58 protein-coding genes and 3 pseudogenes are annotated in these 54,781 nt (G+C 70.8%); 36 read left to right on the forward strand and 25 right to left on the reverse strand.

All coding sequences use genetic code 11. The annotated features are described in order from the left end of the window. Positions 1 to 62: 62 nt before the first annotated feature. Both SRB5_RS37615 and SRB5_RS29190 read left to right on the forward strand, forming a co-directional pair. Positions 63 to 1,058 (forward strand): annotated as a pseudogene (locus SRB5_RS37615) (RHS repeat-associated core domain-containing protein); the annotation flags it as partial. Position 1,059: 1 nt separating this feature from the next. Further along, on the forward strand, positions 1,060 to 1,512 hold the full coding sequence (locus SRB5_RS29190) for a hypothetical protein (RefSeq protein ID WP_153456460.1): 453 nt from the start codon (positions 1,060 to 1,062) through the stop codon (positions 1,510 to 1,512). A 108-nt stretch (positions 1,513 to 1,620) separates the two neighbouring features. Here SRB5_RS29190 and SRB5_RS29195 read toward each other — a convergent pair whose 3' ends face one another. Together SRB5_RS29195 and SRB5_RS29200 are read right to left on the reverse strand one after the other, a co-directional pair. Then, a complete protein-coding gene (locus SRB5_RS29195; protein ID WP_153456461.1) occupies positions 1,621 to 1,818 on the reverse strand; it encodes a DUF397 domain-containing protein in 198 nt (65 codons plus the stop codon). A gap of 7 nt (positions 1,819 to 1,825) precedes the next feature. Beyond that, positions 1,826 to 2,677 carry a helix-turn-helix domain-containing protein gene (locus SRB5_RS29200; RefSeq protein WP_153456462.1) on the reverse strand — a complete coding sequence of 284 codons (852 nt, stop codon included), beginning with the start codon at positions 2,675 to 2,677 and terminating at the stop codon, positions 1,826 to 1,828. Positions 2,678 to 2,866: 189 nt separating this feature from the next. Between SRB5_RS29200 and SRB5_RS29205 the strand changes: the two genes are divergently transcribed. From SRB5_RS29205 to SRB5_RS29225, 6 genes are all read left to right on the forward strand, one after another. After that, positions 2,867 to 3,277: an ATP-binding protein gene (locus SRB5_RS29205; RefSeq protein WP_153456463.1), complete on the forward strand. Its 411-nt coding sequence runs from the start codon at positions 2,867 to 2,869 to the stop codon at positions 3,275 to 3,277. Positions 3,278 to 3,439: 162 nt separating this feature from the next. After that, on the forward strand, positions 3,440 to 3,877 hold the full coding sequence (locus tag SRB5_RS29210) for a hypothetical protein (protein WP_153456464.1): 438 nt from the start codon (positions 3,440 to 3,442) through the stop codon (positions 3,875 to 3,877). Between the two features lie 90 nt (positions 3,878 to 3,967). Beyond that, complete coding sequence (locus SRB5_RS37265) at positions 3,968 to 4,096, forward strand: hypothetical protein (protein ID WP_267132621.1); 129 nt, start codon at positions 3,968 to 3,970, stop codon at positions 4,094 to 4,096. Positions 4,097 to 4,606: 510 nt separating this feature from the next. Further along, complete coding sequence (locus SRB5_RS29215) at positions 4,607 to 6,088, forward strand: AAA family ATPase (protein WP_153456465.1); 1,482 nt, start codon at positions 4,607 to 4,609, stop codon at positions 6,086 to 6,088. 143 nt (positions 6,089 to 6,231) lie between these two features. Next, positions 6,232 to 8,322, forward strand: coding sequence for a cellulose binding domain-containing protein (locus tag SRB5_RS29220; RefSeq protein WP_153456466.1), 2,091 nt, complete (start codon positions 6,232 to 6,234; stop codon positions 8,320 to 8,322). 101 nt (positions 8,323 to 8,423) lie between these two features. Beyond that, positions 8,424 to 11,402: a SpaA isopeptide-forming pilin-related protein gene (locus tag SRB5_RS29225; RefSeq protein ID WP_153456467.1), complete on the forward strand. Its 2,979-nt coding sequence runs from the start codon at positions 8,424 to 8,426 to the stop codon at positions 11,400 to 11,402. Positions 11,403 to 11,466: 64 nt separating this feature from the next. On the opposite strand, the gene SRB5_RS29230 is transcribed toward SRB5_RS29225, so the two are convergent. Further along, positions 11,467 to 11,829 carry a peptidoglycan-binding domain-containing protein gene (locus SRB5_RS29230; protein ID WP_153456468.1) on the reverse strand — a complete coding sequence of 121 codons (363 nt, stop codon included), beginning with the start codon at positions 11,827 to 11,829 and terminating at the stop codon, positions 11,467 to 11,469. Between the two features lie 597 nt (positions 11,830 to 12,426). On the opposite strand from SRB5_RS29230, the gene SRB5_RS36015 reads away from it, so the two are divergent. Then, positions 12,427 to 12,714 (forward strand): helix-turn-helix domain-containing protein, encoded by a 288-nt coding sequence (locus SRB5_RS36015; RefSeq protein ID WP_194293067.1) that lies wholly within the window; start codon positions 12,427 to 12,429, stop codon positions 12,712 to 12,714. 177 nt (positions 12,715 to 12,891) lie between these two features. On the opposite strand, the pseudogene SRB5_RS29240 reads toward SRB5_RS36015, so the two are convergent. The 3 genes and pseudogenes from SRB5_RS29240 to SRB5_RS29250 form a co-directional block, all read right to left on the reverse strand. Continuing rightward, a pseudogene (locus tag SRB5_RS29240) lies at positions 12,892 to 13,047 on the reverse strand (type II toxin-antitoxin system Phd/YefM family antitoxin); the annotation flags it as partial. Continuing rightward, positions 13,044 to 13,277: a DUF397 domain-containing protein gene (locus SRB5_RS29245; protein WP_153456470.1), complete on the reverse strand. Its 234-nt coding sequence runs from the start codon at positions 13,275 to 13,277 to the stop codon at positions 13,044 to 13,046. The pseudogene SRB5_RS29240 and the gene SRB5_RS29245, both read right to left, overlap by 4 nt. After that, positions 13,274 to 14,137, reverse strand: a complete 864-nt coding sequence (locus SRB5_RS29250) for a helix-turn-helix domain-containing protein (RefSeq protein ID WP_323378682.1) — start codon at positions 14,135 to 14,137, stop codon at positions 13,274 to 13,276. The genes SRB5_RS29245 and SRB5_RS29250 overlap by 4 nt, the downstream gene beginning before the upstream one ends. Before the next feature lie 243 nt (positions 14,138 to 14,380). On the opposite strand from SRB5_RS29250, the gene SRB5_RS29255 reads away from it, so the two are divergent. Both SRB5_RS29255 and SRB5_RS29260 read left to right on the forward strand, forming a co-directional pair. Next, positions 14,381 to 14,809 (forward strand): ATP-binding protein, encoded by a 429-nt coding sequence (locus tag SRB5_RS29255; protein WP_153456471.1) that lies wholly within the window; start codon positions 14,381 to 14,383, stop codon positions 14,807 to 14,809. A 393-nt stretch (positions 14,810 to 15,202) separates the two neighbouring features. Then, a pseudogene (locus SRB5_RS29260) lies at positions 15,203 to 16,030 on the forward strand (tyrosine-type recombinase/integrase); the annotation flags it as partial. Between the two features lie 66 nt (positions 16,031 to 16,096). Here SRB5_RS29260 and SRB5_RS29265 read toward each other — a convergent pair. Next, positions 16,097 to 16,648: a hypothetical protein gene (locus SRB5_RS29265; RefSeq protein WP_194293068.1), complete on the reverse strand. Its 552-nt coding sequence runs from the start codon at positions 16,646 to 16,648 to the stop codon at positions 16,097 to 16,099. 153 nt (positions 16,649 to 16,801) lie between these two features. Between SRB5_RS29265 and hemL the strand changes: the two genes are divergently transcribed. From hemL to SRB5_RS29310, 9 genes are all read left to right on the forward strand, one after another. Further along, the gene (gene hemL / locus SRB5_RS29270; protein ID WP_323378683.1) at positions 16,802 to 18,112 is read left to right on the forward strand and encodes a glutamate-1-semialdehyde 2,1-aminomutase; all 1,311 of its coding nucleotides are present in this window, start codon (positions 16,802 to 16,804) and stop codon (positions 18,110 to 18,112) included. A 17-nt stretch (positions 18,113 to 18,129) separates the two neighbouring features. After that, positions 18,130 to 18,831 (forward strand): histidine phosphatase family protein, encoded by a 702-nt coding sequence (locus SRB5_RS29275; protein ID WP_153456473.1) that lies wholly within the window; start codon positions 18,130 to 18,132, stop codon positions 18,829 to 18,831. An 86-nt stretch (positions 18,832 to 18,917) separates the two neighbouring features. Then, on the forward strand, positions 18,918 to 19,508 hold the full coding sequence (locus SRB5_RS29280) for an ArsR family transcriptional regulator (protein ID WP_153456474.1): 591 nt from the start codon (positions 18,918 to 18,920) through the stop codon (positions 19,506 to 19,508). Continuing rightward, positions 19,505 to 19,972 carry a hypothetical protein gene (locus SRB5_RS29285; protein ID WP_323378684.1) on the forward strand — a complete coding sequence of 156 codons (468 nt, stop codon included), beginning with the start codon at positions 19,505 to 19,507 and terminating at the stop codon, positions 19,970 to 19,972. Before SRB5_RS29280 ends, SRB5_RS29285 begins: the two co-directional genes overlap by 4 nt. A gap of 94 nt (positions 19,973 to 20,066) precedes the next feature. After that, entirely contained in the window at positions 20,067 to 20,597 is a 531-nt protein-coding gene (locus SRB5_RS29290) for a GNAT family N-acetyltransferase (RefSeq protein ID WP_323378685.1), read from the forward strand. Between the two features lie 198 nt (positions 20,598 to 20,795). Then, positions 20,796 to 21,293, forward strand: a complete 498-nt coding sequence (locus SRB5_RS29295; RefSeq protein ID WP_153456475.1) for a DUF2617 family protein — start codon at positions 20,796 to 20,798, stop codon at positions 21,291 to 21,293. Beyond that, positions 21,290 to 21,697 carry a DUF4247 domain-containing protein gene (locus SRB5_RS29300; RefSeq protein WP_153456476.1) on the forward strand — a complete coding sequence of 136 codons (408 nt, stop codon included), beginning with the start codon at positions 21,290 to 21,292 and terminating at the stop codon, positions 21,695 to 21,697. Before SRB5_RS29295 ends, SRB5_RS29300 begins: the two co-directional genes overlap by 4 nt. A 26-nt stretch (positions 21,698 to 21,723) precedes the next feature. Further along, positions 21,724 to 22,161, forward strand: coding sequence for a DUF350 domain-containing protein (locus SRB5_RS29305; RefSeq protein WP_323378686.1), 438 nt, complete (start codon positions 21,724 to 21,726; stop codon positions 22,159 to 22,161). Positions 22,162 to 22,170: 9 nt separating this feature from the next. Continuing rightward, complete coding sequence (locus SRB5_RS29310) at positions 22,171 to 23,772, forward strand: polyamine aminopropyltransferase (RefSeq protein WP_153456478.1); 1,602 nt, start codon at positions 22,171 to 22,173, stop codon at positions 23,770 to 23,772. On the opposite strand, the gene leuE is transcribed toward SRB5_RS29310, so the two are convergent. Both leuE and SRB5_RS29320 read right to left on the reverse strand, forming a co-directional pair. Next, entirely contained in the window at positions 23,769 to 24,425 is a 657-nt protein-coding gene (gene leuE, locus SRB5_RS29315) for a leucine efflux protein LeuE (RefSeq protein WP_153456479.1), read from the reverse strand. The two genes, SRB5_RS29310 and leuE, sit on opposite strands and share 4 nt — an antisense overlap. A gap of 46 nt (positions 24,426 to 24,471) precedes the next feature. Then, positions 24,472 to 24,996, reverse strand: coding sequence for a MarR family winged helix-turn-helix transcriptional regulator (locus SRB5_RS29320; protein ID WP_153456480.1), 525 nt, complete (start codon positions 24,994 to 24,996; stop codon positions 24,472 to 24,474). A gap of 55 nt (positions 24,997 to 25,051) precedes the next feature. Here SRB5_RS29320 and SRB5_RS29325 point away from each other — a divergent pair, with 55 nt between their 5' ends. Continuing rightward, complete coding sequence (locus SRB5_RS29325; RefSeq protein ID WP_323378687.1) at positions 25,052 to 25,771, forward strand: SDR family NAD(P)-dependent oxidoreductase; 720 nt, start codon at positions 25,052 to 25,054, stop codon at positions 25,769 to 25,771. A 136-nt stretch (positions 25,772 to 25,907) separates the two neighbouring features. Beyond that, positions 25,908 to 26,663, forward strand: coding sequence for a putative protein N(5)-glutamine methyltransferase (locus tag SRB5_RS29330; RefSeq protein WP_323378688.1), 756 nt, complete (start codon positions 25,908 to 25,910; stop codon positions 26,661 to 26,663). Here the strand turns inward: SRB5_RS29330 and SRB5_RS29335 are convergent. From SRB5_RS29335 to SRB5_RS29355, 5 genes are all read right to left on the reverse strand, one after another. Continuing rightward, a complete protein-coding gene (locus SRB5_RS29335) occupies positions 26,651 to 27,286 on the reverse strand; it encodes a histidine phosphatase family protein (protein ID WP_153456481.1) in 636 nt (211 codons plus the stop codon). The two genes, SRB5_RS29330 and SRB5_RS29335, sit on opposite strands and share 13 nt — an antisense overlap. 151 nt (positions 27,287 to 27,437) lie before the next feature. Further along, positions 27,438 to 28,367, reverse strand: coding sequence for a glycoside hydrolase family 19 protein (locus SRB5_RS29340; RefSeq protein ID WP_153456482.1), 930 nt, complete (start codon positions 28,365 to 28,367; stop codon positions 27,438 to 27,440). Between the two features lie 121 nt (positions 28,368 to 28,488). Continuing rightward, positions 28,489 to 29,676: a threonine--tRNA ligase gene (gene thrS, locus SRB5_RS29345; RefSeq protein ID WP_153456483.1), complete on the reverse strand. Its 1,188-nt coding sequence runs from the start codon at positions 29,674 to 29,676 to the stop codon at positions 28,489 to 28,491. Between the two features lie 171 nt (positions 29,677 to 29,847). Beyond that, positions 29,848 to 30,285 (reverse strand): DoxX family protein, encoded by a 438-nt coding sequence (locus tag SRB5_RS29350; RefSeq protein ID WP_153456484.1) that lies wholly within the window; start codon positions 30,283 to 30,285, stop codon positions 29,848 to 29,850. A 33-nt stretch (positions 30,286 to 30,318) separates the two neighbouring features. Further along, the gene (locus SRB5_RS29355; protein ID WP_153456485.1) at positions 30,319 to 31,293 is read right to left on the reverse strand and encodes an AraC family transcriptional regulator; all 975 of its coding nucleotides are present in this window, start codon (positions 31,291 to 31,293) and stop codon (positions 30,319 to 30,321) included. Positions 31,294 to 31,385: 92 nt separating this feature from the next. On the opposite strand from SRB5_RS29355, the gene SRB5_RS29360 reads away from it, so the two are divergent. Continuing rightward, entirely contained in the window at positions 31,386 to 32,210 is an 825-nt protein-coding gene (locus tag SRB5_RS29360) for an NAD(P)H-binding protein (RefSeq protein WP_153456486.1), read from the forward strand. Further along, a complete protein-coding gene (locus SRB5_RS29365) occupies positions 32,207 to 32,758 on the forward strand; it encodes an anthrone oxygenase family protein (RefSeq protein WP_153456487.1) in 552 nt (183 codons plus the stop codon). Before SRB5_RS29360 ends, SRB5_RS29365 begins: the two co-directional genes overlap by 4 nt. Here SRB5_RS29365 and SRB5_RS29370 read toward each other — a convergent pair. Next, complete coding sequence (locus tag SRB5_RS29370) at positions 32,665 to 33,237, reverse strand: TIGR03086 family metal-binding protein (RefSeq protein WP_153456488.1); 573 nt, start codon at positions 33,235 to 33,237, stop codon at positions 32,665 to 32,667. The two genes, SRB5_RS29365 and SRB5_RS29370, sit on opposite strands and share 94 nt — an antisense overlap. Before the next feature lie 64 nt (positions 33,238 to 33,301). Between SRB5_RS29370 and SRB5_RS29375 the strand changes: the two genes are divergently transcribed. Both SRB5_RS29375 and SRB5_RS29380 read left to right on the forward strand, forming a co-directional pair. Further along, a complete protein-coding gene (locus SRB5_RS29375; RefSeq protein ID WP_323378689.1) occupies positions 33,302 to 34,096 on the forward strand; it encodes an AraC family transcriptional regulator in 795 nt (264 codons plus the stop codon). A gap of 87 nt (positions 34,097 to 34,183) precedes the next feature. Then, positions 34,184 to 35,134, forward strand: a complete 951-nt coding sequence (locus SRB5_RS29380) for a ribose-phosphate diphosphokinase (protein ID WP_323378690.1) — start codon at positions 34,184 to 34,186, stop codon at positions 35,132 to 35,134. A gap of 19 nt (positions 35,135 to 35,153) precedes the next feature. Here the strand turns inward: SRB5_RS29380 and SRB5_RS29385 are convergent, their stop codons facing one another. The 3 genes from SRB5_RS29385 to SRB5_RS29395 form a co-directional block, all read right to left on the reverse strand. Continuing rightward, the gene (locus tag SRB5_RS29385) at positions 35,154 to 35,759 is read right to left on the reverse strand and encodes a TIGR03086 family metal-binding protein (RefSeq protein ID WP_153456491.1); all 606 of its coding nucleotides are present in this window, start codon (positions 35,757 to 35,759) and stop codon (positions 35,154 to 35,156) included. Continuing rightward, complete coding sequence (locus SRB5_RS29390) at positions 35,756 to 36,781, reverse strand: sigma-70 family RNA polymerase sigma factor (RefSeq protein ID WP_323378691.1); 1,026 nt, start codon at positions 36,779 to 36,781, stop codon at positions 35,756 to 35,758. The genes SRB5_RS29385 and SRB5_RS29390 overlap by 4 nt, the downstream gene beginning before the upstream one ends. A gap of 145 nt (positions 36,782 to 36,926) precedes the next feature. Next, positions 36,927 to 37,496, reverse strand: coding sequence for a TetR/AcrR family transcriptional regulator (locus SRB5_RS29395; RefSeq protein WP_153456493.1), 570 nt, complete (start codon positions 37,494 to 37,496; stop codon positions 36,927 to 36,929). Positions 37,497 to 37,600: 104 nt separating this feature from the next. Here SRB5_RS29395 and SRB5_RS29400 point away from each other — a divergent pair, with 104 nt between their 5' ends. Both SRB5_RS29400 and SRB5_RS29405 read left to right on the forward strand, forming a co-directional pair. Then, positions 37,601 to 39,055: an FAD-dependent monooxygenase gene (locus SRB5_RS29400; protein ID WP_153456494.1), complete on the forward strand. Its 1,455-nt coding sequence runs from the start codon at positions 37,601 to 37,603 to the stop codon at positions 39,053 to 39,055. Positions 39,056 to 39,075: 20 nt separating this feature from the next. Next, a complete protein-coding gene (locus SRB5_RS29405) occupies positions 39,076 to 39,408 on the forward strand; it encodes a YnfA family protein (RefSeq protein ID WP_153456495.1) in 333 nt (110 codons plus the stop codon). A gap of 4 nt (positions 39,409 to 39,412) precedes the next feature. Here SRB5_RS29405 and SRB5_RS29410 read toward each other — a convergent pair whose 3' ends face one another. Continuing rightward, positions 39,413 to 40,189, reverse strand: a complete 777-nt coding sequence (locus tag SRB5_RS29410; protein WP_153456496.1) for a hypothetical protein — start codon at positions 40,187 to 40,189, stop codon at positions 39,413 to 39,415. Between the two features lie 3 nt (positions 40,190 to 40,192). Then, positions 40,193 to 40,726 carry a SigE family RNA polymerase sigma factor gene (locus SRB5_RS29415; RefSeq protein ID WP_153456497.1) on the reverse strand — a complete coding sequence of 178 codons (534 nt, stop codon included), beginning with the start codon at positions 40,724 to 40,726 and terminating at the stop codon, positions 40,193 to 40,195. A gap of 111 nt (positions 40,727 to 40,837) precedes the next feature. On the opposite strand from SRB5_RS29415, the gene SRB5_RS29420 reads away from it, so the two are divergent. Next, positions 40,838 to 41,596, forward strand: coding sequence for an SDR family NAD(P)-dependent oxidoreductase (locus SRB5_RS29420; RefSeq protein WP_153456498.1), 759 nt, complete (start codon positions 40,838 to 40,840; stop codon positions 41,594 to 41,596). A gap of 5 nt (positions 41,597 to 41,601) precedes the next feature. On the opposite strand, the gene SRB5_RS29425 is transcribed toward SRB5_RS29420, so the two are convergent. Continuing rightward, a complete protein-coding gene (locus SRB5_RS29425; protein ID WP_153456499.1) occupies positions 41,602 to 42,795 on the reverse strand; it encodes an RtcB family protein in 1,194 nt (397 codons plus the stop codon). Between the two features lie 219 nt (positions 42,796 to 43,014). Between SRB5_RS29425 and SRB5_RS29430 the strand changes: the two genes are divergently transcribed. The 4 genes from SRB5_RS29430 (at position 43,015) to SRB5_RS29445 (ending at position 46,718) form a co-directional block, all read left to right on the forward strand. Further along, the gene (locus SRB5_RS29430) at positions 43,015 to 43,836 is read left to right on the forward strand and encodes a DUF3558 domain-containing protein (RefSeq protein ID WP_323378692.1); all 822 of its coding nucleotides are present in this window, start codon (positions 43,015 to 43,017) and stop codon (positions 43,834 to 43,836) included. Positions 43,837 to 43,908: 72 nt separating this feature from the next. Continuing rightward, the gene (locus SRB5_RS29435; protein WP_153456501.1) at positions 43,909 to 44,598 is read left to right on the forward strand and encodes a DUF3558 domain-containing protein; all 690 of its coding nucleotides are present in this window, start codon (positions 43,909 to 43,911) and stop codon (positions 44,596 to 44,598) included. 151 nt (positions 44,599 to 44,749) lie between these two features. Beyond that, complete coding sequence (locus SRB5_RS29440) at positions 44,750 to 46,039, forward strand: DUF2637 domain-containing protein (protein ID WP_323378693.1); 1,290 nt, start codon at positions 44,750 to 44,752, stop codon at positions 46,037 to 46,039. A gap of 31 nt (positions 46,040 to 46,070) precedes the next feature. Further along, on the forward strand, positions 46,071 to 46,718 hold the full coding sequence (locus tag SRB5_RS29445) for a PhzF family phenazine biosynthesis protein (RefSeq protein WP_323378694.1): 648 nt from the start codon (positions 46,071 to 46,073) through the stop codon (positions 46,716 to 46,718). 3 nt (positions 46,719 to 46,721) lie between these two features. Here SRB5_RS29445 and SRB5_RS29450 read toward each other — a convergent pair whose 3' ends face one another. Then, positions 46,722 to 47,474, reverse strand: coding sequence for a hypothetical protein (locus tag SRB5_RS29450; RefSeq protein ID WP_153456502.1), 753 nt, complete (start codon positions 47,472 to 47,474; stop codon positions 46,722 to 46,724). A gap of 130 nt (positions 47,475 to 47,604) precedes the next feature. Continuing rightward, the gene (lysS, locus tag SRB5_RS29455) at positions 47,605 to 49,332 is read right to left on the reverse strand and encodes a lysine--tRNA ligase (protein ID WP_323378695.1); all 1,728 of its coding nucleotides are present in this window, start codon (positions 49,330 to 49,332) and stop codon (positions 47,605 to 47,607) included. 163 nt (positions 49,333 to 49,495) lie between these two features. Here lysS and argS point away from each other — a divergent pair, with 163 nt between their 5' ends. Beyond that, positions 49,496 to 51,265, forward strand: coding sequence for an arginine--tRNA ligase (gene argS, locus SRB5_RS29460; protein ID WP_153456503.1), 1,770 nt, complete (start codon positions 49,496 to 49,498; stop codon positions 51,263 to 51,265). A gap of 102 nt (positions 51,266 to 51,367) precedes the next feature. Next, complete coding sequence (locus tag SRB5_RS29465; RefSeq protein ID WP_153456504.1) at positions 51,368 to 51,820, forward strand: hypothetical protein; 453 nt, start codon at positions 51,368 to 51,370, stop codon at positions 51,818 to 51,820. 7 nt (positions 51,821 to 51,827) lie between these two features. Here SRB5_RS29465 and SRB5_RS29470 read toward each other — a convergent pair whose 3' ends face one another. Further along, a complete protein-coding gene (locus SRB5_RS29470; RefSeq protein WP_323378696.1) occupies positions 51,828 to 53,111 on the reverse strand; it encodes an MFS transporter in 1,284 nt (427 codons plus the stop codon). A 56-nt stretch (positions 53,112 to 53,167) separates the two neighbouring features. Here SRB5_RS29470 and SRB5_RS29475 point away from each other — a divergent pair, with 56 nt between their 5' ends. After that, complete coding sequence (locus SRB5_RS29475) at positions 53,168 to 53,671, forward strand: deaminase (protein ID WP_323378697.1); 504 nt, start codon at positions 53,168 to 53,170, stop codon at positions 53,669 to 53,671. Here the strand turns inward: SRB5_RS29475 and hemB are convergent. After that, the gene (gene hemB / locus SRB5_RS29480; protein ID WP_323378698.1) at positions 53,665 to 54,666 is read right to left on the reverse strand and encodes a porphobilinogen synthase; all 1,002 of its coding nucleotides are present in this window, start codon (positions 54,664 to 54,666) and stop codon (positions 53,665 to 53,667) included. The two genes, SRB5_RS29475 and hemB, sit on opposite strands and share 7 nt — an antisense overlap. Positions 54,667 to 54,781 lie beyond the last annotated feature (115 nt).

The following is a 54,781-nucleotide window of genomic DNA, read 5'->3' on the forward strand; positions in this document are numbered from 1 at the left end:
AGTCACCCAGGACCTCGGCGACCATACGCACCGCACGTCGGCGCAGCTCAGGCGGGTAGGAGGAAGATCGTGCCATGACTCGAATCCTTACACGTGTTCGAGTCTCCACCAAACCCGGAACGGTTCACAACGCCCTCACAGACGTCACCACCCCCGACGGCACCCACTGGCGCTACGCCTACGACCCCCTGGGCCGCCGCACAAGCAAACAACGTCTGTCCCCCGACAACTCAATCGCAGAGGAAACCACCTTCACCTGGGACGGCACGCTTCTCTGCGAACAAACCACCACAGGCCCCACCCCCCACCCAGTAACCCTCACCTGGGACCACCAGGGCCTGACCCCCCTGTCCCAAACAGAACGCCTCCTGAACGAAGCAACCCAACAGGAAATAGACGCCCGCTTCTTCGCGATAGCCACAGACCTGATCGGCACTCCCACCGAACTGATCGACGACACAGGCACAATCACCTGGCACACCCGCACAACCCTCTGGGGCACAACAACCTGGAACCGCACAGCAACGGCGTACACCCCCCTACGCTTCCCAGGCCAGTACTACGACCCCGAAACGGGCCTCCACTACAACCACCACCGCTACTACGACCCCACCACAGCCCGCTACACGACCCCGGACCCCCTGGGTCTCGCACCTGCGCCCAATCCCACTACCTACGTCCACAGCCCCCACACGCGAACCGACTCTCAAGGTCTTGCACCTGATTACCCCACCCGCGTAAAGGAGAAAGTTCTAGACACGTACGACAGTTTCGAACAGGCGCGCAACAAAGCGCTTGACTTGCTCGGAGAGATCGATCCTCACACCCGTGTTCCATTGGTGGGCCGGCTTGAAGCAGCGGAATCCACCTACGGAAGAACTGTCGGATTCACCACTCGAGTCGACGGGGTGTACAAGCAATTCAGACTTGACTTTGACCCCGAAAAAGGTACACACATCAACGTCATGGTCGGCAAGGGTGCATCCGCGCAGAAATGGGCCGTCCCATGGCGGGGCACAGAAGAAGATCTCATCAAAATGCTCAAAGGAAACACCTGAAATGCACACGAGCCCGTACGGAAGCAGACCCGACCTGCTCCCCGACTTCATTCGCGCCGGCAACCCGGCAATCCATCCTCTTAGCCTGGAAGAGAGCCGGGCAATGGAAAGCGTCAGCATCAACAGGTTCCAGGCTACGATCGGCGGACGTATCAGCTTCGAGGCAGCAGAGGTTGTCAGTCGGGAAACTTTCCGAGACGAAGGTGACGGAGCCAGCACAATCGCCCGACTATTGCGGGATTTCTTCGGCTCTACATCGGAGGTCGTCACCTTCTGGGACAACCTGATCATGCCCACCGTTCGTCTCCCTGTCGCGATGGCCGTGGAGAACTCAAGAGAATTATTGGAATCCGATGTCGACTTCTGGTTTTATTCACCCGGAAACCCCATCCTGATCGAATGCAGGCAGGATGGCAATGTCACAGTGGCCCATATCTCAGCTATTGAGCCCTAGCCTCGATGCACCATCACGAAAAATCGAGCAGCGGATGCCTACGAGGAGCTGGGCAGTGACAACCATTGAACTGCCGCTACCTCGTTGGCATCCGCCAGGTGCGGTACGTCAGGTCAGGTGATCGAACTCGCCCGCTTTGACACCGAGCAGGAACGCACGGAGCTTAGCCTTGTCCGTGGTCACGATGGTTTCCGGGTCGTCGCTCTCTCGTATGAGAATACCGTCCGACGTGGCGGATATTTCGATACACTCTCCGGACGCCTGAGAGAACGAAGACTTCTTCCACACTGCTGCCTGATCTGCCATGAGAATATCACTTCTCCTTTGCGATGCGATGAATCATTTTCCTTGACTCGTCAGCACTCAACGAGAGCTCTTCAATCGCCGAGAAGAGGCTTCGGTATTTTTTGAGCTGCACCTCCGCGTTCACGAAGTGCATGCCATGGGCGCCCTCGATCACAACAGTGTCCAGCTGAGGGACCGGCCCACCGGCGTAGAACAGCTGGGGAGTAAACCCGATGGACACCTCGACCGAGAAAGGGATTACCCGGACGGAGATATTCGGCAGCTCGGCGACCTCAAGGATGTGCTCCAACTGCCTGCGCGAGATGTCCCGGCTGCCGTAGTTGATCTGCAGGGCGGCCTCATGAAGGATCGCCTCGTACGGAGTCGGGCTCTCCCTCTCGAAGATGTCCCGGCGGCGCAGACGATGCTCGACCTGCGCGTTCGTCTCGTCCTCCGAGGGACCTGGAATCGCTGCCCGGTAGACAGCCCGCGCGTAGTCCTCGGTCTGGAAGATCCCCGGCATGATGAGCGCTTGGGCGGTGCGCAGATATTTGGCGTGATGCTCAAGCTCCGCCAGATCCAAGAGAGCCGGCGGAAGCACCCCGTGATACTTCCCCCACCACCCCTCACCCCGCTCGCGGGCCATCGCGATGAGCGCCTGGACGAGCTCCTGATCACCGACCTCGTAGTACGAGGCAAGGAACTGGACCCGCTCCGGCTTGATCCCCCACCGGCCGGCCTCGACATGGCTCATGAGCGAACGCTCGCCCCCGAGGTGCGCCGCCGCGTCGGCACCAGACACCCCCGCGGCCTCGCGCAACTTGCGTAGTTCGGCGCCCAGTCGGGCCTGGCGTGCGGTCGGCTTCTTTGCTGGTTTCATCACGCCCCCTTCTGTACGCCTTCGTTGGAGACGAAATCACTGTCTCACAGGAGGAACCACTCGATCGAGTCAAAGCGGCCTCTCACCATTGAGGGACCGAGGAAGTGTTCCCTACAGTCCCTGACGTGGCACGCGTCACAACCGGTAAGCAACCAAGTGCAGCCGGACACCATCCCGTTGGAGGCTGCCATGCCATCGCTGATCGAAACCGGAGGCGAGTACCGCCTCAGATTCCTGGTCGAGCCACAGGAGCTCGCACCCCTGAGACGGCGAGTAAGAGACCAACTCCGCCTCTGGCAGCAGGACGACCTCCTCGACCCCACACTGCTCTGCCTGACGGAACTCGTCACCAACGTCCACCGCCACACCGACGGCCGCTGCTCCCTCCGCGTCGCGACCGCCCGCGGCGGCCTGCTCCTCGTAGTCAGCGACCTGTCCCGCCAGCTCCCGACCCTCCGCGAACCCGACTGGGAAGCCGGCTCCGGCCGGGGAATCTTCCTGGTCGACCACCACGCCAGATCCTGGAACGCCACCCGCACAGCGACCGGCAAAGACGTGTGGTGCTTCCTCGCCCCGCCCCGCTCCGAAGAAGAGTCCTGACCCCAACCTCGGAAGGTGACACGTACACGCAGGGATTCCAGTAGCGTGCGGTCCTTCGTCTTCGGGAGGGGAGAACTTCTCATGACCGTACCGCCGTTGCCGCCGGGAGCCGGCTTGTTCGACCTCACACGGGGCGATACTTCACACCAGACACCGCAGGACGTGGATCTCGCCGACCTGCTGGACGGGGAACCCTGGGGTCCGCTCGCCGACAGCGACGGGTGTGCCTACTGCGGTGCGACGCCGGCGGTGGCAGCACCGGTGCGGTGGTGCAGGGGCGCGTACATCCTCCACGTGTCGCTCCACGTGAAGGAGCCTTTCTGCCGCACCTGCGGGACGGCCGTCGTCCGGGGGATGTCGGCCACGACTCTGGCGTGGGCCTGGTGGGGCATTGGTTCCTTCGTGCAGGGGCCCCTGTTCCTGGTGGCCAATCTGGTGGCCAGGGCGCGATTCTCAAGGCTGGGTGAGCCCGTCGGAGCCGTCCGGCCGCCGTTCAACCGGGGCAAGCCGCTGCTGCGGCGGGCGGCGGCCTTCGGGCTGCTCGTTCCGATCACCGTGATCGGGCTGGTGGTGGCGCAGTTCGTGCCAAGCGCCCCGTAGGCGTCCCCCGCGCCGACCGACTGTGTGGGGCATGACCGGACGAACGGGTTCTACGCTGCGCCATGCGGTTCGGACTTGGCGGAGTACAGCGTGGACGACAGATTCGGCGGCGTGTATTCCGGGGCCGAGGCGGAGGAAATGTGCGCGCTGGTGGCACCGGAATCCGAGACCTTCCGTACCAACGGGCGGTACTCCGTCCTGCGTCTGACTCCACTCTGATCAGCGGAGTGGGACCGCGCCGCGAACCGGCGACGGCAACGCGCCGCGCTTCCTCCTGCGTGATGCGCTCGCGCGGAAGGCGGCCTTCGCGGCGCCCCTCCACCGGGACCCAGGCCCCGAAGTCGAAGGTCAGGCACTCGGGACAGCGCCTCGCCAACCATCCGCCACAGATAGTATCGCCAGCGATACTATCTGTGGCGATACCATTCTGACTGGTTGGGCCAACCAACAGCCGGTGGCCGAGGAAATTGCTCTTCCTCCGCTCGATCAAGTGGCTGGAGAATTCGCCGTTCGACCGCCACGACCTAACCGCCGGCGGAATCTTCCTGGCCGAGCACCACGCCGTGGAACGCCACAGCGTTGAGAGAGCGCTGTCCGAGCCCCAACGCCGCGAGCCGGAGAACATGCCTGGTCAGCGGCACAACCCGCAGCTCGCGCCCGAGTCTCCCCATCGACACGCCCGGCGATTAATATAGCCGCAACTATAATAGCTGGAGCTATAATTACCGGATGCCCCTCCCCGCCCTCCCCAAGCCCACCCGCCTCTTCGACCGCGACACCGAATGGCGCGAGCTAACCGACTTCGCGTCCTCCGGGCAAACCGGCGCCACCCTCGGCCTGGTCTACGGCCGCCGCAGGCAGGGCAAGACCCTCATGCTCGAGCTCCTGGCCAGGGAGTCCGGGGGCTTCCTCTTCTCCGCCACCCAGCAGACCGAGACCCAGAACCTCGCCGACCTCGGAGCCGCTTACGGCGCGTACCTGGGCATGCGGCGCCCCGTGCGATTCGCCGACTGGCGCGAGGCCCTCGACGAGCTGCTGCGCCTGGGCGAGGAGCGGCAGATCCCCGTGGTCATCGACGAGTTCCCGTACCTGGTCACCTCCACCCCCGCCCTGCCCTCCCTGCTCCAGCAGGCACTGAGCCCCCTCAGCCACGCCAAGGAGCACACCCGCACCCGGCTGATCCTCTGCGGCAGCGCCCTCACCACGATGGCGCAGCTGCTCGGCGGCGGAGCCCCGCTACGGGGCCGGGCCAGCATGGAGCTGGTGGTCCGCCCCTTCCGGTACCGCGAGGCGGCGGAGTTCTGGGGCGTCGCGGACGATCCCCAGCTGGCCTTCCGACTCCACGCGCTGGTGGGCGGGACCCCCGCGTACAAGGAGATGTGCGGCGGCAGCGCCCCGGACAGCGGCGGCGGGCTGGACGCCTGGGTGCAGCGGCGGCTGCTCAACCCCGCGTCCGCGATGTTCCGTGAGGGGGGTCTGCTGCTGCGTGAGGAGCCCTCGATCACCGACCCGACCTCGTACGCCGCCGCCCTCACCGCCGTCAGCGCCGGCAGCCATCGGCGGTCGGAGATCGCGGCGACCCTGGGGCGCCCGGCGAGCGCCATCGCCCATCTGCTCGCCGGTCTGCAGGACATCGGTCTGCTGGAGCAGGTCCAGGACGCCCTGCGGGACAAGCGGGCCCAGTTCAGGATCGCGGAGCCGATGGTACGGGTGCATCAGCTGCTCATTCAGCGGCACGAGCCGGAGCTGGTCGTGGGACGGGCCGACCGGGTCTGGGCCGAGGCGCAGGACAGCGTCGCCGGCAAGATCTACGGACCGCACTTCGAGGATCTGGCCCGGCAGTGGTGCTTCGAGCACGCCGACGACGAGACCCTCGGCGGCCGGGCGCGTTCCGTGCTGCCGACCGAGATGCCGTGTCGTGACCACAAGCGGGGACACGAGCTGGACGTGGTAGTCGTCGAGTCCGTGGCTCACGGAGCCGACCGCATCACGGCGATCGGTGAGGCCAAGGCGACCGCGAAGCAGATGGATGTCGGGCAGCTCGAACGGCTGGAGCACCTCCGGGGGCTGCTGCCGAGCGCCAAGGTCGGGGCGCTGCCCAAGCTCCTGCTCTTCTCCGCGGCGGGTTTCACCCCGGACCTGCAGCGCACCGCCGCCACGCGCCCGGACGTGGAGCTGGTTGACCTGCCCCGACTGTACGCGGGCTCGTAACCCGAAGCCCCGCGTCATTGACGCGACCACATCACCCCACCATCATGGGAGCGCTCCCACGACAGGGTCCACCGACGCCCGGACACCAACCACCCCAGGCATCGGGCGGCCGCGCGCACAAGACCCCCGAGGAGAACACCCCCATGCCCCTCCCCCACCGCCGCTCGACCCCCGCGAACCCCCACCGCAGACGCGCCTCCCCCCTCGCCTGCGCCCTGGCGGTAGTAGCCGCCCTCGCCGCGACTCCCGCCAGTCCCGCGAGCCCCCAAGAGGACCCCGCCGCCTCCGTCCGGATCGACGTCAACGCCGCCGAAGGCCTCGGCACCGTCGCCCCCGAGGCCTTCGGCGTGAACCACGCCATCTGGGACTCCCACATGAACGACCCCGAGGTGAGCGGCCTCCTCGAGGACGCCGGCGTCGACGTGATGCGCTACCCCGGCGGTTCCTACGGCGACATCTACCACTGGCGCGACCACACCGCCCCCGGCGGCTACGTCGCCCCCGGCACCGGCTTCGACGAGTTCATGGGCGGCGTCCGCGCCGCCGGCGCCCAGCCGATGATCATCGCCAACTACGGCACCGGCTCCCCGCAGGAGGCCGCCGACTGGGTCCATTACGCCAATGTCGAGCACGACTACGACGCGAAGCTCTGGGAGATCGGCAACGAGATCTACGGCAACGGGCACTACGCCGAGGGCTCCGGCTGGGAAGCGGACGACCACCCGGACAAGAGCCCGAACCAGTACGCCCGTGAGGTCCTCGCGTACTCCGAGGCGATGAAGGCCGTCGACCCGACCATCAAGATCGGCGCCGTCCTCACCACCCCCGGCGACTGGCCGGACGGCATCCCCGGCCCGGGCGACCCCGGGGACTGGAACCACACCGTGCTGGACGCCGTCGCCGACGCGATCGACTTCGTCGTCGTGCACTCCTACCCGGGCGGTACGAACGCCGACGAGGCGCTGGACCGTACCGTCCGGCTGCCGGGGCAGCTGCGCGAGGTGCGGCGGCAGATCGACCGGTACGCCGGGGAGCGCTCCCCCGAGATCGGCATCGCCCTGACCGAGGTCAACTCCAACGTCCAGATGAACAGCCGCCCCACCGGCCTGTTCGCCGCCGACACCTATATGACGGCCCTGGAGAACGGCGTCTTCAACGTCGACTGGTGGAACACCCACAACGGCCCCGGCCAGATCAGCACGGTGGACGGCGAGACCGACTTCAACGACTTCGGCCTCCTCTCCAGCGCCGGCTGCACCGGCGACGTCTGCCAGCCGGCGCTCAACACCCCGTTCCACCCGTACTTCGGCCTGAAGTCCCTGACCACCCTGGCCCGCCCCGGCGACACGATGATCGCCTCGCGGTCCAGCAGCGACCAGGTCTCCGTCCACGCCGTGCACCGCGCCGACGGCAGGCTCAGCGTGATGCTGATCAACAAGGACCCGGACACCACCCACACCGCGGCCATCGACTACACCGGCTACTCCCCCACCGCCGCCGCCCCGACGGTCCACCGCTACGGCCGCGGCGACACCGACGTCACCCAGGTCCCGGCGACCACCGGCGGTCCGCAGGAACTGCCCCCGTACTCGATCACCACCGTGACCGTGTCCCCGCGCAACGCCCCCGCGACCGTGACCGCCCCCAACGCCCCGCGCCTGACGGCGGCGGACAGCGGCACAGCCACGCTGAGCTGGTCGGCGCCGGAGCACGGAACGGCCGTACGGTACGAGGTGTACGAGCAGCTCGGCACCAACGCCCAGCTGCTGGCGACCTCGACCTCGACCTCGCTGACCGTGCGCAACCTCCCCCCGGGCTCCGAGCACACGGTGAACGTCCTCGCGCGGGACGCGGACGGACGGCTGTCGCGGCCGTCGGAGCCGGTGACGTTCACGACGACGTCGCCGCGCGAAAGCACCTGCCTGGTCACGTACCACATCGACGCCGGCTGGGGCGCGGGCTTCGTCGCGACCGTCACCGTGTCGAACCTCGGGGACACGGGGATCGACGGCTGGACGCTGGACTTCGACTGGCCGACGACGGGCCAGCGCGTCGACAGCTACTGGAACGCGAACGTCGGCGGCTCCGGCACCCGGGTGCACGTGACATCCGACTCGAGGCTGGCACCGAACGGCGGCAACACGGCGACGTTCGGTTTCGTCGGCGCCAACGACGGCGCGAACCCGGTCCCGCGCACGTACACCCTGAACGGCACGGTCTGCCGTACGGCCTGACCCCTCCCCCGTCCGCCGGTGTGGCGGACGGGGGTCCTCCGTACGGGCCGTCCCGCGCGTGTCTGGGCGGGATCCGGGGCGGGCGGGGATTTGCTCAAGTCATGAACAAGAGATTCTCCGCATATCGATCGGCCGCCGGGGTCGCCCTCATGACCGCGGTCACCCTCTTATCGGGAAGCCTCCCGCAGGCCCAGGCTGCCACCGACCCCACCGACGGCACCGCGGTGATCCGGGTGCACGTGGGTGGTGATCGCACCGGCGGCGGTGTGGATCCGCTGGCCGGGGCCGTGCTCGGGCTGAGTACCGAGGCGGGCGGTGAGGTGGGGCGTACCTGTACGTCGGACGCCGAGGGGCTGTGCGAGTTCATCCTGCCCACGGCGGAGACCGGCCGGAGCTATGTCGTACGCCAGGTCAGCGCGCCGGACGGCTGGGTCATGAACCCGGAGCTCCGCACCGGCCCGTCGGGCGCCGGCGGACAGGCGCGCGCGTACGAGTTCCCGACGCCGGTGGTCTGGCCGGGAAACCTGTACGAGTCGGGGTCGAACGACGCCAATGGCTTCATGCGCTTCGCCGAGCGGCTGAACGGCCCGCACACGGATTCGACCGGCGTGTGGCAGAACTCGCGGGCCAATCCGCCGCTGCCGGAGCTGTGCGGACTCCGGGTCGCGCTGATCATGGACTGGTCGACGTCGGTCGGCGGCGACGCCCCCCAGCTCCGCAGCGCCGCGGACGCGCTGGTGGACGGCCTGCGGGGCACCCCGTCCAGCATGTCCGTCTTCCACTTCTCGACCACCTCGCCCCGGCCGGGCATCCCCAACCGCCCGCAGCTGACGCCGGTCTCCTCCGCGAACGGCGCGCAGGAGATCAAGGACTCGTACCGGACCATCACCCCGGGCGGGTCGACGAACTGGGACGCCGCCTTCCGGGCCGCGGTCGCGGCGAACGGGGACTACGACCTCGCCGTCATGATCACCGACGGCAACCCGACCTCCCGGGGACCGACGGGGCAGGCCACCGGCAGGACCAACCGGTTCGCGGAGGTCGAGGACGGCATCTTCTCCGCGAACGCGCTGAAGGAGCAGGGCACCCGCGTCGTCGCGATGGGCGTGGGCAGCGGCGTCGAGGAGGCGTCCTCGGCGCTGAACCTGGCGGCGATCTCCGGACCCGTCCGCTTCACCGACGACGTCGGGACCGCGGACTACTTCCAGGACCACGACTACGGGGAGGCCGCTCAGCACCTCAGGGCGCTGGCTCTCCAGCACTGTCCGGGCACGATGCACATCGTCAAGCAGATCGTGCCGCCGGGCGGAACGCTCACCGACGCCGTACCGGCCGGTCCCGGCTGGACCTTCACCGTGGACGGTACGGGTCTGCCGGACGCGCTCGAGCGGACCACGTCCACCGACCGGACCGGCGCGGTCCAGTACGACCTGACCGGGTCCACGGCCGAGAATCTGGACCTCGACGTCACCGGCGACCAGCACGAGGGCTACGAACGGCTCGACGTGGACGGCCGGCCCGCGCGCTGTACGGCCACCCCAATCACGGAGGAGGAGGTCGGCGAGGAGATCCCGCTGGACGTCTCCCCCGGGACGACCGGCGAGGCGTTCCACGTCGCCGGGGTGCCTGCCGCGGGAACGACCACGTGCACGGTGTACAACCAGGCGCCGGAGGGCGTCACCGAGCTGACGGTCGACAAGCGGTGGAGCATCAACGGCACGACGTTCCCGCACGGCGGCCAGCCGGTGGGCCTGGACGCCGAGTTGCAGCTCACCGATCCGGCCGGTGACCTCATGCCGGAGGCCGAGTGGGGCGAGACGTACGGCGAGTACACGGCCGGTGACCAGGTCGCCGTCGGCGAGGACACCGAAGTCGACCTGCCGCGCTGCCGCCCCGAGCGGGGCGCGACGATCACCGGCGTCGACGGCGAGGCGGTACCGCTGCAGCCGGGCCACAAGGTGACGCTCTCCGCGGTCCACGCCAACAACAGGTTCACCATCACCAACTATCTGACCTGCGACGCCGGCCTGACCCTGCGCAAGGAGGTGCACGGCGGCCCCGCCGACCCGGCGGACTGGCTGCTGACGGCCACCGCGCGCGAGGAGGGACCGCTGCCGGGACCGTCCGGCAACGGCACCGCGACCGCGGACGTCACCCCCGAGGTCTCGTACGTACTCGGCGAGAGCGGCGGCGATCCGCGGTACGCCCCGGCCGACAGCCGCACCATGGAGGGCGGCGAGCCGCTCGAGCCCGGCACGACCGCCTCGTGGACCTGCGAACTCGACGGCGACGCGAGCACGGGCGGCTGGACCGACGGCGTCGAGGGCGTCGTGTCCGTACCCCTGGGGCATGACGCCACCTGCACGCTCGACAACACGGTGGCGACCGTACGGGTGGCCAAACGGGTCACCGGCGGGGACGCCGTACCGAGTGACTTCACGCTCATCTTCACTCCCGTCGGCGACAACCTTCCCGAGGGCCTCGAGCCGGTCGTCGTGCCCGGCAGCGCCGAGCCGGTCCCGATGCTCCTGCGTCCGGGAATCCCGTACCGGGTCAGCGAACTGGGCGTACCCAACTACCGGCCCTCGCTGCTGACCTGCGAGCCGTCCCACGTACAGACCGCGGGTCTGGAGCTCACCGCGACCCCGGCCGACATCGAGGCCGTGAACGTGACCTGCACCCTGGACAACGGGATCTCCGAGGACCCCGTCTCCGACGGGGTGATCGAGCTGCGGAAGCGGGACTCCGCCGACGGCAGCCCGCTCGCGGGTGCGGTGTTCCGCCTGTGGCTGGAGACCAACGGTGTCGAGGGCCTGCAGACCGACGGCGACAACCCGGACACCCCCCACGACACCGGCTGCTCGACGGACACCACCGGCGTCTGCCGCTGGGAGAACCTGCCGGTCGGCTTCTTCTATCTGCAGGAGACCGCCGTACCCGAGGGGTACGTGCTGCCGGAGGGCCGGGTCCTCGGCCCGTTCCGGATCCAGACGGGGTCCGCGCCGATCGAGGTGGGGGCGGACAACGAGCGCGACACCTGCGAGAAGGGGGACAAGCGCCCCGAGTGCAAGACCCGCTGAACGAACCGGCGCCGCCTCCTCCGGGACCGGAGGGGGCGGCGCTGGGGTCAGTCGGCCCGGTGGATCACAGGGCGCAGAGGTACTTCGGGTTGTACAGGGCGTTCCAGGTGCTCGGGCCGACGACGTAGTCCACGCCGCCCGCCGTGCCGTTGCAGCTCTGGACGTAGGCGACGGCGAGCTTGGTCTTCGGTCCGTAGCTGCCGTCCTCGGTCAGCCAGACCGGGTAGGCGCTGAACGAGTTGATGAGGCACTGCATCTGCTTGACCGCATTCCCGGTGGCGCCCGGGCGCAGCGTCGGACGGTACGAATCCGAGACGTACGTGCACCGGCCCTTGGCCTGTGCGGTCGGAGCGATCGCGACGGCCCCGCCGGCCAGCAGCGCCGCAGAAACTGTCGTGACGGCGACCCGCTTCAGGACATTCTTCATTCGCCGATTCCCCCTTCGATCAATCTGACGGATGATACTGGTGGGACGGGAGTAATTCCCGCGCCGCCAGCAACATCGCAAATCATGCCGGGGCCTCGCAGGCGGTGTCTTGAATGAAACGACTGGCCATTCGAGGCATTCGCTAGGATCGTTCTCATGCCATCTGGGGGAGAAGTGTTTTGGCAGGTCGAACGGGGTGACCGCCGTCTTCGATTCGCCAAGAACTCAAAGCTTGCGATCTTTGTCGACAGCCGTGAATCGTTGATTCCGAAACGACGTCGCGAACCTGCATGGAAACTGGTCATCGGCCTGGAAAACTCGGAAGCAGTGATGACGGAAGCACGGAATGTGACGGTCCGCGCGGCCGGCTTCCTGGTCCCGCCGGAGTTTCCCGGCCTCAGTTCCATGACCGGCGGCTATCTATGCGCGTATCTGGACGCCTGGAAGGTTTCCCTCCGAATGGAGCGAAGAATTCGACCGCTCGACAGAAGCACCTGTGACAGCCTTGTGACGAAATTGGGAATAGCCCGGGGTAAGCTGGATCTGAAATCCGGCAGGAAAGCGCTTAATTCACTGGTCGGCCCCGAAGACCCCGCGATGGACCCCCGCCTGCGCCACGTCCTGGACAACATCCTGTCCACCGGACGCCTCCAGGACCTGGCCACGGAGGCGGGCCTCTCCCCCCAGCGGATCCGCGCCCTGATCTCCACCACCCTCGGCGTCCCCCCGGTCCGCCTGCGCCACTGGGCCCGCCTCACCCGGGCGATCGAGGTCCTCGACCAGGGCCTCACGGCAGCAGCCCTCCACGGCGGCTTCGCCGACCAGCCCCACTTCACCCGCATCGCCCGCCGCCTGCTGGGGTCCCCGCCGGGAGCCGTGTTCTGAAGCGGGCACGCACGCGCCCGGACGACGCGTTCCCGCCGTCCGGGCGCCGTCGGCGGCCGGGCGAGCCAGTTCGGCGAGGGCCTCGGCGCGGTCGCTTGCGAGCACTCGTCGGCCCACCCGGTCACGCTCGACGGTCCGGCGCAGCCGTTCCGCCATGGCTGGCGAGCGCAGGAGGTAGTCGGTCTCCTCCAGTGCCTGGTACTCGGCAAGCGGGATGATCACCATGGGCTCGTCACCGGCTCTGGTGATCACCAGCTCCTCGGCGTCGTTCTCAACGGCGTCGAGGGCGTCGGCGATACCAGCGCGCAGTTCGGCGATACTCATCGCTCTCATGGCGCACCGGGATGACGTACATCGCCGAACTCACCTGACGCAGCGGCAGCGACGAACATTCGCAAGGACTCACGGGGGAACAGCAGGGCAGGCCCAGAAGGGTTCTTGCTGTCTCGTACCGCCCCCCGGTCCGCATCGACAACCGCCAGCTCGACGCACTGGGCGCCGGTGTCCGAGTAGCTGCTCTTCACCCACGTGACCATCAGAGTGGACGCGTTCTCAACGCTCATGAACTCTCCCTTATCCCTGTGATCAGCTTTGCCGACGCCTCGGTATCGAGCGCGCAGGTAGTGAGTCGCTGCCATGCGTCCCGATGAGCGGAGACCTGCTCACGGTCCTCGATGTACAGGGCAGACGTCAGCCCCTCGGTGTGTACGACATCAAGGTCGGCGTGCGCTCCGAAACCCAGCACGGTAAAGCTGCCCAACTGGCCCACGTGCACGGCGGCGTTGGAAGGCAGTACCTGAACGTCGACGTTCGGACGCTTCCCCATGGCGAGCAGGCGCGCCAGCTGATCGCGCATCAACCCCTCGACCGTCGACGACGACCTAAGAGCACCCTCGGCGATGATCGCCCTCAGCTTCAGCGGGTTGTCGCGGGTGAGAACTGCCTGACGGGCGAGGCGCACTTCGACGAGAGCGTCCACGCGGGCCTCGAGGGCCTCGGACAGCGCTGTCGCGTGGATGATCTCCCGTGCGTACTCGGCCGTGTGCAGCAGGCCGGGAATCGCCCCGACGTTCCAAGCCGAGACGGATTCTGCCTCAGCCTCCAGGCTGATCAGGTCCTCGTGGACGGGAGTGAGGACGCCGCGGTACGAATGCCACCATCCGCGCTGCGCACCCTCGCGGGTGAGAGTCAGTAACGCCGCGCGCAGCTCATCAGGGACTTCGCGGCCGGCCTCGACGTACAGGTCGAGGAGGGTATCGACATCCGCCGCCTTGGCGGCGCTCCGCGCTGTCTCGATGCGAGAGAGCTTCGAGGCCACGAACTCGCCGCCGCTCTTCTCCGCCACGTCGTCGAGCGTGAGATCACCCCGTAGCGCACGCAGCTTGGCGCCGAGGCGTCGCCTCCGCACGGTGGGTGCGCTCACGTCCGATCCCTTCCGACACTCGGCTGCCCCTCAGTCTGCCGTGATCGTCCGTTGTCTGTCACCCACGTTGCCGATGTGGCTGTGCACCCTCTCAAGTCGGCGTGCAATTTTCTACGTATCCTTGAAGTCGCTTGCACAGCGTGGTGATTGAGCGACACTCTGTAAAGGCAAGAACAGCGCGCATACCGGCTGCTGCTACGCAGGTCGGTAAGCGTGTCGACGGTTGCCCAAGAGGGGGCACGCATGACCGAAGTGAGACCAGAGCCATCCACCGAACACCCATCGGCGCCGCCGCCCGTACTGCTACTCCCGAGCGAGCCTCGGTCCGTGCGAACCGCCCGTCGGTACGTGCGTGAGGTCATGGACTACCGCATACCGACCGCGGCGCCCGCACGAGTCGATGACGTACTGCTGATCACCTCAGAGCTGGTCACCAATGCCGTCCGGTACGGCGGCGAACCCGGCGACAGTCTTACGGTTGCCTTGGTCCCGCTGACGGGAACGGTGCGCGTCGAGGTTCACGACACCGTGCGGCGCCGCCCTCGCCTCCGACCGGAATCCGCAGAACGCCAACGTGGGCGGGGTCTGTGGATCGTCGAGACACTGGCAAACCAGTGGGGCATGGACGACCGCCCACTGGGCAAGCTCGTGTGGGCGGTGGTCACTGTGTGATGGAGCTGCGAGTAGGACCCTCCCGATCACCAGGCCTGGGAGAAACCGCAACTCAGGGCCACACCAAGCAGTACAACTGATGCCCCGCCTCATGCAGCTTCTGCGCGAAGCCCTGCCACTCGTCGCAGGGCGCCGACCTGGGGACACGTGACAATCCGGCCGGTGACCAGCTCCAACTACCTCCAGTAGTTGGAGCTGGTCACCGGCGCTTTCGGGCCTCGTGTCCATGGATGCGTCTTGAAGGAGCCCACCCGCAACTCTCTCGCAAACCTGGAGTGACCCCCTGGGTTCCGACACATGGACGCCGGATGACTCGTCATCCGGAGGAAGTGATCCATGGTGGGAAACATGGCAAAGCGGAAGAATTATCCCGAAGAGTTCAAGCGGGATGCTCTGGACCTGGCCGTGGAGGACGGGTTGGTGGCCCGCAATCCGTGCCGGTCGAGCAGTGTCAGGCTGCCCCGGGAGGCCAAGAAGCCGGTCACCCCGTGGACCGTAGAGCGGGTCGAGGCCGTGATCGAGGCGCTGCCCCGACGGTTCCGGGCCGGTGGCTCGCTCGGCTTCGGGTGCGGGCTCCGGCAGGGGGAAATATTCGGCGTCGCCGTCGAGGACATCGATTTCCAGCGGAACACCGTCCACGTCCGGCGGCAGGTACGGCTGGTCCGTAGCAAGCAGGTTTTCGCTCTCCCCAAGGGCGAGAAACTCCGGACCGTGCCGCTGCCGGATGCGATAGCCGAGGTTCTGACCCGGCACATGAAAAATTTCCCGCCGGTCAGCGTGACTCTGCCGTGGGGCAAGCCAGGCGAGGAGCCGCGCACGTTCCGGCTTCTCTTCACGACCGTCAAGGACGGCGCGTACAACCGCAGCGTCTTCAACATGGGCGACTGGAAGCGCGCCCTGGTCGCGGCCGGTGTGATCCCGCCGCGCGAGCGCGGTGCGAGATATCTGGCCGCCGCCCCGGCCGACGGCATGCACGCCCTGCGGCACGCCTACGCGTCCGTGCTCCTCGACGCCGGCGAGAGCGTGAAGGCGCTCTCCGAGTACCTGGGACACAGCGACCCCGGGTTCACGCTGCGGACGTACACCCACCTGATGCCGCAGAGCGAGTCGCGCACGCGGACAGCCATCGACGCCGTGATGCGCGGCGGCCGGGGCACGGAACAGGGCACACACGGTGAAGATCACTTACGCATGTGCCCTCAATGTGCCCTGGCGGCCTGAAAGCCGCTCCGGAATGACCACCGATCACGCTCTGATCGGATCACTCAGACAACAAGAAACAGCAGGTCACGGCCACACCAGGCAATAAAGCTGATGCCCCGCCTCATGCAGCCGCTCCGCGAAGTCCTGCCACTCGTGCAGCATCCGGTACACCTCGAACGCGTCGCGCGGGCCGCCGCGGTCCGGGACCGTGGACCAGATGAAGGCCGCCGCGCCGACCGTTTCCTCGCCGATGCCGCGCAGGGGGTCGACGACCGTCATGGGGAGCTTGACCACCGCGTAGTCGGGGTGGAGGACGACCAGCTCCAGCGGGGGGACCTTGTGCAGGGGTATGCCCTCGATGCCCGTGAGGACCATCGCGGCCATCGTCTCCGGCTTGACCTTCGCGAAGAGGCCGCCCTGGCCGAGTTCGTCGCCGCCGAGCTCGTCGGGGCGCATCGAGATCGGCACGCGGGCCGCCGTCGCGCCGTCGGGGGCGCCGAAGTAGCGGTACGTGACGCCCATGCGTCCGGGTCTGCTCACGCTCGGTGTGTCCGCGTCCCGCCGATGGCGGCCAGGCTTGGAGCGCCGGGGACCCCGGTCATTCGTGCCCTCACCGACTTCGCCACCGCGATGCATATCTCCACCCGACCGCTCATTTCAGGCAACGCTACCCCCGTCGCGCAACCCGATCATCGTCTCAGAGACATCCCCAGTGCAGCGACCCTGAAACGCCCGGGTTCCGGAAGACCCCGCGGGGGATTCGTCCGCGCCTCTGAGAAACTGGGCCACGTGACATATTCGTACCAGGCCCCAGTCTCGCAGACCCTCTTCGACCGCGCGGTCCTCGTGACGCCCGGCGGCGTCAACTCTCCCGTCCGTGCCTTCCGCGCCGTGGGGGGAACGCCCCGGTTCATGGTGTCCGGTACGGGTCCGTATCTCACGGACGCCGACGGCCGGGAGTACGTCGACCTCGTGTGCTCCTGGGGTCCCATGATCCTCGGCCACGCCCATCCCGAGGTGATCGCCGCCGTGCAGGCGGCCGTCGCCAAGGGCACCTCCTTCGGCACCCCGGGTGAGGGCGAGGTGGCTCTCGCGGAGGAGATCGTCGCCCGTATCGCGCCGGTTGACCAGGTACGTCTGGTCTCCAGCGGGACGGAGGCGACGATGTCCGCGATCCGGCTCGCGCGGGGGTTCACCGGGCGGGCCAAGGTGGTGAAGTTCGCCGGGTGCTACCACGGGCACGTCGACGCGCTGCTCGCCGCCGCCGGCTCCGGCGTGGCGACCTTCGGGCTGCCGGACACCCCCGGTGTCACGGGGGCGCAGGCCGGGGAGACGGTCGTCCTGCCGTATAACAATTTGGCAGCCGTGCGCGCCGCCTTCGCCGCCCACCCCGGCGAGATCGCCTGCGTGATCACCGAGGCGTCCCCGGGGAACATGGGCGTGGTCCCGCCGGCGCCCGGGTTCAACCAGGGGCTGAAGGACCTGTGCGCCCAGAACGGGGCCCTGTACATCTCCGACGAGGTGATGACGGGCTTCCGTACGTCGAAGGCCGGCTGGTACGGCGTGGACGGTGTCGCCCCCGACCTGATGACGTTCGGCAAGGTCATGGGCGGCGGCTTCCCGGCCGCCGCGTTCGGCGGGCGCGCAGACGTCATGGGGCACCTCGCCCCCGCGGGGCCGGTGTACCAGGCGGGGACGCTGTCCGGTAACCCCGTCGCCACGGCCGCCGGGCTGGCGCAGCTGCGGCTGCTGGACGACGCGGCGTACGAGAAGGTCAACATCGCGTCGCTGGAGATCCAGGCGCTGGTGACCGGGGCGCTGAGCAAGGAGGGCGTGGCGCACCAGGTGCAGACGGCGAGCAACATGTTCTCCGTCTTCTTCACGGACCAGCCGGTGACCGACTTCGCGGACGCCAAGGCCCAGGAGGCGTTCCGCTTCACCGCCTTCTTCCACTCGATGCTCGCGGACGGCGTCTATCTGCCGCCGTCGGCGTTCGAGTCCTGGTTCGTCTCGACCACCCACGACGACGCCGCGATCGAGCGGATCGCCGCCGCCCTGCCGGCCGCCGCCCGCGCGGCCGCCGAAGCCACCGCCGACTGACGGGACCCACGACATCCATGAACGCTGACATCACGGTGGTGCACCTCATGCGCCACGGCGAGGTGCACAACCCGGACGGCGTGCTGTACGGGCGCGCCCCGGGCTATCACCTCTCCGACCTGGGCCGGCGGATGGCCGACCGGGTCGCCGAGCACCTGGCGGACCGCGACATCACGTACGTCGTGTCGTCCCCGCTGGAGCGCGCCCAGGAGACCGCCGCGCCGACCGCGAAGAGCCACGGGCTGGACGTGGCGTCCGACGAGCGGCTGATCGAGGCGGGGAACGTCTTCGAGGGCAAGAAGTTCGGCGTCGGCGACGGGGCGCTGCGCAAGCCGGGCAACTGGCGGTACTTCACCAACCCGTTCAAGCCGTCGTGGGGCGAGCCGTACATCGACATCGTCGTACGGATGACTGCGGCGCTGGACGCGGCGAAGGACGCGGCGCGGGGGCACGAGGCGCTGTGCGTGTCGCACCAGCTGCCGATCTGGACGGTGCGCTCGTTCGTGGAGCGCCGCCGGCTGTGGCACGACCCGCGCTCGCGGCAGTGCACGCTGGCGTCGCTGACGTCCTTCACGTACGAGGGCGACAAGATCGTCTCCGTCGGCTACACGGAGCCGGCCCGCGACCTGGTCCCGGCCCATCTCCTGGCGGGCGCCCAGCGCCGCATCGGCCGCGGCGCGATCCGGGGCGCGGCGGCGAACCAGCCGCCGGAGGACTGAGAGGCAGCCAAGCGCGTTCGATTACGAAACGTGTTCAACTTATCTCGGATTGTCATCTTCATTGGGCGCACGATACCCTGCGTCCAATGAAGATTTCCCCGCCTCTGCTCCCCATCCTTCGCTCACGCCTCCAGGGCGAACTGCTGGCCCGCATCCTGCTCCATCCTGAGCACGAGTACAGCCTCACCGACCTCGCTTCCGAGCTCGGCGCCTCTCATACGGCTGTCCTTCGCGAGGTGACCCGGCTCGTGGACGGGGGCATCCTCTCGGACCGCCGGGTCGGGCGGGCACGGCTCGTCAGCGCCCGGCAGGACACCCCCCTGACCGGGCCTCTCACTGACCTGATGATGGTCACCTTCGGCCCCGTGCCGGTGCTGACCGCCGCACTGAGTGATGTGCCTGGGGTCAGGCACGCCTTTGTGTACGGCTCCTGGGCCGCCCGATACGAGGGGGAGCCCGGTGCGCTGCCCAGAGATGTGGATGTGCTGGTCGTCGGCGACCCGGATGCGGATGAGATCTTCGACGCCGGCGAGGAAGCGTCGCGCCGTCTGAAGCGCGAGGTGAACATTCACCGCGTGACCGAGGCGGCCTGGGCCGGCAACACGGACGACCCCTTCCTGACGAGCGTACGAGAGCGCCCCCTCGTTGAACTGAACCTGCGCCAGGAGAACGTGTGAACCGGTGGGACCAAGGCCGTACAACGATCGACTCCCTCCTCGCGGAAGGGAGAATGGAGCGGGTTCCGGCATCACAGGAGGCTGCCGAACTCGAGTTGGCACGGGCCCGTACACACCTCGAATCCGCCCGGCAGTTGCAGTCCCTGGACCCTGAGGGTGCCTACACCCTCGCGTACGACGCCGCCCGCAGGGCGCTGGCCGCCGTGCTGCAGAATCAGGGACTGCGCGCCACCAGCAGGGGCGGCCACACGGCTGTCTACGAGTCCGTACGAGCCCAACTGGACCCGCCTCTCGGCAATCTCCTGCGCCCGTTCAACCGAATGCGGGCACGGCGGAACGAAGTCGAGTACCGGTCTGCGGAGGCACCGTCAGTGACAGCCGAGGAGGTGTCGGCGGACATCCCCAAGGTTCGAGCCCTCATCGAACTCGCCGAGAAGGCAATCCCGAACATGCCGCGGTACTGACGCCTGCGTCTCCCGCGCCCGGCCCCGTAATTCCCTGGCCACCATGGGAGGCCCCTGCCTATCCTCGCCCTCACTCAGGTGAAGGGAAGACACCGTGCACGAAGTCCGGGCCGCCGGGCCCGCGGACGCCGGGGCCATCGGGGCGCTGCACGCCGACAGTTGGCGGCGGCACTATCGCGGGGCCTTCGCCGATCACTTCCTCGACGGGGACGTCGTCACCGACCGGCGGGAGCTGTGGGCGGCACGGCTGGCGGAGCCGGGGCGCAGTGAGACGTTCCTCCTGGAGGACGCGGAGGGCGTCGCCGGGTTCGTCCACGTGATCTTCGACCGCGATCCGCGGTGGGGCAGCTTCGTCGACAATCTGCATGTACGGAACGACCTGCGCCGCGGCGGCCTCGGCTCCGTCCTCCTCACCCACGCCGGCCGGGCGGTACGCGAGCACGCCGCGAGCCCCGCCACGTATCTCTGGGTGCTCGCCCAGAACGAGCCCGCGCGGCGGTTCTACGAGCGCCTCGGCGGCGTCCCCGTCGAACACGGCACCGCCTCGGACCCCGGCGGCGTCCCCGGCCGGCTCAACGGGGCGCCCCCGACCCTGCGGATGGCGTGGCCCGAAGGCGTCGGCTGACCGGGAGCACACCGACCCCACCGCCGTCCCGCGAACCGGCCCCCAACCCCCGTAAAGAGGGAGGCCGTCAGCACCGGGTACCGGAGGATCCGGCATCCACGCTGGCCAAACGGGGCGACGTGTTCCGGCCACTTAAATCCCACCCGTCCCTGTGCCATACTCGGCGCCGCTCGTAGCACAATCCGACCGGGGGGCCCGATGGACGCCATTTCCCTGGAAGCCCCCTATCTGGACAGCGACGCGGACCAGCTCTGCTTCTCGCTCGACCTGTCCGAGCGGCCCGCGCTGGCCGAACGCGCGCTGACCGCGGGCGGCTTCGACGTCACGATGCGGCTGCTCGGCGCCTCGCACCAGGTGTTCGCCGGGCCCGTACGGGAGACCGTGGCCTGTCTGCCGGGCACCGTGGCGGGGCTGCCGGCCACGTTCACCCGGTCGTCGGCGGGCTGGACGTACGACTTCGGCGCGCACACCCGGCGGCTGCCACCCGAGACGTTCGGCGTGCGGGTGGCCGAAGTCCTCAAGCGGGCGGCCGACACCGAGGAGAGCCTGTGCGGCGTCTTCCCCGGCTCCCCCGAGGCCGTCACGGCGGTCGTCCTCGAGGCGGGCGGCGGCGGGCGGCTCGTCTGGCGCACCTGGCACACGTATCCGCAGTCCCGCCAGATCGTATCGACGTACACCCGGCTGGAGGCCCGATGATCAGCGCCCGACTCCTGCGCGGGGCGGTGGCGGCCGCGACCGCCGCGGTCCTGCTCACCGCCTGCTCGTCCGACAACGGGGCCGCGGTGCCGCGGGACTGGATCGGTGACACCTACGACGCGGGCGGCCTCGGCTGGATCGACCGCGACAGCTCGCCGGCCCAGGTCGCCGCGGCGATCGACGACAAGAGCTCCGCGCTGGACCGCACCACCGGCGGCGGGATGGAACTCATGCGGTACAGCGACGACATGGTGACCGTCAGCCCGTACCAGGGCGGCGGCAGCCAAATAGAGATCGACGACTACCGCAACGGCTACCACCGCCACCAGTCGTACGTCGGCGGCATCTGGCCCGACCCGGACAGCGAGAGCTTCCGCGGCGGCGGCCCCGGCGAAGGCAAATAACCCCCGACCCACAGAAAGGCACAGCAGTGACCGACATATTCGAGTCGGCCGGTCAGGCCCTCCTCTACGGACTCGTGGGTCTCGCCGTGATGGCGGTCGGCTTCATCGCCCTCGACCTCGTCACGCCCGGCAAGCTCTTCCACGTGGTGTGGACCGAGCGCAACCGCGGCGCGGCCGTGCTGCTGGGCAGCCAGTCCGTCGCCGTCGGCCTGGTCATCGACGAGGCGATCCGGGCCAGCGAGTCCGAACAGGGCCTCGGGTACGGGCTGTTCAGCACGCTGCTGTACGGGCTGGCCGGCGTCGTCGTGATGACGGTCGTCGGCATCGTCATCGGCCTGATCACCCCGGGCCAGATGGGCGCCACGGTGTTCGAGGACAACGACGGACGCCCGCATCCGGCCGCCTGGGTGCAGGCTGCCATGTACCTGGGGACTGCCTTCATGATCGGTGCCGCGTTGTCGTAGCGTCACCCCATGGCCAGCACCGCCTTGCGCGAACCCCCCGTAGCCGCGGCCCCCGCCGACCGCCCCCCGGAGTACTCCCGGGGGGCGCGTTTCCTGCTGCTGCTGTCCGTCTTCCTGTGCGCCGCCTGCGGTCTGGTGTACGAGCTGGCGCTGACGGCGCTGGGGAGTTACCTCATCGGCAACTCCGTGACGCAGACGTCCGTCGTCATCTCGGTGATGGTCTTCGCGATGGGCGTCGGCTCACTGGCCGCCAAGCCGCTGCGGCGCCGGGCGGTGGGCGCGTTCGCGGTACTGGAGGGCGTGCTGGCGCTGGCCGGCGGGCTGTCGGTGCTGGGGCTGTACGTGGCGTTCGCGTGGCTGCAGCTGTACACGCCGGCGATGGTCGTGATCGCGCTGGTGGTGGGGCTGCTCATCGGGGCGGAGATACCGCTGCTGATGACGATGCTGCAGCGGATCCGGCGCCAGGAGGCGGGCAGCGCGGTCGCCGACCTGTTCGCCGTGGACTACATCGGGGCGCTGGTCGGCGGGCTGTGCTTCCCGTTCGTGCTGCTGCCGGCGTTCGGCCAGCTGAAGGGCGCGCTGGTGGTGGGCGCGGTGAACGCGGTGGCCGGGGTCATCGTGGTCGTGTTCATCTTCCGGCGGCAGCTGCGGCGGAAGGTGTGGGCGGGGCTGCTCGCCGGGGTGACGGTGGTGCTCGGGGTGCTGGGCACGGCGTACGCGGGGGCGGACGAGCTGGAGGTCACCGCGCGCCAGCAGATGTACCGGGATCCGATCATCCACGCCGAGACCACCCCGTACCAGGAGATCGTCGTCACCAGGGCGACGGCGTTCACGGGGGAGCCGGACATGCGGCTCTTCCTCAACGGGGACCTGCAGTTCAGCTCCGTCGACGAGTACCGTTACCACGAGTCGCTGGTGCATCCGGCGCTGTCGCGGGCCCGCTCCGAGGTGCTGATCATGGGCGGCGGGGACGGGCTGGCGCTGCGGGAGGTGCTGCGGTACGACGACGTACGGCATGTCACGCTCGTCGATCTGGACCCGGCGATGACCCGGCTGGGGCGGGAGTTCGCGCCGCTGCGGGAGCTCAACGACGACTCGCTGCACGACCCCCGGGTCCGGGTGGTCAACGCGGACGCCTTCACCTGGCTGCGGAACGCGCGGAGCACGTACGACGCAGTGATCATCGACTTCCCGGACCCGGACTCGGCGGCGCTGGCGAAGCTGTACTCGGTGGAGTTCTACCACCTGCTCGGGCAGGTGCTGACGCCGCGCAGCCAGGTCATGGTGCAGAGCGGGTCGCCGTTCTTCGCACCCAGGACGTACTGGTCGATCGCCCGGACCATCGGGGCGGCGGGGTACGCCACGACCGAGTTCCAGGTGGACGTGCCGAGCTTCGGGAACTGGGGGTTCGTGCTGGCCGCGCCCGGCGGCGGGAAGCCTCCGGCGCTGCGGCTGCCGGCCGCGGCGCCGAAGCTGCGGTATCTGGACGACGCGGTGCTGAAGGCGGCGACGGTGTTCCCGGTGGACCGGCGGCGGACCGACGTACGGCCGAGCACGCTGATGGATCCGGCGGTGCTGGAGTATGTGCTCGACGAGTGGAAGAACTACTAGGCGGCTTCCACGAGGGACAACTTCACCGCGAAGCCCAGGAACGCCGCGCCCGCGCCGGCCGTGACGCCCGCCTTCAGGCGGTGGCGGGAGCGGAAGACGGCGGCCAGGCGGGTGCCGCCGAAGATCAGCAGGGTGAGGTAGGCGAGGCTGAAGAGCTGCGCCCACACGCCCAGGAACAGGAACGCCAGGGCCGGCTGCCCGTACGACGGATCCACGAACTGCACGAAGAAGGACACGAAGAACAGGATCGCCTTCGGGTTCAGCAGGGACACCACGAACGCCCGCCGGAACGGGTTCTCCGCCTTCGGCCCCACGCCACCGCCCGCCGCCTTCGACAGCCGCGCCCCGTGCGAGCGCCACAGCCGCCACGCGCCGCGCAGCATCCCGAACGCCAGCCACGACAGATACCCGGCGCCCGCCCACTTCACCACGGCGAACGCGGCGGGGCTGGCCTGCAGCAGCGACGCCACACCGCCCGCGGACAGGGCCATCAGGACCGTGTCACCGCACATCACGCCGCCGACCGCCGTATAGCCGGCGCGGACCCCGCGGCGGGCGGCGGTGGACAGGACGTACAGCGAGTTCGGACCCGGGAGCAGGACGATCAGGGCCAGGCCCACGAGGTACGTCGGAAGATCGGTGACACCAAACATCGGGCCAGATTGCCACCCGTGAGGCGATTTATCGAACCCTGTTTCGCTATACGGACGGATCATCGGCGAGCCGCCGCCGCACGTCTGCCCCGAGTTTGTCCAACAGGGCCACCAGCGCGGCCCTTTCCCCCTCGGTGAGCCCCGCGACCAGCGACGCCTCCCGCCCCAGCACCCGGTCGACGGAGCGCTCGATCAGCCGGTGCCCCTCGTCGGTGAGCGTGACGACGACCGTCCGGCGGCCCGTCGTGCCCGGCGAGCGGCGGACCAGGCCCTCGCGCTCGGCGCGGGCCACGCGCTGGGAGATCGCCCCCGCGGTGACCAGGGTGCGGTCGGCGAGCTCGCGGGTCGTCAGGGCGTACGGGGGGCCGGAGCGGCGGATCACGGAGAGCAGGTCGAGGGTGGCGGCGTCGATGCCGGCGGCGCGCAGGACGCGGGCGCGGTCGTCGGTGAAGAGCTTCGCCAGGCGCCACAGGGGGGTGACGATCTCGATGGAGTCCGTGGGCGTGCCGGGGCGCTCGCGCTGCCAGGCGGCGGCGATCTCGGCGGCGGGGTAGGGGGGTCGGGGTTCCATTCGGCTCCTCGAGGGCTTACGTTTAGATCTAAACGTATCAGTCGGGGAGGGTGTTGTGGAGCGTTCAGTGCTGGTCACCGGAGGGTCGGGCGGGCTGGGCCGGGCCATCGCGGGGCGGTTCGCCGCCGACGGGGCGTCCGTGGTGATCACCGGGCGGCGGGCGGAGCCCCTGGCGCTGGCGGCCAAGGAGCTGGGGGTCCGGGGGGAGGTGTGCGACGCGACGGATCCGGCGCGGGTCGCGGCACTGGCCGGGAGGCTGGGGTCGCTGGACGTGCTGGTCAACGCGGCCGGCGGGCTGCCGGAGGCCGACGGCTCGGGGGCGCCGCTGGAGACGCTGCTGGCGCAGTGGCACTCCAGCCTGGCGCGAAATCTCCTGGGCGCGGTGCTGACGACGGCGGCCGTACGGGACCTGCTGGCGGCCGGGGACGGCGGGGCGGTGATCAGCATCGGGTCGATCGGGGCCGAGCGGCGGGGCGGTTCGTACGGCGCGGCGAAGGCGGCGCTGGCGGCGTGGAACGCGTCGTATTCGGCGGAGGTGGGTCCGCTGGGGATCACCGCCAACGTGATCGCGGCGGGATATGTGGCCGGCACGGACTTCTTCCGCGGCGGGATGACGCCCGAGCGGCACGCGGCGCTGCTGGCGGAGGCGCACGACGGGCGGGCGGGGACGCCGGCGGACATCGCGGAGACGGCCTTCTTCCTGGCGTCGAAGGGGGCGCGGCATCTGACGGGGCAGACGGTGCATGTGAACGGCGGGGCGTTCACTACGCGGTGAGGGGGCGCTTCGGCGGGGGGCGGGCGGGCCGGCGCCGGGCGTCCCGGGTCCGGCGGTTCGCCGCCGGCGGGGCGACCCCGGCCCGGCGGCCGAAATCCCGTGTCCGTCCCCCGGCCGGGGGTGATAAGCAGACCCCGTGGAAGAAGATCTCGTCGTACGTCTCCGTGCCGCCGGCTGTGTGTTCGCCGAGGAGGAGGCGCGGCTGCTGCTCGAGGCCGCCGGGGGTGACGCCCTCGAGGCGCTGGTGCGCCGCCGGGTCGGCGGGGAGCCGCTGGAGTACGTGGTGGGGTGGGCCCAGTTCGCCGGGCTGCAGGTCGTGGTGGCGGAGGGGGTGTTCGTGCCGCGCCGGCGCAGTGAGTTCCTCGCCCGGTGTGCGGCGGACCTCGCGCGCCCCGGGGATGTGGTGGTGGACCTCTGCTGCGGTGCGGGCGCGGTGGGGGCCGCCGTCGCGGCGTGGGTGCCGGGGGTCTCGCTGCACGCGGCGGACGTCGACCCCGCCGCCGTGGCCGTGGCCCGGCGCAACGTCCCCGGGGCGGTGTACGAGGGCGACCTCTACGCCGCCCTCCCCGGGGAGCTGCGGGGGCGGGTGGACGTGCTGGTGGCCAACGCCCCGTACATCCCCACCGGCGAGATCCCGCTGCTCCCCGCGGAGGCCCGGCTGTACGAGCCGCCCGTGGCCCTCGACGGGGGCGACGACGGGCTCGACGTCCAGCGGCGGATCGCGGCGGGTGCCGCGGGGTGGCTGGCGCCGGGCGGCACGCTGCTGATCGAGACGAGCGAGCGCCAGGCCCCGCTGACCGTGGCGGCGTTCGAGGCCGGGAGGCTTGAGGCGCGCGTGGAGACGTGCGAGGACCTGGCGGCGACGGTGGTGCTCGGGAGTCACGCCGCCTGAGGGAAGCCCGTCCAGCGCAGCTCCGACGGCAGGTGGCTCATGTCGTTCAGGAGCAGCAGCGACGCCGGGCGGCCCGGCGCGTAACGGATCACCGTCAGCGCGGCGTTGCAGGTGTTCAGGCCCAGCCAGCGCCAGGGGCGGGCGCCCATCGCGGCCCGTACCAGCCAGCCGATCAGGAAGTTGTGCGTGACGACGAGCTCGTGGCGGTCCGCGTCGCCCTCCACCGGCCCGGTGAACCGCTGCAGCGCGTCGCGGGCGAGGACGGGGCCGTGGGCGCGTTCGTCGTCGGTGGCGTCGCCGAGGAGGCGGAGGTACTTGTCGGCGGAGTCCGCGGGGAGTTCGTCGCGGGTGGGGAAGTACGGGACGTAGTCGCCGGCCGCCTCGTCGGACCGTACCGGCACGGCGTCCAGCTCCGAGGCCGCGAGCCGCGCCGTCTGTTCCGCGCGTTCCAGGGGGCCGTGGTGGACGGCCGTCAGCGGGATGTCACGCAGCCGCTGCCCCAGGAGCTGCGCCTGCCACCGGCCGCGGTCGGACAGCCCGCCGTTCTCGGAGACGGCTTCGGCGTGGCGGACGAGGTACAGGTGGCGGGTGGCGGAGTGGTCTGTGTGGTCTGCGTTGTTCATGTGCACGTGCTCCCCGAGTGTCCCGATCATGCGATCTGTACGGACGCCCGGGGAGCACGGGTGGTTCCCCATCAGGGGGCAAACGTGATCAACACTGCATCTTCTCGGGGGATAACCCCCCGGGCCCCCAGCCGGGGCCCGGGAACCGGGTTCAGCAGCTCAGGTTGCTGCCCGCCGTCGTCCCCAGGATCCCGACGAAGCTCTGGTAACTGTTGATCCGGCTCTGCACCTGCGCCGGGTTGCCCCCGTTGCACTCGAGCGTGCCGTTGATCGAGCGGATCGTCTCGCCGAAGCCCGCGCCGTTGACCATCGCGGTGTGGCCGGACATCGTGCCCGGGCCGCTCTGCGTCATCCAGTACCACAGGCCCGTCTGCCAGGCGACGGCCGGCTCGCGCTCCACCCGGTAGGGGTTGGTGAGCAGGTCGAGGCCGAGGGCGTCGCCGGCGGCCTTGTAGTTGAAGTTCCAGCTCAGCTGGATCGGACCGCGGCCGTAGTACGCGGCCTGGCCGGCGGGGCAGCCGTACGACTGGCTCGTGTCGCAGTAGTGCGGGTAGTTGGCCGTGTTCTGCTCCACGACGTAGACCAGTCCGCCGGTCTCGTGCGCGACGTTGGCGAGGAACGCGGCGGCCTCACGGCGCTTGGTCGTGTCGTCGCCGGTGTTCGCGAAGGCGGGGTAGGACTTGGTGGCCTGGACCAGGCCGGCGTAGGTGTAGAAGCTGTTCCGGCTCGGGAACATCTGGTTGAACTGGGCCTCGGTAACGATGAATCCTCCCGGTGCGGGCGTCGTGGGACCCGGGCCCGGGTCCGTGCCGCCGCCGCAGGTGCCCTGGTCGGACCAGACGCCCCACTGACCGGTCGTACCGGGCTCCTCGCCCGTCGTCCACCACTTGGCCTGCCAGTTGTGGCCGTTGTGGGAGACGGCCTGGCCACCGGTGTAGACCTGGGTACGGGCCCAGGCCGCGGCGCAGGTGGCGGCGCTGGCGGTGGCCGCGTTGAGCACGGGCACCAGCACCGCGAGCAGCGCGGCCGCGGCGAGGGACGACAGCAGGGTCTTGAGCCTTCTGGAACGCCTGCGGGGCATGGCGGTCACTTCCTGTCTCTGTGGGGGATTGCCGTCCCCATGGGCCCGTCACGTCCCACGGGGGTTGGCATGAGAGACAAGCGTAATGGTCTGGACCTGTCAAGGTCTGGACCAATTCCCGTCAGATCCGGCACTCCTCCCGTACGAACTCCACCGCCTCCCCCACCGGCATCGGATCGAGCCGCCGCCCGTCCCGCAGCCGCAGCGCGACCTGCCCCGACGCCGCCTCCCGCGGCCCGATCACCGCCTGGAACGGCACCAGCCGCGCCTCCCGGACCCGCGCCCCCAGGGTCCCCCGGTCCGCGGCGTGGAGCGCGGGCCGCAACCCGGCGTCCAGACACCGCTGTACGAAGTCACCGGCCGCCGCCTCCCCCAGCGGCAGCACCGCCACCTGCACCGGCGCCAGCCACCCCGGGAAACGCCCCTGATGGGCCTCGATCAGATACGCCACCGCCCGCTCGATGGACCCGACGATCGCCCGGTGCACCATCACCGGCCGGTGCGCCTTGCCGTCCGGGCCGGTGTACTCCAGCCCGAAGCGCTCCGGCTGGTGGAAGTCGACCTGCACGGTGGAGAGGGTGAACTCCCGCCCGCCCGCGTCCTCGACCTGTACGTCGATCTTCGGCCCGTAGAACGCCGCCTCTCCCTCGGCCTCCTCGTAGGCCGGCCCGGACGCGTCCAGCACCCCGCGCAGGGCGGCGACGGCCCGGCGCCACATCGGCGGGTTGTCGACGTACTTGCCGCCCTCCCCCGGCAGCGACAGCCGGTAGCGGGCGGGCTTGACGCCCATGTCGGCGTACGCCCGCTCGATCAGGCGCAGCGCGGCCAGGGCCTCGCCCTCGATCTGGTCGGGGGCGCAGAAGACGTGGGCGTCGTTGAGCTGCATGGCGCGGACGCGGGAGAGGCCGCCGAGGACGCCGGAGAGCTCGGAGCGGTGCTGGCCGCCGATCTCGGCGATACGGAGGGGGAGTTCGCGGTAGCTGTGTTCGCGGGAGCGGTAGATGAGGGCGTGGTGGGGGCAGAGGCTGGGGCGGAGGACGAATTGCTCGCCCCCTACCTCCATCGGCGGGAACATGTCGTCGGCGTAGTGCTCCCAGTGGCCGGAGATCTCGTACAGCTCGCGTTTGGCGAGGACGGGTGAGTACACGCGGTGGTAGCCCGCGCGGTGTTCGACTCCGGCGATGTACGACTCCAGCGCCTGGCGCAGGGCGGCGCCGGCGGGGAGCCAGTACGGGAGTCCGGCGCCGATGAGCGGGTCGGTGCCGAAGAGGTCGAGCTCGCGGCCGAGACGGCGGTGGTCCTTGGGCATGGTGGTCGCTCCTCGCGGGGGTGGAGGGGCGGGAGCGCCACCGGCGCGGACGAAAGCCCCGGGGCGTCTCGCCCCGGGGCTTCGTCAGGTCGCTGCGTGCAGCGTCAGCGCTTCGCCGGGACGGTGTCCGGCGTCGTCGTCCGTGCCGCGTATCGCTTCATGCGTACGAGGCTAGGCTCCCGCCGCCTCACTGTCACCCGGGTTTCGCGGCCACAGCGCGGCGATCGACGCCCGGCGGACGTACGCGACGGCGGCGAACAGCACCCCGAGGATGACCGGGGTGTACCAGTACGTCGTGTCGAGGTACGCCCAGGTGAAGATCTCGGCGCCGATCATCAGCCCCGTGAGCGCCGCCGCGGCCAGGCCCGCCAGACGCGGAATGACCAGCGCTATCCCGCCGGCGACCTCGCAGACGCCGGCGAAGTACATGAACCAGTCGCCGTACCCGATGAGGTCGAAGCTCTCCGTGGCGGCCGCGACACCAAAGAGCTTCGGGACGCCGCTGGCGACGACCATGAAGACGCCGAGCACGATCTGCGCGGTCCAGGCCGCGATGTTGGCCTTGCGGGAGAGGGTCAGCGGGGCGGCGGCGGTGAGGGTGTTCGTCATGAGGGGTCCTGTCCGGTGAGCGGTCCGTTGCTGTCAACGGGATAGACCGGCGGGCCCCCGGAAACTCATCGCGGTCGCCACACGGTGTTCCTGCGGGCTGATCCCCCGGACCCGTTTGAACGCGGCGCTCAGCGCGAAGCCGGTGCCGTAGCCGACCTTGCGGGCCACCGAGCCGACCGTGGCGTCCGGTTCGCGCAGCAGGTCGGCGGCCAGATCGAGGCGCCAGCCGGTGAGGTACGCCATCGGGGGCTCGCCCACCAGGTCCGTGAAGCGGCGGGCCAGGGCGGCGCGGGAGACGCCGAGGGCCGCGGCGAGGGAGGCGACCGTCCAGGGGTGGGCGGGGTTGTTGTGCAGCAGGCGCAGGGCGCGGCCGATCACCGGGTCGGACTGCGCCTCGTACCAGCCGGGGGCGCCGGCGTCGGGGCGGGCGAACCAGGTGCGCAGGGCGGAGATCAGGACGAGGTCGAGCAGCCGGTCGAGGACCGCGGACTGGCCGGGCTCCTCGCGGGTGATCTCCGCCATGAGCAGCGGGACGAGGGGGCTGTCCCAGTCGCCGGCGCGCAGCACGATCAGCGGGGGCAGGGCGCCCAGCAGCCGGCGGCCGAGCTCGCTGGGGCTCTCGTACGCGCCGATCAGCAGCGTCGTACCGCCGTCGGCCGCATTGCCCCAGGACCGTACGCCCAGGCTCATCGTCTCCCGCAGCGGCTCCCCGGAGAGCGTGAAGCACTCCTGACCGGGGAGGATGCGCACCTGCACGGGCGTCGTCGGATCGTCGGCGACGGTGTACGGGTCGGGGCCGCGCATGATCGCGAGGTCACCGGCGCGCAGGAGTTCGGGGGCGGGCCCCGGGGCGTCGTACAGGACCCAGCAGTCGCCCGCGACGACCGAGACGACGGCGAGCGGGGCGTGGTCCTCGACGCGGATGCCCCACGGCGGGCGCAGGGTCGCGCGCATCACGAAGGCGTCGCGGGCGCGGGGGCCCTCCAGCATTCCGGCGAGGGTGTCCATGGAGGCAGCGTAACCCGCAACGTAGACGCTCGCGTATGGAGTTGAGCTTCTGAGCCATGGATGCTCCAGCTTCCCGGGGCTTCACTGGAGGCATGACGGACAACGAGAGCAAGAACATCACCCTGGTCACCGGCGGTACCGGCAAGACCGGCCGCCGCGTCGTCGAGCGCCTCACCGCCCGCGGTGTCGCCACCCGCGTCGGCTCGCGCACCGCGGACATCCCGTTCGACTGGCACGAGCCCGCCACCTGGGAGCCGGCCCTGGAGGGTGTGGACGCCGCGTACCTCGTCTACTACCCCGACCTCGCCGCCCCCGAGGCGGCGCCCGCGATCCGCGACTTCGCCGAGGTCGCGGCGGAGAGCGGCGTGCGGCGGCTGGTGCTGCTGTCGGGGCGCGGGGAAGAACAGACGGAGCCGGCCGAGCGGGCCGTCATGTCGGCCGGGATCGACTGGACGATCCTCAAGTGCTCGTGGTTCATGCAGAACTTCAGCGAGGACTTCCTGCTGGAGCCGGTCCGGGCGGGCGAGCTGGTGCTGCCGGCCGCGGACGTTCCGGAGCCGTTCGTCGACGCGGAGGACATCGCCGACGCAGCGGTGGCGGCGCTGACGGAGGACGGGCACTCCGGTCAGGTGTACGAGCTGACGGGGCCGCGGGCGCTGACGTTCGGGGAGATCGCCGCGGAGCTGTCCGCGGTGACGGGGCGGCCGGTGCGGTATTCGCCGGTGTCGTCCGGGGAGTACGGGGAGTATCTGGGGCGGTTCCTGCCGCCGGAGTACGTGCCGCTGTTTGTCGACCTGTTCGCGCGGGTGCTCGACGGGCGCAACGTCGAGCCGCGGGACGGGGTGCGACGGGCGCTCGGGCGGGAGCCGCGGGACTTCGGCTCGTACGTGCGCGGGGCCGGGGCGGCGTGGAAATGAGACTCAAGGACGTCGCGCTGAGCTCCGCCACCGTACTGACGGGGCTCAGCGCGGGCCTGTACGCCGCGTTCTCCTACGCGGTGATGCCGGCCCTGGGCCGGTCCGACGACCGGACGTTCGTGGTGACGATGCGGGAGATCAACCGGGCGATCCTCAACGGGTGGTTCGTGCTGATCTTCCTCGGCTCCCTGGCGGCGCTGATCGCCGCCGCCGTCTCGCACCGCCGTACCCGTGTGCTGCCGTGGATCCTGGGGGCGCTGGGGCTGTACGCGGTGGTGCTGGTGGTGACGATGGGGCTGAACGTGCCCCTGAACGACACGCTGGACGCCGCCGGGGTGCCGTCCTCCGCGGCCGGACTGGCCCGGGTGCGGGCGGACTTCGAGGATCCGTGGGTGCGGTGGAACAACGTCCGTACGGTGGTGAATCTGGTCGCCTTCGGCCTGATCGCGTGGGCTCAGCGCGGGTCGCGGCCCGAGAGGGCCAGCGCGCGGACGAACGCGGGGGCGTCCGCCGGGGCTTCGACCGGGTCGGCGAAGCCGTCGTACTGACGGTAGAGCTCGGCGTTCTCCTCGACGACCCGCAGCAGCGCGGCACCGGCCCCGGCGGACACGGCGGGGCCGGGCTGGCCCGTGGCGGCGGCGACGTCCCAGCCGTGGACGGCCATCTCCTTGACGATCAGCGCGGCCATCTGGGCGGCGGGGGCCACGCCGAAGCCCGAGTCGATGTCGCCCTCCCATACCGCCGGGTCCGACCAGGCGGCGACCGCCTTCTCCAGCTGCGCGGCGTACGCCGTCGCCCAGTCGGGGTCGGCGGTGAAGTCGTGCTTCGTCAGCTCGTCGGGGATGGGGCGGCGCAGGGCGCGGCACTCCAGGCCGTGGGAGCTGTAGAGGACCCAGTGGTTGACGAGGGTCCGGACGTCCCAGTCGGTGCAGCGGGATGGCTCGGACAGCTGCTCGGGGCGGACTCCACGGGCGATCCTGGTGGCCTCCGCCGCGCATTCCTTCATGTACTGGTGCATCTCGTTCATGCACGTCACAGTAGGTGCGGCGGGGTCCGGCGGTCTTGAACAAACGCGACGTAGGGTGGATCGCGTGGCGGGTGGTGAGCGGGCCCGGGGTGTGCTGCATCCGCGGGAGCAGGAGCGGGTGGCGGTGCTGCGGACGTATCCGCCGGGGGCCGCGGTGGACGCGTACGTCGAGTACTACTGGCACGTCGCGTGGGATGTGCCCGGCGGGGATGTGTTCGAGGCTCAGGTGCTGCCTCACCCTCATGTGCATCTGGTCTTCGAGCGGCCTGCCCCTCTGGTGTACGGGGTGGACCGGGGCCTGTTCACGCGGCGGCTCCGGGGGCGGGGCCAGGTGCTGGGCGTGCGGTTCCACGCGGGGGCGTTCCGGGCCTTCGCGGGCGGGCCGGTGGGGGCGCTGACGGACCGGCGGATCCCCGCCGCGTCGGTCTTCGGGGACGCGGTGGACCGGCGCGCGGAGGAGATCCTGGCGCTGGCGGACGGCCCCGCGATGGCGCGGGCGGCGGAGGCCTTCCTGACGCCGCTGCTGCCCCCCGGCGGGCCGGATCCGGCGGCGGTGCGGGCGGCTCGGGCGGTGGGGCTGGCGGTGGGGGATCCGTCGCTGGTGCGCGTGTCGGGGCTGGCGGAGGCGACGGGGCTGTCGGTGCGGGCGCTGCAGCGGCTGTTCGCCGAGTACGTGGGCGTGAGCCCGAAGTGGACGCTGCGCCGGGCCCGGCTGCACGAGGCGGCGGCGCGGGCGGACTCCGGCGAGGACCTCGACTGGGCGGCGCTGGCGGCGGACCTGGGCTACGCCGACCAGGCCCATCTCACACGGGACTTCGCGGCGACGTTGGGGGCGCCGCCTTCGCGGTACGTACGGTGAACCGGGGCGTCGTTCGAAGGTGAACGGGAAGCCTGCTTTACGCTGCTCGGAGACGCTTCGCCCCCGACCTTCCGTAAGGAACGACTCGTGCGAGATATCGCCGTGTTCTCCGGCAGCGCCCATCCCGAACTCGCCGCCGAGGTCTGCGCCCACCTCGACGTGCCCCTCCTCCCCGTCCAAGTCGACCGGTTCGCCAACGACTGTCTCGGTGTCCAGCTGCAGGCCAACTGCCGCGGCCGGGACGTGTTCCTGATCCAGCCGCTGGTCCGGCCCGTACAGGAGCACCTGGTCGAGCTGCTGCTGATGCTGGACGCCGCGCGCGGCGCCTCGGCGTCCAGGATCACCGTCGTCCTCCCCCACTACTCCTACGCCCGCTCCGACAAGAAGGACGCCCCGCGGATCTCCATCGGCGGGCGCCTCGTCGCCGATCTGCTGGCGACCGCCGGCGCCAACCGGGTGCTGGCGATGACGCTGCACTCGCCGCAGGTGCACGGCTTCTTCTCCGTACCCGTCGACCATCTCCACGCGCTGCGGGAGCTGGCCGCCCACTTCCGCCACTACGACCTGTCCAACGCGGTGGCCGTCTCCCCCGACCTGGGCAACGCCAAGGAGGCCGCGCACTTCGCCCGGCTGCTGGGCATTCCCGTGGCGGCGGGGGCCAAGCAGCGCTTCGCCGACGACCGGGTGCGGATCAGCGCGGTCATCGGGGAGGTCGCCGGTAAGGACGTGATCGTCCTGGACGACGAGATCGCCAAGGGCTCCACCGTGGTGGAGCTGCTGCGGCTGCTGCGCGAGCAGGGCGCCGCGTCGGTACGGGTGGCGTGCACGCACGGGCTGTTCGCCGCGGGCGCGCTGAAGCGGATCGGGGACGCGCCGGAGGTGCTGGAGATCGTGTGCACCAACACCGTCCCCGTACCGGACGAGGAGCGCACCGAGAAGCTCCGCATCCTGTCCATCGGCCCGGCGCTGGCGGAGGCCATCCGCCGGATCCACAACGGGGAGTCGGTGAGCGCCCTCTTCGACGCGCCCCAGCCGTAGGGCCCCTGGGGAGGCGGCCCTACGAACGCCTCCCCAGGAACCCCAGCAGCCGCTCGCTCACCCCCGCGTCCTCCGGCACGGGCAGCGGCGGCGCGAAGCGTCCCGGGCGGTCCGCCGGGTGGACGAACAGCGGGGCCAGCTCCAGCAGTTCCTCCGCCAGCACCGGCGGCAGCGGCCGGCCCGCGCCGCACGCCCGGGCGATGTCCCAGCCGTGCACCGCGAGCTCGATCGCCCCCGTCCCCGTCACGATCGCCGCCGACAGCCGCAGCCCGCCCACGTCGATCACCTCGTGGCCCCCGCCGGCCCGGCTCCACGCCGCGACCAGCCGCCGGCACGACTCCCGCACCGCCCCCGCCGCCCGCTCCGCGCCCGCGTCCGGGGCGGCGAAGGAACCGGGATCCGGCGCGACCGTCACCTGTCCGTCGTCCACGGCCTCGTTCAGCGCGTCCAGCGAATCCTGTACGTGCGCCAGCAGCAGCCGCAGATCCCAGTCCCGGCACGGGGTGTCCGCGTCCAGCTCCTCGTCGGTGACCAGCGGCAGCACCCCGAGGAGATAGCCGACCGCCCGCTCCAGCAGACTCACCCCGGCGCGGACCTCGGTGGACACGGCGTCGGCGCGGCTCATCGCTGTGCGGGGAGAACGGCGGGCAGGCCGAACGTCTCGAACAGGCTGGTCTCGAAGAACGCCACGCAGTGCCGCACCCTGCCGCCGACGATGTCCAGCACCTGAAGCTGGAACGCCTTGTGGTCCCCCGTCTCCGGGTCGATCATGTACAGCCCGAACGCGGGCTGGCCGTTGGCCGTGGTCGGGACGAGCCGCTGGTCGCCGGGCCCCTTCGCCGGGCAACTGGTGTCTATGAGCTGCCCGATGGTCTCCGGCCCCTGATACCAGCCTATGAACGGCGGCATCTCCCAGACGGCGTCCTCGGTGAACAGCCGCACGATGGCCCGCATGTCCTTCGCCTCGAACGCCGCCATCCACGAGTCGAGCAGCCGCCGCTGCTCCGCGTCGTCCGGCTCCTGCACGGACTCCTCCGTCAGCCCCGCCTTGCCCATGGCGGCGTGCGCCCGCTGCAGCGCGCTGTTCACCGCGGCCGTCGTCAGCTCCAGCTGCTCGGCGACCTCGGCGGCCTTCCACTTCAGCACGTCCCGCAGGATCAGCACCGCGCGCTGCTTGGGCGGCAGATGCTGCAGCGCGGCGATGAACGCCAGCCGTACGGACTCCCGGGAGCCGACGACCGAGGCCGGGTCCGCCGTGCCCCCGCCGTCGATCATCGTGTCCGGGATGGGCTCCAGCCACGGCACCTCGTCCTGCGTGATGAGCTCGTCGCTCGCGGAGGACGACGGGGCGCCGAGCCCTGTGGGCAGCGGGCGCTTGCCCCGGCTCTCCAGCGCCGTCAGGCAGGCGCGGGTCGCGATCGTGTGCAGCCAGGTGCGCAGGCTGGAGCGGCCCTCGAACTTGTCGTACGCCCGCCAGGCCCGCAGATACGTCTCCTGCACCAGGTCCTCGGCGTCGTGCACCGAGCCCAGCATGCGATAGCAGTGCGCCAGCAGCTCCCGCCGGTACGGGTCGGCGAGCTGCGGGAAGTCCGCCTGTGCCTCGGTCTGCGCCATCGGTGTGCCTCTCGTCTCCCCGGCGGTCGTCACCGCCTCACCCGTACAGACCGGCCGAGTTCCGCGAACTCATCGGCCCGGTACGGGAAAGTTTTCGCGCCGCGTACGAACGCGCGCGCCGGCCATCGCACCAGACTGCCATCCGGGTCCGACAGAAGGCGGGAGACTCCCGTAAGGATCAGAGCGACTCCGCCGTCAGATAGCGCTGCAGCGTGGGCCCGAGCCAGCCCACGACCTCCGCGCGCGACATCTCCACCGCCGGCGGGAACCGCAGCACGTACCGGGCCATCGCCATGCCCAGGACCTGCGACGCCGCGAGCGCGGCCCGCCGGGGGACCTCGCGCGGGTCGGGGCAGACCGCGGCGGCGACCGGGCCCAGCTGGTCGCGGAAGATGCCCCGCATCCGCTCGGCCGCCGCCGCGTTGGTGACGCCGGCGCGCAGCAGCGCGGTGAGGACGTCGTCCGCCTCCCAGCGGTCGAGGAAGTGCCCGACGAGGATCCGGCCGACGTCGTCGCGGGGCAGCCGCGCCAGGTCGGGGAGGGCGAGGTCGAACTCCGACGCGGCGGCGAACAGGCCCTCCTTGCTGCCGTAGTAGCGCATCACCATCGACGGGTCGATGGCCGCGTCCCGGGCGATGGCGCGGATGGTCGCCCGCTCGTAGCCGTCGGCGGCGAACCGCTCGCGGGCGGCGGCGAGGATCTTGGCGCGGGTGGCGTCGGAGCGGCGCGGGGGCGGTGCGGTCGTCATGCCAACAAGTGTAGGCCAACACCTGTTGACTTCCACCCGGGGGCGGCGGTACGTTCGTTTTGCCAACAAGCGTTGACCTGAAGTCGGTAGCCCAGGAGGCGGCCATGAACGCCCAGCCCCGCACCACCCGCAGCAACGCCCTCGTCGTCGGCTCCGGCCCCACCGGACTGCTCCTCGCCGGTGACCTCGCCGCCGCCGGGATCGAGGTCACGGTCCTGGAGCGCCGCGCCCACAAGATCAGCAACCTCTCCCGCGCCTTCGGCGTCCACGCCCGCACCCTGGAGCAGCTCGACGCCCGCGGCCTCGCCGACGCCCTGACCGCCACCGGCGGCACCATCACGGGCCTGCAGCTCTTCGGCCGCCTCAGCCTCGACCTGGCGACGATCCCCAGCCGCTACAACTACCTCCTGATCACCCCGCAGTACGAGGTGGAGAAGGTCCTCGAGGCCCGCGCCCGCGAGCTGGGCGTCGAGTTCGTGTACGAGGCGGAGGTCACCGGCCTCACCCAGGACGCGGACGGCGTGGACGTCGAGATCAACGGGGACGAGACCCGCCGCGCCGCGTACGTCGTCGGCACCGACGGCCACCACAGCGCCGTCCGCGCCGCCCTCGGCCTGCCCTTCCCCGGCGTCTCCGTCATCAAGTCCCTCTTCCTCGCCGACGTCCGCCTGGACGAGAAGCCCGAGGACGTCCTCACGGTCAACGGCGCCGACGACGCGTTCGCGATGATCGCCTCCTTCGGCGACGGCTGGTACCGGGTGATGGGCTGGAACCGCCGCCACGAGGTCCCCGACGACGCCCCCATCGACCTCGACGAGATCAAGGAGGTCACCCGCCGCGCCCTGGGCACCGACTACGGCATGCGCGACGCCCGCTGGATCTCCCGGTTCCACAGCGACGAGCGCCAGGCCCCCGCGTACCGCGACGGCCGCGTCTTCCTCGCCGGCGACGCCGCGCACATCCACTCCCCCGCCGGCGGCCAGGGCATGAACACCGGGCTGCAGGACGCCGCGAACCTCGGCTGGAAGCTGGCGGGGGTGCTGAACGGCTGGGCGCCGGAGTCCCTCCTCGACACGTACCAGGCCGAGCGGCACCCCGTCGGGAAGGCCGTGCTGCGCAGCAGCGGCGCCATCGTCCGGATGGCCCGCGCGCAGAGCCGGATGCTGCGTACGGTCCGTACCGTCGCCGCGACCGTCGTCTCCCACTCCCGCCCGGCCCAGCACCGGGCGCTGGGCCAGATCACGGGCCTCGGCTACCACTACCCGGCGCCCCACGGCGCCCACAAGCTGGCCGGCCACCGGGCGCCCGACCTGGTCCTCGCCGACGGGCGGCGGCTCTACGAGGCGCTGCGGGAGGGGAAGTTCGTGCTGGTCAGCGCCGACGGCGCGGGGGCGGCCGAGGGCCGCGAGGACCGGGTCGTACGGATCGGCCGGCGCGACGAGAACCCGCAGGCGCTGCTCGTCCGCCCCGACGGCTACATCGCCTGGGCCTCCGACGCCCCCGCCACCGCCGACCTGGAGCGGGCGGTGATGGAGTGGGCCGGGGAGCGGCGGCGGTAGTCCCGCATACCCTGGCGGTCATGTCCGTCGCCCGGTCCATCGCCCTGTTCGTCGCCGCCGCTCTCTTCGAGATCGGCGGCGCCTGGCTGGTCTGGCAGGGCGTACGCGAACACCGCGGCTGGGTGTGGATCGGCGCCGGACTGCTCGCCCTCGGGGTGTACGGGTTCGTCGCGACCCTCCAGCCCGACGCCCAGTTCGGGCGGATCCTCGCCGCGTACGGCGGGGTGTTCGTGGCCGGCTCCCTGGCCTGGGGGATGGTCGCCGACGGCTACCGGCCGGACCGCTTCGACGTGCTCGGGGCGGTGATCTGCCTGGCGGGGGTGGGCGTGATCATGTACGCGCCGCGGGGGTGACGGGTCACGGCCACTCCGTCATGACGGGCTCCGCGTCCGCCCCGCGCACCAGGTCCAGGAACGCCGGGGCCGACACCGCCGCCCGCAGCTGCGCCACCGTGACCGGGGCCGGTGCCTTCGCCGCGACGTCCGGGTTCAGCGCGAGGCGCACCTCGCTACGGCCGTAGCGGAACTCGACGGCCCGTACCGTCAGCCCGTCGGGGTCGGGGCCGCCGAAGAACTTCGCCCCGATGCCGCCCGGCAGCGTCAGCCGCTCACAGGTGAGCCCCGTCTCCGGGGAGTCCCGGCACGGCGGCCCGGTCCCCTCCTCGCGCGGGCGCACGTAGAACACCACCGGGAAGGCCCGGTCACCGGCCCGCCCGGTGTACGTGGCCGCCGTCCGCCCGTCCGCCGTCAGCCGCCCGATCCCGGCGGGCAGCTCCGCGTCCAGGATCCGCGCCGCCTGCGCCTTGAACACCGCCAGCCGCTGCCGCTCGGCGTCCGTCATCGCCAGATACTCGGCGTCCGGCTCCACGGAGGATTCCGGGACCGCCGACGGGGAAGCCGACGGGAACGCCGAGGAATCCACCGCCACCGTCCCCCGCCCCGGCAGCACCACCGGCGCCGCGAACCACCCCAGCGCCACCAGCCCCACCGCCCCCGCCGCCATCCCGGCCCGCCCCCGCGCCCGGCGCCGCCGCCCGCGCGCCACGGCTCCCGGCACCAGGTCGTACGACCCCGGCAGCTCCCGTACCGCCCGCGCCAGCTCGCCCCGTACGAACGCGGCGTCCCGCTCACCCATCCCTCAGCCCTCCGCCCTGCCACCGCACCGATTCCGGGGCTGCCCCGCGGCCCCCCGGCCGGACCACGAATCCCCCTCCCCCAACTGCTCCCGCAGCCGGCCGAGCGCCCGCGAACACTGGCTCTTCACCGTCGACGCACTGCACCCCAGCAGCCCCGCCACGGTCTCCACGCTCAGGTCGTCCCAGTACCGCAGCACGACCATCGCCCGCGCCCGCGGCGGCAGCCCCGCCAGCGCCGCGAGCAGCGTCACCCGCAGCTCCGGCCGCTCCGGGGCGGGCGCCGGGTCGATGCGCCGGTGCGCGAGCAGCGTCCGCAGCCCGCGCCGCCGCTCCGTGAGGTACAGCCGGGTGAGCACCGTGCACGCGTACGCGTCGACGTTGTCCGCCCTGCTCGCCCGGTGCCAGTACTGGAACAGCCGCGCCAGGGTGCTCTGCGTCAGGTCGCGCGCGTTCTCCGGGTCGCCGCACAGCAGATACGCCGTCCGGTACAACCGGCGCTGCGCCCCCCGCGCGTACTCCTCGAAGTCCAGCCCCATCGGCCCTCCCGCCCTCGTCCCACACCCCTGTACGAGCGCGCCGGGGCCGGAAAGGTTGAGCGGAACCCCCGAACTATTCTGAGGTCAGAGCCATCGAACAGAGGAGCCCGTATGACCGCCGCCCGCACCGCCGTGATCACCGGAGCCAGCAGCGGCATCGGCGCGGCCACCGCCCGGCAGCTCGCGGGGGCGGGCTACCGGGTCGTCCTCACCGCCCGCCGCAAGGACCGCGTCGAGACCCTGGCCGCCGAGCTCACCGCGGCCGGCCATCAGGCGGAGGCCCACGCCCTGGACGTCACGGACCGCGCCGCCGTCGATGCCTTCGCGGCCTCCCTCGACCGCTGCGACGCCCTGGTCAACAACGCCGGCGGCGCCCTGGGCACGGAGCCGGTCGCGGACGGCGACCCCGCCGACTGGCGCGCGATGTACGAGGTGAACGTCCTCGGCGTGCTGCACATGACGCAGGCCCTGCTCCCGGCCCTGCGCGCCTCCGGCGACGGCACGGTGCTGATCCTCACGTCGACGGCCGGCCACGGCACGTACGAGGGCGGCGGCGGCTACGTCGCGGCGAAGCACGCCGCCCACACCATCGCCACCACCCTCCGCCTGGAGCTGTGCGGCGAGCCGATCCGCGTGATCGAGATCGCCCCCGGCATGGTGAAGACGGAGGGCTTCGCCCTCACCCGCATGCGCGGCGACGAGACGAAGGCGGACGCGGTCTACGCGGGCGTGAAGTCCCCCCTGACGGCGGACGACATCGCGGACACGATCACCTGGACCCTGACCCGCCCCTCGCACGTCAACATCGACCTGCTGATCGTCCGCCCCCGCGCCCAGGCGGCGAACCACAAGGTCCACCGGGAGGGCTGACCAGCTCAGCCCTTCACGCAGACGACCTGCTTGAGCTTGGCGACCACCTCGACGAGATCCCGCTGCTGCTCGATGACCTGCTCGATCGGCTTGTACGCGGCCGGGATCTCGTCGACCACGCCCGAGTCCTTGCGGCACTCGACGCCCTGCGTCTGCACCTCCAGGTCCTTCGCCGAGAAGCGCTTCTTCGCCTCGTTGCGGCTCATCCGGCGACCTGCGCCGTGCGAGGCGGAGTTGAAGGCCGCGGTGTTGCCGAGGCCCTTCACGATGTACGAACCGGTGCCCATGGAGCCCGGGATGATCCCGTACTCGCCGGAGCCGGCCCGGATCGCGCCCTTGCGGGTGACCAGCAGGTCCATACCGTCGTAGCGCTCCTCCGCCACATAGTTGTGGTGGCAGGAGATGACCTGCTCGAACGTGGGCTTCGCCTTCTTGAACTCCTTGCGCACCACGTCCTGCAGCAGCGCCATCATTACCGCGCGGTTGCGCTTGGCGTAGTCCTGCGCCCAGAACAGGTCGCGGCGGTACGCGGCCATCTCGGGGGTGTCCGAGACGAACACCGCGAGGTCGCGGTCGACGAGGTCCTGGTTGTGCGGGAGGGCCCGGGCGACACCGATGTGGTGGTCCGCGAGCTCCTTGCCGATGTTGCGCGAACCGGAGTGCAGCATCAGCCACACCGAACCGGTCGTATCGGTGCATACCTCTACGAAGTGGTTCCCCGAGCCCAGCGTCCCCATCTGCTGTCCCGCCCGCTCACGCCGCGCGTGTACGTCCTCCGCGAGCGCGTCGAAGCCGCCCCAGAAGCCGTCCCACCCGGCCGCCGGCATCCCGTACAGATCCGACGGGTCGACCGGCTCGCGGTGCATCCCCCGCCCCACCGGAATCGCCTGCTCGATCCGCGACCGCAGCTTCGACAGATCCCCCGGCAGATCGTTCGCCGTCAGCGACGTCCGGACCGCGGACATCCCGCAGCCGATGTCGACGCCGACCGCCGCCGGGCAGACCGCGCCGTGCATGGCGATCACGGAGCCGACCGTGGCGCCCTTGCCGTAGTGGACGTCGGGCATCACGGCGAGGCCCTTGATCCACGGCAGGGTCGCGGTGTTCTGCAGCTGGCGCAGGGCGCCCTCGTCCACGGTGGCCGGGTCGGTCCACATCCGGATCGGCACCTTCGCGCCGGGGACTTCGGTGTACGACATGTCTCCCCCAGTAGGCCCGAATGGTCGTCGGGCCGATAAAATCGGTGATTCAGAAGAAAACGGAAATACGCCGCCAGATCGCCCGAGTTCGGATACCCGAAGGGCGCGAGCGGCAACACGTGCGATAAACATTGTGGGCATCGGCCGCCTCTCGGCGGCAACATGATTTCCCGGCGTCCGGGTCGCTCCCGGACACCGACCGCGATGGAAGGAGCGCCCGTGCGGCGAGGGGTGTACGTGCCGGGGGTGGCGGCGGTGGCCGTCCTGGCTGTCGCGCTGACCGGCTGCACCGGGTCGGACGGCGAGGATCTCGGGCTGGACGCCAAGACGAGCGGCGCGTCCTCGTCCTCGACCGTGCCGTCCGGGAAGTACCGCTCGCTGCCCGAGCCCTGCGTGGCCGTCGAACGGAACCGGCTGCTGTCGCTGCTGCCGAAGCCGGCGGCGGACGACGGGTCGGACACCAAGAACTCCGCGTCGAGCAAGGCCCGCGAGGAGGCCCTCCTCGGCGGCGAGCCCGCGCTGACCTTCGACACCGACCGCCGGGTGGGCTGCACCTGGCAGCGGGCGTCGGTGGACGGCAGCCGCCGGCTGCGTATCGACTTCGAACGGGTCGTCAGCTACGACCCCGAGGTCAGCGACGACGTACGCGCCACCCAGGTCTTCCAGCGCAAGGCGCAGGAGCACGGCGTCCTGGCCCGCGACCTCCCGGACGAGGGCGGCACGTCCCCGCAGACGGAGGAGTCCTCCCCGGCCGCGACGCCGCCGGGCGGCGGGACCGGCAGCCCGGCCGCGGACGCGGAGCTGCTGGCGCCGCGGGTGCTGGAGGAGCCGGGCGACGAGGCGTTCCTGGACGAGCGCGTGGGCTCGGCCGACGCGGGGGTCCGCAGGGACGTGACCGTGATTTTCCGCACGGCGAACGTGGTCGTGACGGTGGAGTACGGGCAGTCGACGAACGACCCGACGCTGCTCCCGGACGCCGCTGAGCTGCAGGGAAAGGCCCAGGAGCTGGCCCGCTCGCTGGCCGGGCGGTTCAGCGGCTGAAGCGGCCCGCCGCCGCGGCGGGGGCGGTACGCTCGCTGATCGCACGCTCTCCCACAAGGTAAGCGAAGGATCATGCTCCGTTCTGCTCCCATACGTGGTCTGGCCGCCGGCCTGGCCCTGCCCCTCGTCCTGCTCGCCTCGGGCTGCTCCAGCCTGCTCGGCGAGAAGGACGACAGCAGCAAGGACTCCTCGCCCTCCGCCGAGGCGGAGGCGAAGCCGACGGTGAAGCCGGCGAAGTTCGCCGAGCTGCCGAGCGCCTGCAAGACGGTTCCGGCGGCGACGGTCAAGGACCTGGTGAAGAAGGTCAAGAAGACCGCCGGTACGTCGGTGAAGTCGGCGGACACCTCGCTGCGCGGCGGCTGTGTCTGGAGCGGGCTGGACGGCTACTCGTTCAAGTACCTCGACGTGACGCTGCAGCGGCTGGAGTCCGAGGTGTCGCTGGGCACGGGCGAGAAGCGGGCGGAGAAGGCGTTCGAGCGGGCGCTGAAGGCCGAGGAGTCCCTGGAGGGCGCCACCGGCATGGTTACGGACAAGCTCGCGGATCTGGGCGACCAGGCGACGGCGATGAGCTTCACCCAGACCAAGAGCAAGCAGAAGTACATCCATCAGACGGTGCTGGTCCGGGTCGCGAACGTGGTGGTGACGGTGCATTACCAGGGCGCCGGGTTCGCCGGGACGAAGCCGCCGAAGGCCGCGGACATCGCCAAGGGCGCGCGGACGGCGGCGACGGCGGTCGTGAAGGCGGTCGAGTCGGCGGGCTGATCGTCCGCGACCCTCGAATATTTCGGGCAACCGCCCCACACCCGTGCGATTGTTTCGCTAGGCTGTTCGATTCGCCTCCGTGATCTCGTCCTCGTGTGCGAGGCTGTCCCCCGCAACTCGCAGACTCAGGCGAACCGGAAGGGATCATCGGGTGGCCGGCATCCAGCTCAACCGGACGCATCGCGCGCTCATCGGCATCGTGGTGCTCGGCGCCGTGGTGATCGCGGCGATCGGTTTCGCCGGTTCGTACGCGGCGGTGCGCGAGCTGGCCGAGGAAAAGGGCTTCGGCAAGTTCGCGCTGTTCTTCCCGATCGGCATCGACGCCGGCATCCTCGTCCTGCTCGCGCTGGACCTGCTGCTGACGTGGATCCGTATCCCGTTCCCGCTGCTGCGCCAGTCGGCGTGGCTGCTCACCGCGGCGACCATCGCCTTCAACGGCGCCACCGCCTGGCCGGACCCCCTCGGGGTCGGGATGCACGCGATCATCCCGATCCTGTTCGTGGTGTCGATCGAGGCGGCGCGGCACGCGATCGGCCGGATCGCGGACATCACGGCCGACAAGTACATGGAGGGCGTGCGCATCTCGCGCTGGCTGCTCGCCTTCCCGTCGACGTTCAAGCTGTGGCGCCGGATGAAGCTGTGGGAGCTGCGGTCGTACGACGAGGTGATCCGCCTCGAGCAGGACCGCCTGGTCTACAAGGCGCGGCTGCGGGCCCGTTACGGGCGCGCCTGGCGGCGCAAGGCGCCGATCGAGGCCGTGATGCCGCTGAAGCTGGCGCGCTACGGCGTCCCCCTCGCCCAGACGGCGCCGCAGGGGCTGGCGGCGGCGGGCATCAAGACCCCGGCCCCGCAGCTGGAGGTCACCCGTGAGGCCCGTGTCCCGGAGCCCCGGCGGACGCAGGAGCACCAGCGGGTCGCCGAGCCGGTGGCGTACGCGGAGCCGGTGGCCTTCGCGGAATACCCCGAGCCCGTGGCATACCAGGAGCCCGTGGCGTACGCCGAGGACCCCGAGGCCTACGACCCCGTCCCCGTCGACGCCGTGGCCGCCGCGGGCCGCCGCGCGCTGAGCAACGGCGGCCGGGTCAACGGCAACCGCCCCACCGTCCCCCAGTTCATGGCACCCCCGCCGCTGCCCGAGCCCGAGCCGGAGCCGCGGTACGAGCCCCGGTACGAGCCGCCGTCGTACGAGGAGCTGTCCGACGAGGACGGCGGCGACATCCGGGGGTCGCTCCCGGAGGACGTCCCGATAGAGGACGCGTACTACGGCGCCTTCCTCAACTGCCTCGGCGAGAAGGGTGACTTCCCCACCGCCCGCCAGTTCGCGCTCTACCTCCAGGACCACTACGGCGTCTCGAACGCCGCCGGCGGCCCCCTCAGCGAGACGATGCTCCGCGACCACGTCCGCGAGTTCCGCCAGCGTTACCGCCTGGAGACGCAGTGAGCACGCGGTAACCACCCCGTACGCTGCCCCCGTGACCGACTACGACGTACTGCGCGTCTTCTGCGCCCCCGGCGGCGCACACGGCAACGAACTCGGTGTCGTACGCGAGGGCTCCCTCCTCCCCTCCCGGGAGGAGCGCCAGGAGTTCGCCGCGAAACTCGGCTTCAGCGAGACCGTGTTCGTCGACGACCCCGAGCGCGGCGTCATCGACATCTACACGCCCACCCTCCGCCTCCCCTTCGCCGGCCACCCCTGCGTCGGCACCGGCTGGCTGCTCGACGTCCCCGAACTCGTCACCCCCGCCGGCCCGGTGGGCGTACGCGACGACGGCGAGTTCACGTGGATCGAGGCCCACGCCGACTGGGCACCCCCGCGGACGCTGCGCCAGTACGCCTCGGCGGCCGAGGTGGACGCCCTGGACGTCCCCCCGCCCGGCGAGTGGGTGTACGCCTGGGCGTGGGCGGACGAGGCCGCGGGCCGGATCAGGGCACGGGCCTTCCCCGGCCGTGACGACGGCATCCGCGAGGACGAGGCGACGGGTGCGGCGGCGCTGCTGCTGACGGCGCGGCTGGGCCGGGCGCTGAACATCACGCAGGGCCGCGGGTCGCAGCTGCTGACGGCCCCGCAGCCGTACGGCCTGGTGGAGGTCGGCGGCCGCGTACGGCTCATGCGGGGCTGACCCTCAGAGCAGCCGCCCCGCACACCAGTCGACGAGCACCAGGTCGAACTCCCGCATCACGGACCCCAGCCCGTCCACGGTCCCCCGCAGACACAGCTCGACGACCTCGTCGCCGTCGGCCCGCCCGTACACCCCGAAGGCCCCGAAGTCGGCGGCGAACGACCCGGCCACCGGCTCCGGCGCCTCCCGGAAGCAGACCCCCGCGTACGTGGCGCTCGGCTCCGGCAGCACGTCGAGCAGCCGCCGCAGCGACAGCCCGCCGGGGTGCGGCACGGCGGGCCCGCGCCGCAGATGCATCCGGTCGAAGACCGTCACCCCGTCGCCGACCGTCCGCGCATGGTCCCGCAGCACGGCCCGGACGGGCCCCAGATCCTCCTCGACCTCGGCGAGGACCTGCCGCGACACCAGCTCGACCTGCCGCCAGTCGTCCTCGTGCAGCACGAGACACCCCTGGACACCCGCCCCCGCGGCCGGCGGCGGCAGCGGGTCGTAGAGCGTCGGCAGGCTGTACGCCACGTCCTCCGGGTCCGTCTCCCGCACCCGGCCGAGGGTCAGCACGAGCTGCCCGCGCGCGGTGAACTCGGCGGCGGTCGGCGGCTCGGCCCGTACGACGTCCCACGGCGTCCCGCCGAGATCGAGCCGGGTCGCCGCCTCGAAGGTCCCCGGCAGCTGCGCGGCGGCGAGCTCGGTGCGCCCCATCACCTGTCCGGACTCGGCGTCGACGAAGGTGACTTGAACCACTGGATGACCTGCCATCCGCACACCTTAGAACAACTGCTGCCTCAGCAGCCGCCGTTCCTCCGCCACCGTGACGGCGGCCGGGACCAGCCCGGACAGCCGAGGACCCCCGTACCGCTGAGGCACGGGGGTCCTCGGCCTACAAGACCTACGCGTCGATCAGCTTCCGCACCCGGTCAGCGCCCACCGCCAGCAGCAGCGTGGGCAGCCGCGGCCCGGTGTCCTTGCCGACCAGCAGCCGGTACAGCAGGGCGAAGAACCCGCGCTGCGCCGTCTTCAGCTCCGGCGTCGACGCCTTGGCCTGCGGGTCCAGCCCGGCCTGCATCTTCGGCACCGCGTACACCAGCGACGTCAGCCCGTCGAGCGACCAGTGGTCGTCGAGCCCGGCGGCCAGCAGCCGCAGCGACTCGCGCTGGGTGTCGTCCAGCGTCGCCAGCAGCTCGGCGTCGGGCGTCTCCCGCACCTGGGTGCGGGCGTCCGCGTCGACCTGCGTCTGGATCCACCGCTCGGCCTTGTCCAGCCGGGGCCGCGCCTCGTCCAGGGACTTCAGCGGGTCGGCGGGGTCGATCTCGCTGAGGATCCGCAGCGTCTGGTCGTCGTGCCCGGCGGTCACGTCGGTCACCGACGCCAGCATCCGGTACGGCAGCGGACGCGGCGTCGCCGGCAGCGGGCCGGCGGCCGTGGAGGAGGCGCGGGTGTACGCGGCCACGTCGCCGGGGAGCGCCGAGCCGTCGGCGACCTTGGCGGCGAGCTTGTCCCACTCGTCGTACGTCCGCTGGATCTCCTGGTCGAACGCGATCTTGAACGACTGGTTCGGCCGCCGCCGCGCGTACAGCCAGCGCAGCAGCGCCGGCTCCATGATCTCCAGCGCGTCGGACGGCGTCGGCACCCCGCCGCGGGACGACGACATCTTGGCCATACCGCTGATGCCGACGAACGCGTACATCGGCCCGATCGGCTGCTGCCCGCCGAAGATCCCGACGAGCTGCCCGCCGACCTGGAACGACGACCCGGGCGAGGAGTGGTCCACCCCCGACGGCTCGAAGACGACGCCCTCGCGCGCCCACCGCATCGGCCAGTCGACCTTCCAGACCAGCTTCCCGCGGTCGAACTCGCTCAGCAGCACCGTCTCCTCGTGCCCGCAGGCACCGCAGGTGTAGTGCAGCTCCGTCGTCTCGTCGTCGTACGAGGTGACGGTGGTGAAGTCCTTGTCGCAGGCCGTGCAGTACGGCTTGTACGGGTAGTACGCGCCGCCGCCCGTCGAGCCGTCGTCCTCGTCCGCCGCGCCGGAGCCCTCGGCGGCGGCGACCTCGGCCTCGTCGAGGGGCTTCTGGGACTGCTTCTTGGGCTTGGCCTTCGTCCGGTACTGGGCGAGGACGGCGTCGATCTCGCCGCGGTGCCTCATCGCGAACAGCACCTGCTCGCGGTAGGCGCCCGAGGTGTACATCTCCGTCTGGCTGATGCCGCGGAACTCGATGCCCATCTCGCCGAGCGCGGCGATGAGCGGCTCCTTGAAGTGCTCGGCCCAGCTGGCGTGCGTACCGTCGCCGCAGGGGTCGGGCACGGACGTGAGCGGCTTGCCGATGTGCTCGCTCCACGACGGGTCGACGCCGGGGACACCGGCCGGGACCTTGCGGAACCGGTCGTAGTCGTCCCACGACACGATGTGCTCGCAGGCCACACCGCGCCGCTTGATCTCGTCGGCGACGAGGTGCGGGGTCATGATCTCGCGGAGGTTGCCCAGGTGGACGGGGCCGGAGGGGCTGATGCCCGACGCGCAGACCACAGGTTTCCCGGGCTTTCGCCGCTCCGCCTCGGTGATGACGTCGTCGGCGAAACGTGAGACCCAGTCGGCGGTCTCGGCGGGAGCACCCACAGTCCTGCATCCTCTCTGCTCGGGTCGCGGCGCCCGTCAGCATCCCGTGGGGACGGACGTCTCGGCACCGCGGGGCCCATTCTCCCAAAGAAAAGTCATTGCTGTCGCATGGGATACTCGAGACGCATATCGTGACCACCTCCCATGGAAGGGCGACCAGCCCATGGCATCCGTCCCGTCCCTGTCCGCCCAGGTCCAGCAGCGCCTCTCGGCCGCCCTGTCCTCCGCTCTGCCGGAGGCCGCCGGTGCCGACCCGCTGCTGCGCCGAAGTGACAGGGCGGACTTCCAGGCCAACGGGATGCTGGCGCTCGCCAAGAAGCTGAAGGGCAACCCGCGGGAGCTCGCCGCGCAGGTCACCGGCGCGGTGGAGCAGGCGGGTCTGATCTCGGACATCGAGGTCTCCGGCCCCGGCTTCCTCAACATCACGCTGTCCGACGAGGCGGTCCTCACCACCCTCGCGGCCCGGTACGCGGACGCGCGCCTCGGCGTGCCCACGGCCGACGAGCCCGGGACCACGGTGATCGACTACGCGCAGCCGAACGTGGCCAAGGAGATGCACGTCGGCCATCTGCGGTCGGCGGTGATCGGCGACGCGCTGGTGCAGCTGCTGGAGTTCATGGGCGAGACGGTGATCCGGCGCCATCACATCGGCGACTGGGGCACCCAGTTCGGCATGCTCATCCAGTATCTGGTGGAGCACCCGCACGAGCTGGACCACTCCGGCGCCGAGGCCTCCTCCGGCGAGGAGGCCATGTCGAACCTGAACCGGCTGTACAAGTCGGCGCGGACGCTGTTCGACTCCGACGAGGAGTTCAAGACGCGGGCCCGGCGGAAGGTCGTGGACCTGCAGGCCGGGGATCCGGAGACGCTGGCTTCGTGGCAGAAGTTCGTGGACGAGTCGAAGATCTATTTCTTCTCCGTCTTCGAGAAGCTGGACATGGAGATCCGGGATCCCGACATCGTCGGTGAGTCCGGGTACAACGACATGCTCCAGGACACCTGCCGGATGATCGAGGAGTCGGGCGTCGGCGTGCGCTCGGAGGGCGCCCTGTGCGTGTTCTTCGACGAGTACAAGGGCCCCGACGGCAAGCCCACCCCGCTCATCGTGCAGAAGTCGGACGGCGGCTTCGGGTACGCGGCGACCGACCTGTCGGCGATCCGGGACCGGGTGCAGCATCTGAAGGCGAACACCCTGCTGTACGTGGTGGACGCGCGGCAGGCGCTGCACTTCAAGATGGTCTTCGAGACGGCCCGCCGGATGGGCTGGCTCAACGAGGACGTACGGGCGGTCCAGCTGGCGTTCGGCACGGTGCTCGGGGAGGACGGGAAGCCGTTCAAGACCCGGGCCGGGAAGTCCGTACGGCTGGAGGACCTGCTCGACGAGGCCGTGGAGCGGGCGACGGAGGTCGTGCGGTCGAAGGCCGAAAAGGTCGGGCTGACCGAGGCGGAGATCGAGGAGAACGGGCGGCACGTCGGGATCGGCGCGGTGAAGTACGCCGACCTGTCGACGTCGGCCACGCGGGACTACAAGTTCGACCTGGACCAGATGGTGTCGCTGAACGGCGACACGTCGGTGTACCTCCAGTACGCGTACGCGCGGATCCGGTCGATCCTGCGGCAGTCGGGCGAGCGCAGCCCGCTCCCGCACCCGGAACTCGAGCTGGCTCCCGCCGAGCGGGCGCTGGGGCTCCACCTCGACCAGTTCGGGGAGGTGCTGGCCGAGGTGGCCGCCTCGTACGAGCCGCACAAGCTGGCCGCGTACCTGTACGGCCTCGCCTCGCATCTGACGACGTTCTACGAGCAGTGCCCGGTCGTCCGCCCGCTGCCGCCGCTCGAGGTCGGGGAGAACCGCCTCTTCCTGATCGACCTCACGGCCCGCACCCTCCACCAGGGCATGGCCCTGCTGGGAATCCGGACGCCCGAGAAGCTCTGACGCCGCCGCGCCTGTCCGGGGGGCAACCTCCGGGCAGGCGGCGGGGGTTGCCGTGTCATACCCCCTCGGCCGATCACGGGTACCGGCGTTATCTTGATCGTCATGACCACCCCGAACCCGTACGCCCAGCCCTATCCGCCCGTCATACCTGCCGTGCCGCCGCCCGCCCCACGGCGGACCACGAGGCTGTTCCTCGGGCTCGCCGTCGGGCTGGTGATCGGCGGCGGGGGCGTGGGGGCCGTCTGGGCGTTCGGTGGGGGTGACGAGGGGGTCGGTGCGGCGTCCGACGCGCGGGGGGCGTGCCGGGCGCTGGACACCTTCGAGCCGCCGGACCTGGAGCACATGAAGAAGGGCGACAAGGGCCCCGGCATCCAGCTGAACCGCCTCGGCGCGGCCACCGCCCTGGCCCAGGCGGCGAGCGACGGGGACGCCGGCTACCGGCCCCTGTACAAGTCGCTGCAGCGGACCATGGGCCTGTACTCCCAGTTCGGGAGGCTCGACAAGGAGGCCGGCGCGGAGCTCGAGAAGTCCCGGAAACTCTGCGCGGACATCTGAGCCCCGATCACGCCGCCCGGTACCGCCAGAACGAAGGCGCCGCCAGCACCAGCGCGGCCGTGGCCACGACCACCAGCCCGCCGCCCCACGCCGTCGCCGCCCCGGGGCCGATGGCCTCGCCGGCGGTGCCGTGGAGCAGGTCCGCGAGCCGCGGCCCGCCCGCGACGACCACGATGAACACCCCCTGCATCCGCCCCCGCATCTCGTCGGACGCCGCCATCTGCAGGATCGCCCCCCGGAAGACCGCCGAGACCATGTCGGCGACCCCCGCCAGCACGAGGAACCCCGCAGCCACCCACAGGTTCCCGCTGAGCCCGAAGCCCACGACCGCCAGCCCCCACCCGACGACCGACCAGATGACCATCACCCCGTGCCGCTTGGCCCGGGAGAACGTCCCGGACAGCAGCCCGCCCACCACCGCCCCGATGGGGATCGCCGCGAACAGCAGCCCGAGCGCGAACCCCTCGCCCCAGCCCGGATACCCGGTATCGGCGAGCTGCGGGAACAGCGCACGCGGCATCCCGAAGACCATCGCCGCGATGTCGACGAGGAACGACATCAGCAGCACGGTGCTGGCCGCCGCGTACCGGAAGCCCGCCACCACCTCCCGCAGCCCCGCCCTCCGCGGCGCCGCGTCCCCCAGCGGCGGCAGCGGCGGCAGCTTCCACACCGCCCACAGGGCAAGGGTGAGGGCGACCCCGTCGATCAGATACAGCCACCCCAGCCCGATCACGGGTATCAGCACACCGGCGAGCAGCGGCCCCACGATCATCCCGGTCTGCATCACGGTGGAGCTGAGAGCGTGCGCGGCGGGCAGCTCGGACAGCGGGATGAGCCGGGCGATGGAGGCGGACCTGGCGGGTGAGTTCACGGCGAAGAACGCCTGCTGGAGGGCGAGGAGCGCCATGAGCACCCACACGGACTCCAGCCCGACGGCGACCTGCACCCAGAACAGCACGGACGTGACGGCGACACCGGTGTTGGTGACGAGCATCAGCGTCCGCCGGTCCATGGAGTCCGCGACCGCCCCGCCCCACAGCCCGAAGACGACCAGGGGTATCAGCCCGGCGAGGCTGGAGTAGCCGATCCACGCGGACGACCCGGTGATGTCGTAGATCTGCTTCGGCACCGCGACGGCGGTCAGCTGCGACCCGACGGACGTCACGGCCGAGGTGGACCAGAGCCGCCGGTACGCGATGTGCCGCAGCGGCCGGGTGTCCATCAGGGCCCGTCGCCACCGCCCCCCGGCTATGCCCGCCGAACCGCCCCCGGTGTCCTTGACGCTGCCCACGGCACACACTTGCTTTCGTTAAACAACTAACTGAACCCGCCCGAGCCTACCCCGACGTGCACACAGCCCCCGGACAGCCGACGCTGGACAAGCGACCCGCGAACAAGAAAGGCCGAGGGATGCTGCTCGACGAGGGCCTGCTGATCCGCCGCACCATCGCCCTGGGCTTCCGCAGCGTCGCGGAGGGCGGCCGCCCCTTCGCCACCCTCGTCGCCCGCGACGGCGGCGTCCTGGCCGAGAGCAACGCGCAGACCGACCCCCTCCTGCACAGCGAGGCCGAGGCGATCGGCCGCGCCCGCACCCGTCTGGGCGTCTGGGAGCTCAGGGGCTGCGAGATCTACACCCTCTGCCAGCCCTGCGCGGCCTGCCTCGGCCTGTGCCGCGACGCGAAGGCGGACCGCGTGGTGTTCCTGGCGCTGCGGGAGGAGTGCGAGCCGTACTACCCGGAGGACGAGGAACCGGAGGAGTTCACCGGCTGGCTCCCGATGCTGTACGTCCAGGAACCGGACGCGGTGGACGTCTGCCGCCTGTGGGCGGCAGACCACCTGAAGCCTCAATAGTCCCTGCGCAGCCACCCCGCCGCCTCGACGGCCCAGTACGTCAACACCATGTCCGCCCCGGCCCGCGTGAAGCTCGTCAGCGTCTCCAGGATCGCCCGCTCCCGGTCGATCCAGCCCTTCTCCGCGGCGGCCTCGAGCATCGAGTACTCCCCGGAGATCTGGTACGCGGCCAGCGGCACCGTGACCTCCGCGGCGAAGGCCGCCAGCACGTCCAGATACGGCAGGCCGGGCTTGACCATCACCATGTCCGCGCCCTCGGCGAGGTCGAGCTCCAGCTCGCGCAGCGACTCGCGGAAGTTCGCCGGGTCCTGCTGGTACGTCTTGCGGTCGCCCTTCAGCGACGACCCGACGGCCTCGCGGAACGGCCCGTAGAACGCGGACGCGTACTTCGCGGTGTACGCCAGGACGGCCACGTCCTCGCGCCCGATCTGGTCGAGCGCCTCGCGGATGACCGCGATCTGCCCGTCCATCATCCCGCTGGGCCCCAGCACATGGGCGCCCGCGTCCGCCTGCACCTGGGCCATCTCGGCGTACCGCTCCAGCGTGGCGTCGTTGTCGACGCGCCCGGAGGCGTCCAGCACACCGCAGTGGCCGTGGTCGGTGGTCTCGTCGAGGCACACGTCCGACATGACGACCAGGTCGTCGCCGACCTCGGCCCGTACGTCCCGCAGCGCGACCTGCAGGATCCCGTCCGGGTCGGTCCCGGGCGTGCCGACGGCGTCCTTCTTGGACTCCTCCGGCACCCCGAACAGCATGATCCCGCCGATCCCGGCGGCGACGGCCTCGGCGGCGGCCTTCTTCAGACTGTCGCGGGTGTGCTGCACGACCCCCGGCATCGCCGCGATCGGCACCGGGTCGGCGATGCCCTCGCGCACGAACGCGGGGAGGATCAGCCCCGCGGGGTCCGGGCGGTGCTCGGCGACCATGCGCCGCATCGCCGGGGTGGTCCGCAGCCGCCTGGGCCGGATCACGGGGCCTTCAGTCAGACCGCTCACGACAGGGTTCCCTTCTCACGAAACACTGCCTCCCACCGTAACGCCGCCCGCGGGGTCCCATGACCACAAAGCGGGAGGCCGCCACCGGACCTCCGGTGACGGCCTCCCGCTTCGC

It is taken from the genome of Streptomyces smaragdinus, assembly GCF_009604385.1.
GTDB classification, from domain to species: Bacteria; Actinomycetota; Actinomycetes; order Streptomycetales; family Streptomycetaceae; genus Streptomyces; species Streptomyces smaragdinus.

Excerpts from the sequence above, each read along its gene's own strand:
- SRB5_RS29190 (WP_153456460.1), top strand. The coding sequence starts at position 1,060 with ATGCACACGAGCCCGTACGGAAGCAGACCCGACCTGCTCCCCGACTTC.
- SRB5_RS29195 (WP_153456461.1), bottom strand. The coding sequence starts at position 1,818 with ATGGCAGATCAGGCAGCAGTGTGGAAGAAGTCTTCGTTCTCTCAGGCG.
- SRB5_RS29200 (WP_153456462.1), bottom strand. The coding sequence starts at position 2,677 with ATGAAACCAGCAAAGAAGCCGACCGCACGCCAGGCCCGACTGGGCGCC.
- SRB5_RS29205 (WP_153456463.1), top strand. The coding sequence starts at position 2,867 with ATGCCATCGCTGATCGAAACCGGAGGCGAGTACCGCCTCAGATTCCTG.
- SRB5_RS29215 (WP_153456465.1), top strand. The coding sequence starts at position 4,607 with ATGCCCCTCCCCGCCCTCCCCAAGCCCACCCGCCTCTTCGACCGCGAC.
- SRB5_RS29220 (WP_153456466.1), top strand. The coding sequence starts at position 6,232 with ATGCCCCTCCCCCACCGCCGCTCGACCCCCGCGAACCCCCACCGCAGA.
- SRB5_RS29225 (WP_153456467.1), top strand. The coding sequence starts at position 8,424 with ATGAACAAGAGATTCTCCGCATATCGATCGGCCGCCGGGGTCGCCCTC.
- SRB5_RS29230 (WP_153456468.1), bottom strand. The coding sequence starts at position 11,829 with ATGAAGAATGTCCTGAAGCGGGTCGCCGTCACGACAGTTTCTGCGGCG.
- SRB5_RS36015 (WP_194293067.1), top strand. The coding sequence starts at position 12,427 with ATGGACCCCCGCCTGCGCCACGTCCTGGACAACATCCTGTCCACCGGA.
- SRB5_RS29245 (WP_153456470.1), bottom strand. The coding sequence starts at position 13,277 with ATGAGCGTTGAGAACGCGTCCACTCTGATGGTCACGTGGGTGAAGAGC.
- SRB5_RS29255 (WP_153456471.1), top strand. The coding sequence starts at position 14,381 with ATGACCGAAGTGAGACCAGAGCCATCCACCGAACACCCATCGGCGCCG.
- SRB5_RS29265 (WP_194293068.1), bottom strand. The coding sequence starts at position 16,648 with ATGCATCGCGGTGGCGAAGTCGGTGAGGGCACGAATGACCGGGGTCCC.
- SRB5_RS29275 (WP_153456473.1), top strand. The coding sequence starts at position 18,130 with ATGAACGCTGACATCACGGTGGTGCACCTCATGCGCCACGGCGAGGTG.
- SRB5_RS29280 (WP_153456474.1), top strand. The coding sequence starts at position 18,918 with ATGAAGATTTCCCCGCCTCTGCTCCCCATCCTTCGCTCACGCCTCCAG.
- SRB5_RS29295 (WP_153456475.1), top strand. The coding sequence starts at position 20,796 with ATGGACGCCATTTCCCTGGAAGCCCCCTATCTGGACAGCGACGCGGAC.
- SRB5_RS29300 (WP_153456476.1), top strand. The coding sequence starts at position 21,290 with ATGATCAGCGCCCGACTCCTGCGCGGGGCGGTGGCGGCCGCGACCGCC.
- SRB5_RS29310 (WP_153456478.1), top strand. The coding sequence starts at position 22,171 with ATGGCCAGCACCGCCTTGCGCGAACCCCCCGTAGCCGCGGCCCCCGCC.
- leuE (WP_153456479.1), bottom strand. The coding sequence starts at position 24,425 with ATGTTTGGTGTCACCGATCTTCCGACGTACCTCGTGGGCCTGGCCCTG.
- SRB5_RS29320 (WP_153456480.1), bottom strand. The coding sequence starts at position 24,996 with ATGGAACCCCGACCCCCCTACCCCGCCGCCGAGATCGCCGCCGCCTGG.
- SRB5_RS29335 (WP_153456481.1), bottom strand. The coding sequence starts at position 27,286 with ATGAACAACGCAGACCACACAGACCACTCCGCCACCCGCCACCTGTAC.
- SRB5_RS29340 (WP_153456482.1), bottom strand. The coding sequence starts at position 28,367 with ATGCCCCGCAGGCGTTCCAGAAGGCTCAAGACCCTGCTGTCGTCCCTC.
- thrS (WP_153456483.1), bottom strand. The coding sequence starts at position 29,676 with ATGCCCAAGGACCACCGCCGTCTCGGCCGCGAGCTCGACCTCTTCGGC.
- SRB5_RS29350 (WP_153456484.1), bottom strand. The coding sequence starts at position 30,285 with ATGACGAACACCCTCACCGCCGCCGCCCCGCTGACCCTCTCCCGCAAG.
- SRB5_RS29355 (WP_153456485.1), bottom strand. The coding sequence starts at position 31,293 with ATGGACACCCTCGCCGGAATGCTGGAGGGCCCCCGCGCCCGCGACGCC.
- SRB5_RS29360 (WP_153456486.1), top strand. The coding sequence starts at position 31,386 with ATGACGGACAACGAGAGCAAGAACATCACCCTGGTCACCGGCGGTACC.
- SRB5_RS29365 (WP_153456487.1), top strand. The coding sequence starts at position 32,207 with ATGAGACTCAAGGACGTCGCGCTGAGCTCCGCCACCGTACTGACGGGG.
- SRB5_RS29370 (WP_153456488.1), bottom strand. The coding sequence starts at position 33,237 with ATGAACGAGATGCACCAGTACATGAAGGAATGCGCGGCGGAGGCCACC.
- SRB5_RS29385 (WP_153456491.1), bottom strand. The coding sequence starts at position 35,759 with ATGAGCCGCGCCGACGCCGTGTCCACCGAGGTCCGCGCCGGGGTGAGT.
- SRB5_RS29395 (WP_153456493.1), bottom strand. The coding sequence starts at position 37,496 with ATGACGACCGCACCGCCCCCGCGCCGCTCCGACGCCACCCGCGCCAAG.
- SRB5_RS29400 (WP_153456494.1), top strand. The coding sequence starts at position 37,601 with ATGAACGCCCAGCCCCGCACCACCCGCAGCAACGCCCTCGTCGTCGGC.
- SRB5_RS29405 (WP_153456495.1), top strand. The coding sequence starts at position 39,076 with ATGTCCGTCGCCCGGTCCATCGCCCTGTTCGTCGCCGCCGCTCTCTTC.
- SRB5_RS29410 (WP_153456496.1), bottom strand. The coding sequence starts at position 40,189 with ATGGGTGAGCGGGACGCCGCGTTCGTACGGGGCGAGCTGGCGCGGGCG.
- SRB5_RS29415 (WP_153456497.1), bottom strand. The coding sequence starts at position 40,726 with ATGGGGCTGGACTTCGAGGAGTACGCGCGGGGGGCGCAGCGCCGGTTG.
- SRB5_RS29420 (WP_153456498.1), top strand. The coding sequence starts at position 40,838 with ATGACCGCCGCCCGCACCGCCGTGATCACCGGAGCCAGCAGCGGCATC.
- SRB5_RS29425 (WP_153456499.1), bottom strand. The coding sequence starts at position 42,795 with ATGTCGTACACCGAAGTCCCCGGCGCGAAGGTGCCGATCCGGATGTGG.
- SRB5_RS29435 (WP_153456501.1), top strand. The coding sequence starts at position 43,909 with ATGCTCCGTTCTGCTCCCATACGTGGTCTGGCCGCCGGCCTGGCCCTG.
- SRB5_RS29450 (WP_153456502.1), bottom strand. The coding sequence starts at position 47,474 with ATGGCAGGTCATCCAGTGGTTCAAGTCACCTTCGTCGACGCCGAGTCC.
- argS (WP_153456503.1), top strand. The coding sequence starts at position 49,496 with ATGGCATCCGTCCCGTCCCTGTCCGCCCAGGTCCAGCAGCGCCTCTCG.
- SRB5_RS29465 (WP_153456504.1), top strand. The coding sequence starts at position 51,368 with ATGACCACCCCGAACCCGTACGCCCAGCCCTATCCGCCCGTCATACCT.